We start from the raw sequence: 57,059 nt of genomic DNA, 5'->3' as shown, positions 1-57,059 counted from the left end.
TCGTGTAGTCGTAGAGCTCCCGCGTGAGGTCCGTGCGGTCGACGGTGAGGAGCCATTCCTCGCCGGTCGCGATGTCATGGCAACCGACGCCGACGTACCGCTGTTCGGCAAGCTGCCATTCGTACTGGTCGTAGAAAACGAACCCGTCTGCCGCGGCGACGTAGCTGCGTGTGTTCGGGCAGCGCAGCGTTGTGACCGAGCCGTCCGCACCGAGGCAGAGCATATTGTGTGTCAGCTTCTCGCCTCTCACACACTCGACCAGAGCGTATTGGCCGCCGCGGAGCACGAAGAAGCCCTGATCGAACAGCGTCCCCTCGGGTGTCACGTCCTCGCCGTCGCGGAGAAGCCGGTAGAGGGCGACCCCGTCCGCCCGCTGACCGCTCGGCACGAGGGTAAATTCGTACCCGCCGAACGTGAGGTGCGTGTTTTCATAGAACTGCTCGAAGCCCGCGCCGGAGGATGCGTACTCCTGCCGGACCTCCAGCAGCTCGCCGGTCCTGCCGTCGAGCAGGTATTCGCTCCAGACGATGGTGTCATTATAGCTCCGGGGCGGTACATTGGGCTCTGTGTCGGTTGGGACTTTGTCCTGATGAATGGTATAGCTGTTGAAGCGGAGCCGGACGTCGATGCGCCCGTCGCCGAGCAGCGAGAAGAAAAGCCGCGTGCAGTCCTGCGGTGCGGTGTAGAGCTTTATCCGCTCGCCCGTCTCGTGTACCTGCACATAGAGCGTTTCGCCCCGAAGGTAGTAAATGCCGTAGCCGTTCACTGCGTAGCCATCGTACCAGAAGGTGCTGAGCACCCGCTCGCTCGTGCCCATGGCGGGATCGTAGCACCAGACGCCGCTGTGGCGGACGTGGTAATAATAGCGGCCGTCCGCGATCGTGCCGGGGCTGGAGGCGCAGCCCGCGCCGAGCGAGTAGTCGAAGCGTCCGGCGACGTAGATGCCGCTGAAAAGCACCAGTGCGATGCACGCGGCCTTGATCAGCGCCGTCCGCCATGAGCGCTTCGGCCTCTGCCGCCGCGCGCCGCACTCCGCCAGCAACTCGTCGCCAAGATAGCTGAGGGAAGCGCTGAGCTGTTCGTTCGTCATACCGTAAAGCCCTCCTGTTCCAGATGTGCGCGCAGACCCTGCCGCGTACGGTAGAGGAGGCTTTTGACCGCGCCGATGCTCGTGCCGTACTGCCGCGCGACGTCGGCAAGCGGATCGACGTAGAAATAGCGGGCGAGGAAGACGCCGCGCTCGCGCGGCGAGAGCGTGCGCAGGTAGCGCTCGATGCTCTCGGCGAGCAGCCTCGCGTCCAGCGCTTCGTCCGCCTCGCCGCCGACCGCGTCGCCCAGCTCTTCAAGGGAGAGAAGATATTCCCGCGCGCCGCGCTTCTGCGCGCCGTCGCGGCGATAGCGGTCGATGGCGCCCTGCCGCGTCAAACGGCTGAGAAAAGCCGAAAACACCGGCGGGCGCTGCGGAGGAATGGCGTTCCACGTTTTCAGATAGGTGTCCGAGCGCACCTCCTCGCAGGCAAACTGGTCGAGGAGAATGCGCTGCGCGAGCTGCAGGAGCCGCGCTCCGTATTTTTTGTCGGTCTCGCCGATGGCATCCTCATTGCGCGCAAAATACAGCGCGATGATCTGCTCGTCCTTCATTTGGCCCCGCCTCCTTTCACTCTATTTACCGCAAACGCGGCGCGAAGGTCGCGCGGAACACGCAAAAAATTTTTTCTTCCTCTATCTTATCCGATGGCGGGGTGAAAGTAAATGCCGCGATTTGTGCGTTCCGCAGCTTGCATTTTGCGGCGAAGCCTTTATAATGATGACATTCTTTTGCGCAGGGAGGAAGGACTCATGGAACAGCGAAGGGCGCGCGGGATGCTTGCAGCGGCGGCCGTTATCTTCGGTACGCTTGCGCCGTTCGTGCGCGGCATTTCCGTTTCCTCGGGCGAGCTGGCGCTTTACCGCGCGGTGATGGCGGCGCTGCTCGTCGGCGGCTATCTGCTCGTGAGCGGACAGAAGCTCGCGCTGCGCGCGAATCGGCGTGAGGCCGCGCTGCTGCTCCTCTCCGGCATGGCGATGGGCGTGAACTGGATCTTGCTTTTCGAGGCCTACCGCTACACCACCGTGTCCGTCGCGACGCTGAGCTACTATTTTGCGCCCGTGCTCGTCACCGCTGCCTGCCCTCTGCTCTTTCACGAAAGGCTGACGGGAAAGCAGATCGTCTGCTTCGTGATGTCCACGCTGGGACTGGTGCTGGTCATCGGCGTCGGGGGGCTCCGCGGCGGCGCGGATGTGCGGGGCGTGCTCTTCGGCCTCGGCGCGGCGGCGTTCTACGCCGCGGTCATTCTGCTCAATAAGTTCATCCGAAGCGTCGCGGGCATCCAGCGGACCTTTTTGCAGTTTTTAGCCGCCATCGTCATTCTCATTCCCTACGTCGCCGCGACTGGCGGCGTATCGCTGGGGACGCTCGACGCGCGCGGCTGGGTCTGCCTGCTCATCGTGGGCTTCTTCCACACGGGCGTGACTTACTGCCTGTATTTTTCCGCCCTGCGCGAGCTGCCGGGGCAGGAGGTCGCTCTGCTGAGCTACATGGACCCGCTCGTGGCGGTCATCGTCTCGGTGACGGTGCTCGGCGAGCCGGTCACGGCGCCGCAGCTTGTCGGCGGTGCGCTGATCCTCGGCTTCACGCTCTGGAACGAGCTGCCGGAGAAAAAATAAAAAAGGGAGACGGTTTGCAAAACCGTTTCCCTTTTTTCATTCAGCGAAGCGGATGGTGATGGGGCAGATCTCGGCTCTGGTCGCCACGCGCATATTCGGCCCGAAGAGGCCGACGCCCGAGGTCACGATGCTGTGCATCGACCCCACGCGGAGACAGCCGCAGGCATTCTCCCAAAATAGCCGGACGGTGAGGTTGCCGGGGAACATCTGCCCGTCGTGCGTGTGCCCGCAGAGATCGACGTCCACGCCCGCCGCGGCCAGCGCCTCCAGCTCGCGCGGCTGGTGGTCAAGGACCAGAATGGGCTTGTCCGTATCCAGCCCCTCGACGAGCTCCGCGGGCGTTTTGCGCACCTCGATCCCGCGCCCCGGGCGCTGCGCGTCGGGGCGGCCGTAAAGATAAACCTCGCCGCCGAGCAGCACGGCCTCGTCGCGCAGGAGACGGATGTTCGCGGACGCGAGAAAGGCGTCCATCTCGGGGCTGCTCTGCTTTTTCCCGTCGCTTCGGAAGGTGAAGCCCGCTAAGATAGGCTCCTCGATGTCGTGGTTGCCGTAGACGGCGTAGACGCCGTACCTCGACCGGATGCCGCGCAGCACCGCGGCGATCTGCTCCGGCTCCTCCACGGCCTCCCAGGCGTTATCAAAAATGTCGCCCGCAATGACGACCACATCGGCATCCTGCTCGTTTACGCGCGCGACCATGCGCTCCATCTGCGCAAGCCCCACGTTGTAGCCGAGGTGGAGATCGGCGAGCAGCACGACCTTCATGCTCTCCATGCTGCCGGCGGACTTGTTTACGGTGACCTCGTAGGGCGTGACGCGCACGACGCGGGCGTTGATCACGCCGCCGACGGAGGTCACAAGAATGGCCGCCGCACACAGGCAACCCGCGATGCGGTGCATCCGCGCCGAGCGCAGAGAACGGAGCTTCAGACCGTGGACGAGCAGCAGCCGCAGTCCGTCCGCGAGCAGGACTGCCAGCAGCAGATAGAGCAGCACGCCGAGCCAATAATTCCCGATGAGCATGAGCGCGCGCTTCAGCCGTCCGGCAGGCAGCGGAAAGGCCAGAACAAAGGAGAGCGCAAAGAAGGCGTACAGCGCGGCGGGCACGGCCCAATGCTTCCGCTTGCGGAACCATGGGAACCACGCCCGCACCCAGCCCATGATGCGGCGGAACAGATAGAGGTTAAAAAGCAGGTAAAACGGTGCGAGGAGGAAGGCAAGCATGGCGCGTTCTGCGCTCCTTTCCGAAAGGGGAGACACCCTTTGTTTTCGGCGCTATTCTACTCCCTTTGCGCCCTTGGCGCAAGAGAAAAGATGCGGCGCGAAGCACACACTTTTTTTGGACAAAAGTGACATTGACAACCCATTCCTACAAATTTATAATCACAATCTCGTATGAAAGACATCAAAATACACCGTGGTAAAAGGTGAGGCTTATGAATCATCAGTCGTCGTTTTCGCTCCGTTCGTTCTTTCAGCCCGTGGACCTCACGCAGGGAACGTGCTGGAAGACGCTGCTCGTGTTCGCGTTCCCCATTATCGTTTCCTACCTGCTCCAGCAGGTCTATTCCATCAGCGACGCCGCCATCGTCGGTCAGACGCTGACGGCGAGCGAGGTCGCCGGTGTGAACGATACCACCTCGCTCGCGATGATCTTCCTGCAGTTCGCCTTCGGCGCGAGCGCGGGCTTCTGCACCGTGACATCGTGCTTCGTCGGTGCGCGCGACAGCGCGGGCGTCCGCCGCTCCATGGCGACGCAGATCGTCCTCTCCGCGGCGCTGACCGCTGTGCTCACGGCGCTGGCGCTGGCGCTGCTCGACCCCATGCTCGCGTGGATCAACGTCACACCTGCGAGCGGGGAGGTCTACCGCGCGGCCTATACCTACTGCGCCATCCTCTTCGGCGGCATCGGCGCGCAGCTTTTCTATAACTTCATCTGCTCGTTCCTGCGCAGCATGGGCGACAGCGCCACGCCGCTCGCGTTCCTGCTTTTCTCGACGATCCTCAACGTGGGGCTGGATCTGCTCTTCATCCTCTCGTTCCACTGGGGCGTCGCGGGCGCAGCCGTCGCCACCGTTGCGGCGCAGCTCATCAGCACGCTCGGCTGCTTTCTCTACGCCTTTTTGAAGTATCCCGAGCTGCGATTGCACCGCGAGGACTGGCGCATCACAAGGCGCGACGTTACGCGACATCTCATTCAGGGCATCCCGCTCGGCTTGCAGTTCTCTGTCCTTGCCATCGGCATCATCGTGATGCAGAGCGTCATCGTGCAGTTCGATACGCTTGGCGGCGAAATGGTCTCCAACGCGGCGCAGAACGGCTTCGGTGCGGCGAACAAGCTCAACAATCTTCTTATGACGCCGCTCAACGGCCTCGGCGCGGCGATGACCAGCTTCACCGCGCAGAACCTCGGTGCGGGCGACCACGCGCGCATCAGGAAGGGAACGGTGCAGGCGCTGTTCATCGTCTGGACGATGTGCCTCATCTCCATCGCGGCCGGCCTGCTGCTCTCGCGCGGCGGCGGGTATCTCCATATCTTCCTCTCACCCGATAAGGTCACGGCGGAGACGATGCGCTACGGCAACACCTATCTCTATGTCGACCTGTCGCTCTACCTCTTCCTCGGCTTCATCTTCGTCGTGCGCAACTGTGTGCAGGGCATCGGCAAACCGCAGTTCGTGCTCGGTGCGGGCGCGGCCGAGCTGGCCGCGCGCGTGAGCGTGTGCCTGCTGCTGCCGCCGCTGATCGCAGGCGGCGCGGTCAATTCCGATGCGCCGCGCGCGGCGGTCTATGCCCTCTGCTTCGCCGATCCCTTTGCCTGGATGGCGGCGGACGCCGTGCTGCTCGTGCCCTTCCTGCGCAATATCATGAAAATGGACTACCGTTACCTGAAAGGAACAATGTAGGAAGAAACAAAAAGTTTTTGTCGCTTTTTTAAAAAAACTTGAAAATAAGGCTTGCAATTTGCGCCGGGATATGCTATCTTATTTAGGATGAGTTCAGCAAAACAGCATATCCGGGTGTGGCGAAGTTTGGTATCGCGCTTGAATGGGGTTCAAGAGGCCGCTGGTTCGATTCCAGTCACTCGGACCAAGTAATGATAATCCGAACTACATTATCCAAGTGGGTAGTGTGTTCGGATTTATCATTTCTATTGAAAATGTTCTATAGTAAGCAAAGGCAGGGACAATTCTTGTCCTTGCCTTTGTTTATATTTTACACTATGATGATAAAAATGGGAACATTTTAAAAAATTTAGCGTCTATATAGATGTAACTAACAATATCAACAGTTTGGAATATTCTAAAAGGGAAGAAGTAAACGGCGATGGACAGAGGAAAAGGAAGGAGTATACCATGAAAAAAAGAGTCTTTGCCATTGTCCCAACAGTCATCTTGTGTATTCTTTTGTTCTATTTAATTAAAACCTCTCAATCCCCCAAATCCCCTTATCAAAATTTGACCCCGGTAAGCGGATTCTCTATTCAGGCTGTGCAAGCACAATACACTATTGATACTAAGCAGATATCTCTTTGCATAACAAATCATAGCGATAATAGCCCGGAACTCTATCTGCCATATCTCGAACAAAATATTAATGAAACATGGGTTATTGTAAAAAAATCCCCTCATATAAGAGATACAGATAATCTTCTTTACATCCCATCAGGAGAGACAATGAATGTAGATTTTTTTCTGACAGACTATGACCAACTATCTGTCGGTAAATACCGAATTATTTTCGGCTTAGCTCATAGTAATGACTTTTTTTACTTTCCTTTTGACATTGTTGATGGACGGCGAAAAACGGGACGTTTCCGGGCTATAACTGCCGGATCACCGCCATGAACCTGTTTGGGGACTTCCTCTCCGTGAGCGCGGACTCTCAAATCAATGCCGGTGAAGATGTGCTGTTTGTGGACGAGGAAGCGCTGAAAACAGATCCCGATGCGCTGGGCGGAAGCAGCCTTGCAGATTTCCGCGCACTGTATTCCTCCATGAAGGCGGAGGATACCACGGAGATCAAGCGTCATGTACAAACCGTACAAGAGGAATGGGCTTCCCGCGGCATTACCTTTCGGGAGAATGAAAGAATCCGCCTCCTCACGGTATTCTTCCACGATAAGCCGACCGAGGAGGAATCTCTGCTGTTTGTCGGGCATGTTGGCGTACTTTTGACGGCGGAGGACGGGACGCTGTATTTCGTAGAAAAGGTCGCCTTCCAGGAGCCGTACCGGATGCTGCGCTTTGCCGACCGAACGGCGCTGAGCGATTACCTTATGGGGAAATATGACACCTCATGGGGACAGGATACGGCGAGCCCCTTTATCATGGAGAACGACAAGCTTATGGACACAAAGTCCCCTCATTCTAATTAATAGCAGAGGGCGGCAGCATTTTGTGCTGTCGCCCTCTTGATTACCGAACAGCAAAGACGGGCGGGGCTGTCAACGGTGGGCGCAGCCCATTCACTTGCCGTTGACTGGCTTGGCTGGGTTTGCTATTTATTTCCTCACCATTCCTGTGTCTTGGCTTCCTTCCGGATTTTCATTATCTGTATTTGATATATACTGCCAGGAATTATAGAAACCAACGCAAAGATGCCAAAGATTATAGATTGCTTTGTAACTGCGAATAGTGCAAACATGAGCAGTAGAAATAGCCACGGATTGCGTAAGTTGCGATAATATTTTTCTTTATCGTCATAAGAGGTATGGAGTTCAAACGGCTTTCCATCATTTGCTTTTTCCACAATCAATAGTTCTCGGTTAAAGGTTGTTGCGTTTGTCGCAATACGCCCGCCCCGTTCTGCCCATGGACGCCAACGAGCCTTTCCAACAGAATAGTTTAGATTGATATTTTTGAAAAACACCTTATATCCAATATCCTCCAAAAAGTTAGCATAGTCTATTGAACTCTCTTTTGATTTTTCTCCGATAAACTCTACGCAATAGGTTACTTCATCAGGCTTGCATTTTTCAAATTCGTATAGCAGTTTTCCTGTCCGAACAAGTCGATGTCCCTTTTCAGCCATTTTGTTTAGCCATTTTGCCTGCGTATTCAGCAACCCACCAAAATAGCGATAACACTTTTTGCTCATATCGCACCTCCAACAATTTTACTTGCAACGCTTACAAGTTCATTTAGCCTTGCAAGCTCTTTTTCTGCAATTTTTTTTCCCTGTGCTGTAATGTGGTATTCTTTTTTTCTTCCCTCACTATCTCCATAAGGCTCGATCCACTTCTTGTCCTGCAAAGAGTTTAATGCTCCATATAAAGTGCCTGCTCCTAACGAAAGCCGCCCGCCCGTTTTTTCTTCAACAAACTGCATAACGGCGTATCCGTGTTTTGGTGCATAAAGAGAGAGTAAAATATAAAAGGTCACTTCTGTAAGCGCGCCACCTTTTGCATTGTCTCTCATAGTTCCTCCTCCTTATTACGGTTACTGTAATAAATATATCACTAACCGTAATATAAGTCAAGCAGATTCAAGGAAATTATTTTAAGGGGCATGAAAATGGAGCAGCAACATTTTCGTGTTACTGCTCCACTTTGATATAGAATAGTTGGGTACGCTGTTCTTGTTTTGTGTTGTTGCTTCTCTATCGTACATGAACACTGCCCTTGGGATAGAACGATAGACGACCGTCTTGCTGGCGCGATCATGCAGACTGACGGCATTGCCGTTCGCGTCATGTAAAGTAAAGTCAGGGACTTTCATTCCGGGTTCGAGCATATGCATCCTCTTTGTTTTTGTACACTGCCTATACGCAGATTGGAATGGGGTTATTTCTCTCTAAAGAGCGAAACAGAGTTTAATAAAATCGATATTCCTACACATACCCACAGAGCCTTGCTCATGGTTGGCATGATATCCATCAAGCCTCCCCAATCTTCATTTAGCACACGCATCGCTCCGTCTGAATAAAACGAACATACGGTCAATGCAGTGAAAGATAAGGCTGCGAATCTAAACCACTTTTCATTCTTATTTTTAAAAGAGTAAATCAAATTGGATCCTGTAAAAATGATTGCAGAAATTCCTAAAAACAGACACATATGTTGTCTCCTTAAATTCTCTTACCCTGCACTCCTATGAGGCATGGTTCGCAATCGTGTTGCCTGCGGACAGGAACTGCCGATGAGAGGATCGTTCGCAGCTCCTTTACCGGTTCTCCGCCAGATATTCCTCCGCGTAGTGGACGGCCACCGCGCCGTCCGACACGGCGGTGACCACCTGCCGCAGCGCCTTGGTGCGCACATCGCCCACGGCGAACACGCCGGGAAGATTCGTGCGGGTGGATTCGTCCGCCATAATGTAGCCGGATTTGTCCAGTGCCAGCTCATTTCGGAACAGCTCCGTCGCCGGGGCACGTCCCACGCTGATGAACACGCCGTCGCAGGCAAGATCACGCTCTGCGCTGGTGTTGACGTCTTTTAACCGAAGCCCCGTCAGGCGGTTGTCGTGCAGCAGCACGGAGACCGTGCTGTTCCAGCAGAATTCCACATTGGGCGCGTTCATCAGCGGCTCATGATAGACCTTCGTTGCCCGCAGGCTGTCGCGGCGGTGGATGAGGTAGACCTTTTGGGCAATACGGGACAGGGTCAGGGCGTCCGCCGCGGCGGAATTGCCGCCGCCCACCACCGCCACGGTCTTGCCCCGATAGGGCGCGCCGTCGCAGGCGGCACAGTAGTGGACACCCTTGCCCGCCAGCGCCTCCTCATCGGGAACGCCGAGGATGCGGGGCGAGGCGCCGGTGGCGATGACCACCGTGCGGCCCTGAAAGACGCCCTCGCTGGTGTCCAGCGTCTTGATCCTCCCGGAAAGGCTAACCTTGTAGACCTCCGCCAGCTCCGTCACCGCGCCGAAGCGCTCGGCACTCTGCTGCATTTTCTCGCCCAGTGTAAAGCCGTCGATGCCGTCCTCAAAGCCGGGATAGTTGTCGATCTGCTCTGTCAGCGCCATCTGCCCGCCGGCGGAGAGCTTTTCCAGTATCACTACAGAAAGCCCGCTTCTGGCGGCGTACAGGGCGGCGGTGCATCCGGCGGGGCCGCCGCCGATGACGATCATATCATAAATCTGCTCCATAATCGTGTCTTCACTGTGCCAGCGTTTCCTGGATAAATGTCTCAATGGCTGCCTTGGAGGCGGGCGCGACAACGGCGCCGAGCACCTCGCCGTTTTTAAAGAGCATCAGCGTGGGGATGGTGTCGATGCCGAAGCGCTCGATGAGCTGCGGTTCCTCGTCGTAGTTGATCTTGCCGGCGATGAGGGTGTCTGCGTACTGCTCGCCCACCTTGTCGAAGGCCGGGGCAATGCGGCGGCAGTAGGGGCACCACTGCGCCCAGAAATCCACCAGCACGGGCTTGTCCGCGCGGAGAACATCGTTTTCAAAGCTGTTGGTCGTAATGGTAAGCATAATCAAATCCTCCTATTCCTGTGTAAAAAGTTGTGTTTCAATATCCGTGATGGTAATTTGTTCCAGATAGGCGGCGCACTGCTCGTCCATCTGCCGGTAAAGCGCGTCCATCACGCCCGCCATGCCGGAGCAGATGGCGCAGTCCCGGTCGATGTCCCCGCTGTGCCACACGCAGTCCACAAAGCGGGTATTCACTGCCTCCGCCACCTGCCGGAGAGAAAGGCTCGCCGGGTCTGCCGTCAGGCGGTAGCCGCCATCCAAGCCCTCGCGGGTCTCCACCATGCATGCCTTTTTCAGCCCCGCCAGCACCCGGCGGACGCGGGTGGGGTTGGTGCAGATGTTCTCCGCCAGCGCCTCGCTGCTGAGGGAGCGTCCGCTGTGGCTCAGGCAGACCAGCGCGTGGATGGCCAAATTAAAAGAACTGTCCACAATTATCCCTCCCTCACAAGCTCGTAGGGCCAGTCGATGACGCCGCCAAAGTCGTAGACGCTCTGATACCCAAGCGCCAGCAGCTTTTGGGCGGCATCCCTGCTGCGGCGGCCGCTGCGGCAATAGATCAGCAGCGTGGCTTCCTTGTCGGGCAGCGCCTCGGGCATTTCGCTCCCGATGCTCTCGTTGGGCACAAGGACGGCGTTTTCAATATGCCCGCCATCGTACTCCTCCCGGGTGCGGACATCCACCACCACGACCTCCTGCGAGGCCATCATCTCATAGGCTTCCTCGGCGCTGATCTTCTGATACGTCGCCTTGCCTGTCATGTCCTCCGCCTTGTCTTCTTTTGCCTTGGACAGCGCGCAGCCGCTCAGCAGCGCAAGCGAGACGGCAAGTGCCGCAAAAAGTAATATCTGACGCATAATTAACCTCCAATGCAACTGTGTTTGCTACTGATACAGTTTATACTGTGATTATAACAGATACAGTTGAGGTTGTCAAGGCTTTTTGGAGCAATTTGGGGGCGTAAGACCCTTGTGGCTGTTGACAAAGAGAGAAATATGGGTATAATAAAGACGAAAGAATAAGACTTATTCTTGTATTTAGGAGGTTGGCAGTATGCCGAAATACGCGGAGGAGATATTGGCCGCCGTCACGGAGCTTCAGCGGCACCCCACGGCGGAGCAGGTGTTCATGGAGATGAAAAAGGAGCATCCCAGTATCGCCATTGGCACTGTGTATAAGCATCTGAACGCCTTGGCGGAGGAGGGTCTGCTGCACCGCATCACGGAGTCGGGTTCGCCGGACCGGTACGACCGAACGGAGCGGCACGATCACTTGATTTGCAGCCGGTGCGGGAAAATCGAGGATATCCGCCTGCCGGATATGCAGAGCCGGATCGAACGGGCGCTGGGACGGGAGATCCTCTCGTATGACCTTAAGATCCGGTATATCTGCCCCGCTTGCCGGGAGCAGGAAAAAGACAATCTTATGGAGGAGAAATATCATGAACGCTAACGTATCGAAGCTGCTCAACGAGCAGATCAACAAGGAGTTCTACTCCGCCTATCTGTATCTGGATTTTGCCAACTACTACGCCGCCGTCGGGCTGGACGGCTTTGAGAACTGGTACCGGGTACAGGCGCAGGAGGAGAGGGATCACGCCATGCTGTTTTATCAGTATTTGCAGAACAATGGCGAGGGTGTCACCTTTGAGGCTATCGCAAAGCCGGAGTGGGAACGAGGCGACCACATGACCCCGCTGAAAAAGGCGCTGGAGCATGAGAAACTCGTTACCGCCAGCATCGACGCCATCTACGCCGCCGCATACGAGGCCAGGGACTTCCGTGCCATGCAGATGCTGGACTGGTTCATCAAGGAGCAGGGTGAGGAGGAGAAGAACGCCGCCGATCTTATCACCAAGATGGAGCTGTTCGGCGGTGACAGCAAGGGGCTGTATATGCTCAACAGCGAGCTGAAGGCACGGGTCTACACCGCGCCCTCACTGGTGTTGTAAGCCCTGCGCGGCTGCGGGCTTTCGCATCAGGCAAAAGGCGGACTGCATACAGGTGGCCTGCCTTTTCTTCCGTCAGACGGTTAGAGTGGACTAACTGCGTATAAAACAGAAAGGACTTCAGAACTTGAACAAGGAAAAGGAGATCGAAACCGTTACCCTCATGGTGCGCCGGTATTGTTGGGGTGTGCATGGGACAAGGGGCGAGGCGCTTTGTCCGGCGTGCAATGCACTGCTGGAATACGCCAGAGAGCGGCGGGACAGATGCCTGCACGGGAAATTTTTAGCGGCACTTTGAAGCCTTTCCGAGAGGCACAATGCGGCAAAAAATAAAGAAGAGATAAGGGCAACGGCTATGAAAGAACGAAAGACCTTCTGGGACAAAAATGCCGGTCGTTACGACCGCTTTATGCGAAGGGATCGGGCGGCATACGAAGAGATGTATAAGCTGATCCGGCCGGTGGTGAAAGCCAAAACGGTGCTGGAGCTGGCAACCGGCACGGGGCTGATCGCAAAGCAAATCGTGAATGCGGCGGCGCATATTGAGGCGACGGACGCCTCTGCGGAGATGATTGCAGAGGCCAAGCGGGACAACCGCTCGGCGAAGCTGCACTTTTCCATGCAGGATATGTTCCGCCTGCCCTATGCGGACAAGTCCTTCGATGTGGTGATCGTATCCAACGCACTGCACATCGTGCCGCAGCCGGAGAAAGCCCTGCAAGAGATAAAACGGGTACTGAAAGATGATGGCGTGTTGATTGCGCCGACCTTCACCCACGCGGGGAACTCGTTTTCCGGCAAGGTCAAGGCATTTTTCATGAAGCTGGCGGGATTCTCCCTCCACAGCAGGTGGACGAGCGAGGAATACCTGTGCTTCCTGCGGCAGAACGGCTGGACGGTGCGGAAAAGCGCTGTGCTGAAAGCCTCGTTCCCGCTGACCTATGCGGAATGTGTGAAATCGGAGGTGTGATAAGATGTCGTTTTTTGAGAACACCAGAAAGCCTGTGGGGTTTGGCGGGAAAATCATGGTCGCTATGATGAACCTGGGGCACAGTCCCGTGGCACGGTGGGGGCTTCAATTTTTGGAGCTTGCGCCGGACGCCAGGGTGCTGGACTGCGGCTGCGGCGGCGGGGCGAACATGAAGAGACTGCTGAAAAAATGCCCGCAGGGCGTCGTCAAGGGCATCGACTATTCGCCCGTCAGCGTGGAGAAGTCAAAAAAAGTCAACGAGGCTGCCATCGCGGAGGGACGCTGTGCCGTTCTGCAAGGCAGCGTGGCGGATATGGTGTTTGCGGATAACTGGTTCGATGCGGTCACGGCCTTTGAAACCGTCTATTTCTGGCCCGATCTGCCGCAGTGCTTCCGGGAGGTTTACCGGGTGCTGAAGCCCGGCGGGACATTACTCATCTGCAACGAAAGCAACGGCGATACGGACAAGGACAAGAAGTGGACGGAGATCATCGGAGGCATGACCATCTACAAGGACGCCGAGCTGAAGGCGTATCTGGAGCAGGCGGGCTTTCACGAGGTGCAGATTCAGAATTTCCCCGAGGGAGCGATCATCTCCATGCCGCTGCGGGCAGAGGGCGAGAGCAAGGGGCGGGCGTTTTGGCTCGGCGTGCTCTCCGGCGCGGTCGAGCCAATCGGCGCGGTGCTGACGCTCCTCGCCGCGCAGCTCGTGATCCCGGCGCTTCCGTATCTTCTGAGCTTTGCGGCGGGCGCCATGCTCTATGTAGTGGTGGAGGAGCTGATCCCCGAAATGTCACAGGGAAAGCACTCCAACATCGGCACGATTTTCTTTGCCGTGGGCTTTAGCGTCATGATGACGCTGGATGTGGCGCTGGGATAAGGAGGTAGATTATGATTTTACCTATGAAATATAAAATCGAGAAAAACACCGTACAGGAGACGCTGATCATTCCGCTGTATGCGCGGAAGGTCTGCTCAGAGCTGTATCCGAATCTCTACCAAGATGAAACGGCGGTGCGGCTGATTAACGAAATCGACTACGATTTTTCGGAGACGGAAAAGAAATCCCACAGCCTGATGCAGCGCTTCGGCTCGCTGGAGGTCGCTATGCGGCAGAACGATCTGGCATGGGAGGTGCTGGACTACCTGAAGACCCACCCCAATGCGGCGGTGGTCAATCTGGGCTGCGGATTGGACAGCACCGGAAGAAGCTGCGACAACGGAAGCTGCAAAATCTACAATCTGGACTTTCCCGATGTGATTGCTGTGCGCAACGAGCTACTGCCCGCCGGAGAGCGGGAGAAAAATATCCCTTGCGACCTGAACGATACGGCATGGTTTTCTCAAATTGATGCTTCAAACGGTGCGGTATTCTTTGCCTCCGGCGTGTTCTATTACTTCCTGACCGAGCAGGTCAAAGCTCTTGTGCAGGGTATGGCAGACGCCTTCCCCGGCGGTGTGCTGGTGTTTGACGCTGCGAATCGGGCGGCGGTGAAGATGATCGCCAAGACATGGCTCAAGAGTGCGAAGATCAGGGATGTGGACGCGTATTTCGCGGTTTCCGACGCTCCCAAAGAGATTGGCGCGTGGGACAGCCGCTTGCAGGTCACCAGTCGGGGCTATATGTTGGGCTACAACGATTTGAAAGACCCGTCCGTCAGCGGATTTTTCCGTTTCCTCGCCAGAGTCGGCGACGGAGTGATGAAAATGCAGATCGTGAGGATCAAATTCGTCGGCAGATAAATGAAATACATCGGGATGCCTTAGGACATAGAGACGTTGATTACACCGTTGTTTCAAGAGCAGCTTCGGGGAAAAACACGAAACTCATTCCGATGCCGCCATCGCGGCCATCGGTTTGACATATATTATATAGGAGGACAATCATTATGAAAAAACTCGGTTTATTTGCAGCAGGCGTGCTGTTCGGCACGGCAGGCATCAAGCTGCTGGGCAGCAAGGATGCCAAGAAGGTCTACGCCCACACCACTGCTGCCGCACTGCGTGCCAAGGAGGGCGTGATGAAAACGGTCACGGCGGTGCGTGAGGGTGCGGAGGATGTTTATGCCGATGCGAAGGCAATCAACGAATGCCGCGCAGAGGCGGAGGCTGCCGCTGTGGTGGAGGACGCTTCTGCGGAGGAAAGCAAGGCGGAGTAAGCCATGAAATGCAAGATCCTACATGAAACGACCGGACGGCTGCGGGTACACCTGTGCTGCGGGCGGATGAGCTTATCCCAAGCGGATGTGCTGGAATACTATCTGCGCGCCCAGGACGGCGTGCAGGCGGTCAAGGTCTACGACCGGACGCAGGACGCGGTGGTGCTCTATGAGGCGGAGCGCGGAAACATACTCCGTGCGCTGGCACAATTCTCCTTCGCCAAGGCGGAGGCCATGGAGCTGGTGCCGGAGCACACCTCCCGGGCACTGAACCGGGAATTTGAGGACAAGCTGGCGGTCACCGTTATACGACGGTGTATCTCCAAGCTGTTCCTGCCTGCGCCCATCACCACGGCACTGGCACTGCTCCGCTCCGTAAAGTACATCCGGGAGGGGCTTTCGGCACTGTGGCACGGCAAACTGTCCGTCTCCGTGCTGGATGCCACCGCCGTCACGGTGTCCATGGCACGGGGCGATTTTGCCACCGCCGGCTCTGTCATGTTCATGCTGCATTTGGGCGAAATTCTGGAGGAGTGGACCCACAAAAAGTCCGTGGCCGACCTTGCCTCCGCCATGAGCCTGCGGGTGGACAGCGTCTGGTTGCAGGCAAACGGCACCGAGGTGCTGACGAAGATCACCGATGTAATGCCGGGAGACCGTATCGTGATCCGCACCGGCGGCATGATCCCGCTGGACGGCCGTGTGGTGGAGGGCGAGGCCATGGTGAACCAGTCCTCCCTCACCGGCGAGTCCATGCCCGTGGCCAAGCATCCCGGCAGTCCCGTCTATGCCGGGACGGTGGCGGAGGAGGGCGAGTGCGTCATCTCCGTGGAGAAATCCTCCGGCAGCGGGCGGTATGACCGGGTGGTTCACATGATCGAGGAGTCGGAGAAGCTGAAATCCACCGCCGAGGACAAAGCCTCCCGGATGGCAGACAGGCTGGTGCCCTATACGCTGGGCGGCACGGCGCTGACGTATCTGCTGACCCGGAACGTGACGAAAATGCTCTCGGTGCTGATGGTGGACTTCTCCTGTGCCCTGAAGCTGGCCATCCCCATTGCGGTGCTGTCCGCCATGCGGGAGAGCAGCGGCTATCACATCTCCGTCAAGGGCGGACGCTTTTTGGAGGCGGTGGCCAAGGCGGACACCATCGTGTTCGACAAGACCGGCACGCTGACCTATGCGACGCCCACCGTGGCGACGGTCATCCCCTTCGGCGGACACGACGAGGCGGAAATGCTCCGGCTTGCCGCCTGTCTGGAGGAGCATTACCCACATTCCATGGCAAACGCCGTGGTGGCGGAGGCAAAGCGGCACGGGCTCACCCACGAGGAGTACCATTCGCAGGTGCAGTATGTGGTGGCCCACGGCATCTCCAGTATGGTGGAGGGCAAGAAGGTCATCATCGGCAGCGCCCACTTCGTCTTTGAGGACGAGGGCTGCCGCATCCCGGCGGGAGAGCAGCCGAAATTTGACGCGCTGCCCGCCGCGTATTCCCACCTGTATCTCTGCATGAACGGGGAGCTGGCGGCGGTCATCTGCATCCACGATCCCCTGCGCCGGGAGGCACGGGAGGCGGTAAGAGCACTGCACGAGAGCGGCTTTACCAATGTGGTGATGATGACCGGCGACAACCGCCGCACGGCGGAGACCGTGGCCGCCGAGGTGGGCGTGGACGCTGTGTACGCCGAGGTGCTGCCGGAGGACAAGGCCGCGTTTATCCGGCAGGAAAAGGCGAAGGGCCACACCGTTATCATGGTGGGCGACGGCGTCAACGATTCTCCCGCCCTCTCCGAAGCGGACGCGGGCATCGCCATCTCCACCGGCGCGGCCATCGCTCGGGAGATTGCCGACATCACCGTTGCCTCGGAGGATCTGTTTGCGCTGGTAACACTGCGCAGGCTCAGTGAGGCACTGATGGAGCGTATCCACGGCAGCTACCGCTTCATCGTGGGCTTCAACCTGACGCTGATCGCGCTGGGCGTGGCGGGTGTACTGCCACCTGCCACCTCGGCACTGCTGCACAACGGGTCTACGCTGGGCATCGGTCTCAAAAATATGACCGACCTGCTGGACAAAAACAAATCATAAAGAATCGGGGCAGGGAAACTGCAAGCTGCATCCCTGCCCCATTCCAAAGTATAGCGGTTAGAGGACACTAACTGCGAAACAGGCAAGGGGAACGAAACAAGATAGATGCACAAGACTACCACAGGAGGAGAGAGCGAATGTCTGAAGAAATTCTGATCCGTCAGGGCGCGCCGACGCTCGCGGGCATCAAGACGGGAAGCCTGTTTCCCTGTCCCTGTGAGGACCGCGGGGACCTGCTGGCCGACATCCGGCGCCTGAACCGGCGGCTTTCGCCGAAGGGGCTTTGCCTGCTGCCGATCCGCTTTTTAGCGGGGCAGGCGCTCCTCTACCTCTACCGCCCCGCCGAGCTGCGGCGAGACCTGCGGGACGCGCGGGTGTCCGAGCTGCTGCGGCAGGCGGGCTACGAGGACGAGAGCTGCGCGCGCTGTGTGGCGCGGCTTGCCTGCCGCTTCCGCGAGAGCGGAGAGTTTCCGCACGAGGTGGGGCTGTTTCTCAGCTACCCGCCGGAGGACGTAAAGGGCTTCATCGACCACCGCGCGAACGGCTTCAAGTGCGCGGGGCTGTGGAAGGTCTACGGCGACGAGGGAAAAGCGCGCTCGCTATTCGAGAAATACAGAAAATGCACGGAGATCTACTGCACACTTTGGCAAAGCGGCTCGAAGCTCGAGCAGCTTGCCGTCGCAGTTTGATACTATATCATCATCGAAAGGAACATACGAATATGAAAACTGCTGTTGTTTACTGGAGCGGTACGGGCAATACGGAGGCCATGGCGAAGGCTGTGGCCGAGGGCATGACCGCCGCAGGCGCGGAGGCTGTGCTGCTCACACCCGACAAGGTACAGCCCGGCGATCTGAACGCCTACGACGCCATCGCCTTCGGCTGTCCCGCCATGGGCAGCGAGGTGCTGGAGGAAATGGAATTCCAGCCCATGTTCGATGCCTGCAAGCGAAGCCTCGGCGGTAAGCGCGCGGCACTGTTCGGCTCCTACGGCTGGGGCGATGGCGAGTGGATGCGTACCTGGGAGAGTGACTGCGACAGCGCAGGGGGTGAACCTCGTTTGCGAGAGCGTGATCTGCACGGAGACGCCCGACGACGCGGCGCTTGAAGCCTGCCGCGCCCTGGGCAAGGCATTGGCGGAGTGAGAAATGATGCCCGCCGCTGACGGTAACTTTAGCGGCAGCTTGCGCGGTTTGCGTTTGCCAAACAGCCTATCCGAAAAGGCAGGGACACCACTTGCGGTGTTCCTGCCTTGCGCTGTATAGCGATGCTTGGAATATTGAAAAAGAATATGCGCAAGCATCCAAGACATGTGAACAGAGAGGCTCTGTGTTGAACTGGGCAAACAGAAAAATCACAAGCCTCATTGACAAACTCAATATGCTCGGTTATAATATACCAGCAGTATATACTATCGGTATATCAGGAGGCGTAGGAGATGGAACGAACGGAAACCCAAAGGAAGATCCTTGAGATTGGGAAAAGAGAGTTCTTGGAGAAAGGTTTTAAGGACGCATCTCTAAATAAAATTGTCGCGGAGGCAGGCTTCACGAAGGGTGCATTCTACGGCTACTACCCGGATAAGACCGCTCTGTTTGAAGACCTTGTGGGTGAGACCGCAAAGGAGCTGCTCACCCGCTTCAAGGCGGCACAGGATGATTATTTTGACCTCATCCCGGAAGGGAGAGCAAAAGACAGTCTGGAGCTTTCCACCCAACACCTGCACGAGCTTGTCGCGTTCATGTACGACCATTTCGACGAATTCAAGCTGATCCTCTGCCGAGCGGAGGGAACGGGCTATGCGGATTTCATCGAGGTGCTGGTAGAGCTGGAGGTCGATCGATCCGAAGAATACTACGCCCTCCTCAGAAAAAACGGTATGCTCTCCGGGAGCATGACCCGTCAGCTTCATCACATGATCACAAGGGCCTACTTTACGGCGGTGTGTGAAACCATCGTCCACGACATGCCGAGAGAGGAAGCCATGAAATATGTCGATGAACTGGCTATCTTTTTCCACTCCGGCTGGAGCGGACTTTTAAGGCTCGAATGAGCCTTAAAAAATAACTGCCGGTTAGCCATCTCTAACTGGCGCGGCGCATCCTCCAACAAACCTATATATTTTAAGAAAGGAACACGGAATATGAGCAAACAGAAAAAAGAGAAGCAGCCGCCGGTGCTGGGCAGGCTGCTGGAATACGCCGGAGGGCATAAGTGGCTGTCCGTATTGGGCTGCGGGCTGTCCGGCGTTTCGGCGGCGGTCGGCATTTTCCCGTTCGTCTTTGTCTGGTACGCGGCCCGGGGCATTTTAACGCCGGGAGGCGGCGTTCCGGCAGGGCTTGCCCGCTACGGCTGGTATGCGCTGGCGACGGCGCTTCTGAGTGCGGCTGTGTATTTCGCCGGGCTCATGTGTACCCACCTTGCGGCCTTCCGGGTGGCGACAAATATGCGAAAGGCGGCGGCCGCCCATCTCATTGACCTGCCGCTGGGGTACTTTAACGCCAACCTCACCGGGCGGCTGCGCAAGCAGATCGACGACAACGCGGCGCTGACAGAAACGCTCCTTGCCCACACCATCCCCGACGCGGTGGGCGGGATCGTAACGCCGATACTGGCGGTGGTACTGCTCTTCGTCTTTGACTGGCGCATGGGGCTTGCCTGCATGATCCCCATGATTATCGGGCTTGTCTGCCTGATGAGCATGATGACCGGGACGGGCATGAAGTTCTTTGAGGAATACCAGCGGGCAGGAGAGCGCATTTCCGCCGAGGCCACGGAGTATGTCCGGGGCATCCCGGTGGTAAAGGTGTTCCAGCAGACGGTTTACTCCTTCAAGAGCTTTCATGCCGCCATCCTCAGCTACCGCGACCTTGCCAGCGGCTACGCCATGATGTGCCGTATGCCCTACACCCTGCTTACGGTGGTGCTGAACGCCATGTTCCTGCTTCTCATGCCCTTGGGAATGGTTCTCATCGGCGGCGCGGCAGACGGCTGGGCAGTGCTGGCCGATCTGGTGTTTTACATCTTCTTCGCGCCCCAGCTTGCCTTTATGATGGAGCGGCTGATGTACGCGGTCAACGCACAGATGGAGGCCGCCGAGGCAGTGAACAAGCTGGAGGCGATATTGAAGGAGTCGCCCCTTCCCGAGCCTGCGGCGGACAGCGGAAGCAAGCCCGCGGACAGCGGCATTTCCTTTGAGAATGTCACCTTTTCCTATGACGGCGCAGAGAGACCCGCGCTGACGAATGTGAGCTTCCATCTGCCGCAGGGGGAGGCGTGGGCGCTGGTGGGCCCCTCCGGCGGCGGTAAAACCACCATCGCCCGGCTGATCCCGCGCTTTTTCGATGTGCAGGCAGGGGCGGTGCTCCTGGGCGGACGGGATGTGCGCAGCATCCCCACCGCGGAGCTGATGGAGCAGATCTCCTTCGTCTTTCAGGAGGTGCGCCTGTTTAAGAAAAGCATCCGCGACAACATCCGCGCCGCCCGGCCGGACGCCACCGAGGCAGAGATACTACACGCGGCGCAGCTTGCTCAGTGCAGCGATATTCTGGAAAAGACGCCGGGCGGGCTGGACGCCGTGATCGGCGCCAAAGGCGTCTACCTCTCCGGCGGCGAGATGCAGCGCATCGCGCTGGCGAGGGCAATCTTAAAGGACGCACCCATCGTAGTGCTGGATGAGGCCAGCTCCTTTGCAGACCCCGAGAACGAGGCGAAGATACAAAAGGCCTTCGAGGCGCTGATGAAGGGCAAGACCGTGCTGATGATCGCCCACCGCCTGTCCACGGTGCGGAACATGGATCGCATCCTCGTCATCCGAGACGGTGAGATCGCCGAGGAAGGAAAGCACGACGAGCTTCTTGAAAAGGGCGGCGTATACGCCGCCATGTGGGAGGAATACCAAAAGGGCGCGCAGTGGAAGGTAGGAGGTGCCGCATGATCGAACGCATCCGAAAAAAATACGCCATGACGGAGAAGGGCGCAAAAGACTATGTGGCCGCCGTGTTCTGGTCCGTACTGGTCAACATCAGCAAAATGCTGCCGGTGGGCGTGCTGGCCACGGCGCTCTCCGGCATCGTAGAGGCACTGACAAACGGCACCGACCCAAGGGCGGGTCTTACGCGCTTTCTGGTCGCGGGCACACTTGCCCTCGCCGCGCTCTTTGTGACCTTCCTGATCCAGTACAAGGCCCTATACGAAGCCACCTACCGGGAGAGTGCCAACCGCCGCATCCGGCTGGCGGAGGTGCTGCGCCAGCTTCCGCTGTCCTTCTTCGGAAAACGTGACCTGACCGACCTGACCACCACCATCATGGGGGATACGGAGACGCTGGAAAAGGCCTTCTCCCACTTTTACCCCGCCATGCACGGCGCGCTTATCTCCACGGCGCTGATTTCCGCAGGCATGCTGCTTTACGACTGGCGGATGGCGCTGGCTCTTTTGTGGGTGGTGCCTGCGTCGCTGCTGATGGTCTATCTCTCCCGGCGCATGGAAAAGCGGCACATAAAGAAGGGCCTCGTCACCCGGCGTGCGGCCACCGACGCCATGCAGGAGGTGCTGGAGTGTGCGCCGGAGATTAAGGCGTGCAACCAGAAAGCGCGGTATATCGCCGACCTGAACCGCAGGCTGGACGAGGCGGAGCGGGACACCATCCGGGGTGAGCTGTTCACAGGCTCCGTAGTCACGGCGGCGCAATCCTTCCTAAAGCTGGGCATCGCTACCACCGTCCTCACGGGGGTAACGCTGATGAGCCGCGGCGACCTGTCGCTGATCCCGTTTCTGATGTTCCTTATCGCCGCCACCCGGGTATATGACCCCATCGGCTCCATGTTTGCCAACATGGCCGCGGTTTTCGCTTGCGAGGTGCGCATCGAGCGCATGCAGGAGATCGAGAACGAAAAGCGCATGACCGGGCTGACCGAATATGATCCCGACGGCTACGACATCCGCTTTGAGCACGTGACCTTTGCCTACCGGGAAAAAGAGGACGTGCTAAGAGACGTTTCCTTTACGGCGAAGCAGGGACAGGTGACGGCGCTGGTGGGCCCCTCCGGCGGCGGCAAGTCCACGGCAGCCAAGCTGGCGGCCCGCTTCTGGGACATAGCGGAGGGAACGGTGCGGCTGGGCGGCGTGGACGTGTCCACGGTGGACGGCGAGGTGCTGCTGGAAAACTACGCCATCGTATTTCAGGATGTGGTGCTGTTTGCCGATACCGTGATGGAAAACATTCGCCTCGGCAAGCGGGACGCCACCGACGAGGAGGTGCTGGCGGCGGCGAAGGCGGCGCAGTGCGACGCCTTTGTATCCAAGCTGCCGGAGAGCTACCATACCCTGATCGGGGAAAACGGCTCCCGGCTCTCCGGCGGTGAGCGGCAGCGCATCTCCATTGCCCGCGCCATCTTGAAGGACGCGCCGGTGATCCTGCTGGACGAGGCCACGGCCTCGCTGGACGTGGAAAACGAAACGGCGGTGCAGGCGGCGCTGTCCGGGCTTATCAAGGATAAGACGGTGCTCGTCATCGCGCACCGTATGCGTACCGTCATGAACGCCGATCAGATCGTCCTGCTCTCCGGCGGCCGCGTGGTTGAGATGGGTTCTCCGGCCGAGCTGCTGAAAAAGAACGGCCTGTTCCGACACATGGCGCAGCTCCAGAGCGAGAGCATGGAGTGGACGGCGTAGAAAGTTGCGAGATAAACAGAATTCCGAGTGCAATATCGGAAAACGAAGTGTCAAAAACAAGGAGGAGTTTATGAAAGAAACAAATAAATGGTCTGTCAGGGATGTGATCACCACGGTGCTGCTCTCCGCGGTGCTGATCGTGATCCAGCTCGTTATCAACATGGTCTGCATGGCCAATGACTTTGTCAGCATGGTGCTGTCGGTGGGGATCACCATGTTCCTCTGCGCGCCGGTCTATATGCTCATGGTCAGCCGAATCGGAAAGCGTTTTGTGACGCTGATCTATATGACGATCCTCGGCGTGATTTTCCTGCTGATGGGCAACTGGTTTTTGCTCCCCTACTTTATCGTCACGGGCGTCATCTGCGAGGCGATTTTGTGGAAGCGCGGAGCCTGCGGCAATCCCAAGCGTATGACCGCCGCCTGGACGGCGGCGAGCCTGCTGTACAACGGGGTCAATCTGCTGCCCATCTGGTTCTTCTGGGACACCTACTACGATTTTGCGCTGGCAAGCGGCATGGAGCAGAGCTATATCGATTCCTATGTGCGTTACTACACCTCTCCCGGCTGGCTGGCCTTTATTCTGCTGTTTACGACGCTGATGGGCTTTTTAGGCTGCATGGTGGGCAGCCGGCTGATCCGCAGGCATTTTAAGAAGGCCGGCGTTCTATGAGAGCGGACGCATCCTTTGCGGTGCCGGTCAAGCTGTGGGCGCTGCTGTGCGTCTTTGCCGGAGTGACGATCGGCGGGAATGTGCTGCTCACCTGCATCCTGACCAGCGGGGCGCTTCTTTATCTCGTCCTGCAGCGGAACTTCCGGCTTGCCGCGTCCTATGGCTGCTTTTATCTGCTGCTGGCGCTGCTGCTCTACGGCATCCGCTTCCACGGGCTGCGCATGCCGGTCTTTTCGGAGTTTTATGTTCTGGTGTTCTGGAACCTGTCACCGATATTTCTGGTGTCATGGGATCTGATCACCACGCCGCCGGGGATGCTCTCCGCATTTTTATCCCGCCTCCGTATGCCCACCCCGTTCATTCTCGGGCTTCTTGTGGTCTTTCGCTTCTTCCCCACCATGCGGACGGAGCTAAAGGGCGTAGGAAGGTCCATGAAAAACCGAGGGCTGACCGCGGTGGGGCAGCTGCTCGCACATCCCGTGCAGAGCATGGAGTATGTGCTGGTTCCGTTTCTTCTTCGGGTGTTGCAGCTTGCCGATCAGCTTTCTGTTTCCGCCGTTGCAAGGGGCGCGGAGCGCCCGGGCGTGCGCGGCAGCTATTATGAGAAAAAGGCCGGGGCGCGGGATTATATCGCGGCAGCCGTATGTGCGATAGTCACGGCTTCCTATTTGGTTTTGGAAAGGAGCATGGCATGATCGAGCTTACACACGCCTCTTTTCAATACGAAAACTCAGACAGAGGCGTGCGGGACATTTCCCTTTCGGTAAAAAGCGGCGAATGCGTCGTGCTGACGGGGCTTTCCGGCTGCGGCAAGACCACCGTGACAAGGCTTGTCAACGGGCTTGCGCCGTCCTACTATCCCGGAGTTTTCAGTGGGAGCGTGAGGATAGACGGCAAGGACATATCAAGGCTTTCCACATGGGAGATCGGGCGTTTGGTGGGAAGCGTTTTTCAGGACCCCAAAAGCCAGTTCTTTTCCTCCGAGCTTGCCGGAGAGGTCGCCTTTCCCTGCGAGAATTACGGCCTGTCCGCCCGGGAGATACGGGAGAGGACGGACGCCGCCATAGAGGCGTTGAAGCTGTCCCATTTGAAAGACAGGGCAGTTGACATCCTCTCAAGCGGAGAAAAGCAGCGGGCGGCCATTGCGTCCGTATATGCCATGAAGCCAAAGGCTTTTGTGTGCGACGAGCCGACGGCCAACCTCGACGCCGCCGGGACGAGGCAGCTTGCGCAGACCCTCCGGCAGCTCAAGGAGCAGGGCTTTACCCTGCTCCTCGCGGAGCATCGGATCGACTGGCTGATGGGGATCGCAGACCGGTTTTTATATCTGCGGGACGGCAGGATAGCGGCCGAGTATACACCGGAGGATTTGCTTCTTCTGCCGGAGAAGGACATTTTGCACATGGGCCTGCGCTCTCCGCACGAGGGAAAGTGCCTTCCCGCTCCCTCCGTATTGGACGAAAGCCCTGCCGTCTTGAAGACAGCAGGGCTCTCGAAAAGAATAAGCAAAGAAGTTATTTTTGAGGATATTTCGATGTCCGTTCCAAAGGGCAAAGTGACCGCCATAACGGGGCAAAACGGCGCGGGGAAAACCACCCTTGCGCAGATCCTCTGCGGGCTGGCAAGGCAGACAAGGGGACATATCCTGATAGATGGGGAAAAAGCAAGAGCGGCAGTCCGGCGCAGGGAGATCTATTACTGCGGCAACGACACGTCAACGCAGTTTTTTACGGCAGGCGTGGCGGAGGAGCTGCTGCTGAATACCGAATTGACAGAAGAAAGCAAGAGCCATGCAAGGAACCTGCTCAACGAGCTTGGGCTTTATGAGTACAGGGACGCGCACCCGTCCATCCTGTCCGGCGGACAGAAGCAGCGCCTTGCCATTGCCTGCGCCATCTTTTCCGGCCGTGGGATACTGATCCTTGACGAGCCCACCAGCGGCCTTGACGGGCAGAATATGCGCCTGATCGCAGAAAGGTTGAAAAGCGAAGCGCGGAACGGCAGGACCATCCTCGTGATCACCCACGACAGGGAGCTGATCGAGAGCTGTTGCGATAACATTGTGGAGGTTGAAAAACGATCATTATGAAACCGCCAAGGGGCGCTATGGGATATCCGCGCCGGGGGAATCGTTTTCTGCCCCTGCCGGCAGCTCCACCGCGATGGTCGTGCCCTTGTCCGAGCTTTCCTCCACCCAAACGGAGCCGCCGTGGAGATTGGCGATCTCCCACACCAGAGAAAGCCCCAGTCCCGCACCGCCGTACTCGCGGCTGCGGGACTTGTCCACGCGGAAGAATGGCTGGAAGATGCTCTGCTGATACACCTCCGGGATGCCGCAGCCGGTGTCGGAAACGCGAATGATGCACTTTTCCTGCCCCTGCGCAAGCTCGACCCGCACCGAGCCGCCGAGGCGGTTGTATTTGACGGCGTTCTCTGTCAGGTTGAAGAGCATGCGGTAGATCAGCGCGTCGCTGCCGGTCAGGGCGGCGTCGCCCTCCGCTTCCAGCGTGATGCTTCGCTTCTCCGCCAGCGGCGCGAGATCCGTAAAGATCTCCTCGACCATGGGGGCGAGCTGGAGCTGCTCGTTCCGCGCCACCTGCTGCAAATTGCTCATCTCCAGCAGCGTCTTGGTCATCTGCGTCAACCGCTCCGTCTGCTCGCGCAAAAGCGTGAGGAACTCCGCCGTCTCCGGGCGCACATCGGGATGCTCCGAGGAAAACAGCTCCAGCTGCGCCTGCATCAGCGCCAGCGGCGTGCGCAGCTCGTGGGCGGCGTTGCCGGTGAACTGCCGCTGGGCGGCAAAGGCGTTGTTCAGCCGCTCCAGCATCCGGTTGAACGAGCGGCTCAGCTGCCGGAACTCCGAAATGGCGTCTTCATCGATCCTCATATCGGCAAGATTGTTCAACTGCACCTGCTCCACCTGCGAGGCAAAGCTGCGAAGGGGCTTGAGGGCGCGTCCGCTGACAAAATAGGCGAGGATGCCGCTGAGCAGCGTTACCGCCGCCGTGATATACCAGTTGGTGGTGCGGAAGCTCCCCTGCACCCCATCGACGACGATGGTCAACTCCTCGTTGGGCGCTATGAGCTGCGGGTCAAAGCTCGCCGCTCCGCCATCATTCAGGATCACCGTGCCGCCGCCCTGTAAGCTGTCCGCAATGGTGTCCATATAGTACACACCGGAGGAGCACAGCAGCAAATTCATGGCCACGCAGGTGATGCCGATGAGCAGGACGGACATCAGCGTGATGCGCCACTGCAGGGAAAGACGCTTCATACTTCCTCGCCTCCCATCAGATAGCCCTCGCCGATGCGGTTGCGGATGGGGTCATAGCCCAGCGCGACGCGGAGCTTTTTGCGCAGGGCGGAGATGTGGACGCGAATGGAATTGCTGAAGCTGTCCACGCTGTTGTCCCAAACGTGATCCATCAGCTCCTCCTGACTCACGGGCCGCCCCTGATGCACCATCAGGTATTCGAGTATCCCCGTTTCCTTACGGGTGAGCGTCAGCGTCTGCCCGTTGACGGCGGCGGTGCGGGAGCGGGTGTCGAAGCTCAGGGCTCCGCAGCTTAGCAGCACGTCCTGCTGGGTGAACTGCCGCAAGGTCAGGCTGCGGATGCGGGCCTCCAGCTCGGCAAGATGAAAGGGCTTTGCCAGATAGTCGTTTGCCCCGGCGTCCAGCCCCTGCACCTTGTCCTCCACCTCGCTGCGGGCGGAGAGGATCAGCACCCGCGTCTCCCGGTCGGTCTGCCGCAGGGTGCGCAGCACCGTCATGCCGTCCTTTTTCGGCAGATTCAGATCAAGAAGTACCAGATCGTAGCGCTCCACACCCAGCAACTCCAGAGCCTTCTCCCCGTCGTAGCAGTAGTCCACGCTGTAGGCCAGCCGCCGCAGGCTGCGGACGATGGTTTCACACAGAGCGCGTTCGTCTTCAATTACTAAAAGGTGCATGAGAGCCCTCCTTTTTATTTCTCCGTTTTTATGTTGCTTTCATTATAGCAAAAACAGATAAGATTTGCGTTAAGTTTTCGTTCTTAACAGAGACTTTAACTCTCCCGCGCTATGATGGGGACACAAAATCGGAAAGGGTGATGAAAAATGAGCTGCGGGAAAAAGGCCGCGGCGCAGATCGTGCTGCTGATGGCCGGAGCCGCCATGCTGTGCTTTGGTGTCTGGCGGGGCGAGGCGGCGACGGTGCTGAGCAAAGCCATCAAACTATGTCTGGAGTGTGTGGGCATTGGATAAAAAGTTTTCAGGCGTTTCGCAGACCATGTCCCGCTTCCGGGGCTGGATACAGGCGGGGGCAACGCTGCTGACCAACCTGCACCTGCCGAACTTCCTCAAGGGAGGACTGTATCAGGGCGCTGGGAAAACCGTCTGCGTGCCGGGGCTGAACTGCTACTCCTGTCCGGCGGCCTCCGGAGCCTGCCCCATCGGGGCGTTTCAGGCAGTGGTGGGCTCGTCCAAGTTCAGCTTCTCCTATTATATCACAGGCTTTCTCATTCTGCTGGGCGTGCTGCTGGGGCGCTTTATCTGCGGCTTCCTCTGTCCCTTCGGCTGGTTTCAGGAGCTGCTGCATAAGATCCCGACAAAGAAGCTCTCCACAAAGAAGCTCAAGCCCCTGACATACCTCAAGTACGCCGTCCTGCTGGTGATGGTCCTCCTGCTGCCGGCGTTCCTTGTGAACGACGTGGGCATGGGCGACCCTTTCTTCTGCAAATACCTCTGTCCTCAGGGCGTGCTGGAGGGAGCCATCCCGCTGTCCCTCGCCAATTCCGGCATCCGGGCGGCGCTGGGCAAGCTGTTTACATGGAAGTTCAGCATCCTGCTGTCGGTGATCGTGCTGAGCGTACTGTTCTACCGGCCGTTTTGCAAGTGGCTCTGCCCGCTGGGCGCATTCTATGCGCTGTTCAACCGGGTGTCCCTCTTCCAGATGAAGGTGGACAAGAGTAAGTGCGTCTCCTGTGGGAAATGCGCCAGAGCCTGCAAGATGGACGTGGATGTGACGAAAACGCCCAACCATACCGAGTGCATCCGCTGCGGGATGTGTATCCGCGCCTGTCCGACGAACGCCGTGTGCTTCCGCTACGGCTTCGGCGATGGAAAAGAGAAAGAAAACGCAGCGACGCTGCGAGAAAACAACAACAAATCTTAAGGAGAAACGAATATGAATGCAAAAAAGATTCTGGCTCTGCTGCTGGGCGCGATGATGCTGCTCTCCCTTGCAGCCTGCGGCGCAAAGGACAACGACAAGCAGGCGGATATGAGCGGAGACGGCTCCGCCATGACCGGCGAGCCGAAAACCACCGAGGAGGCGCTCGCCCTGCACAAGGAGCTGCTGGAGCGGGAAAACGCGCTCCTGTCGGAAAATGCCGAGCTGTGGGAAAAGGTCTTTATGGAGGCTGACAAGGGCATGGCCATGATCGAGGATGGGAAAAACTACGGCGACTTCCTGCTGGATACCGTCGAGGGCGCCAAAGAGCAGTTCACCGACAAGGAGTATGAGTGGCTGAAGGAGTCGGCCACGGAGATCAGTAATATTGAAAACAAGCTGACCGAGTTGGAAGAGAAGTATCCCGAGATCATGCAGGAATCCGTCGACGGCGATATGAGTATGCCCGCGGGCAGCGACACGAGCACCCCTCCCGACGACGGCAGTATGCAGAAGTTCCCCGGCTTTGAGGGGAAAGACCTGGATGGCAACACGGTGAAGAGCGACGAACTGTTCTCTGCCAACGCCGTCACCGTGGTGAATTTCTGGTTCACCACCTGCAATCCCTGCGTGGGAGAGCTTGCCGAGCTGGACGCGCTGAATAAGGAACTCGCGGAGAAGGGCGGCTCCCTCATCGGCATCAACACCTTCACGCTGGACGGCGACGAGGCAGCGATCTCGGAGGCGAAGGACGTGCTGGCCAAGAAGGGTGCCACCTATCAGAATGTGTATTTTGACTCCGATGGTGAGGCGGGAAAGTTTACCACCAACATCTTTGCCTATCCCACCACCTATGTGGTCGACCGCAGCGGCAACATCGTGGGTGAACCCATCGTCGGCGCCATCACGGAAAAGAAGCAGGCGGAGACGCTGCAAAAGCTCATCGAGCAGACGCTCGCCGCCGATGTGGGCTGACCCGAGATTTAAAAAAGCGCCTGCTGTGCGCCATTGCATTGCCCCCGGCGGGCAAGGGGCGGAGTGAGCCCTGATTCCCCTGAAAGGAGGAAACGCGATGCATCGAAGCGTATTGGCACTGCTTTTCGCCTCGGTGCTGCTGCTCAGCGGCTGCGCCGCCGGGCGGCAGACTGTGCCGAAGGAAAAGGGCGGACAGGAAACAAACATGGACGGAGCGGCTTTTGACCGGTCCGATGAGGAGATCACCTATATGGATAAAACAGAGAATGTCATCTATCTGGCGGGCGGCTGCTTCTGGGGCATGGAACAACTGATGCAGTCCATCCCCGGCGTCATCGACGCCGAGAGCGGCTACGCCAACGGCACCTGCGAGGCGGATGCCGATTACAAGACCGTCTGCAAGGGAGAGACCGGCTTTCGGGAGACCGTGCGGGTGGAATACGACCCCGGGCAGGTGAGCCTCGACGCGCTGCTGCTGGCTTACTTCTATGTGATCGACCCCACGGTACAAAACCGGCAGGGCAACGACCGGGGCAGTCAGTACCAGACCGGCGTCTACTACACCAACGAAAGCGCGAGAGAAACGGTGAAGCGCATCGCGGAGATCGAGCGCGGTCGCAGCGAGAAATTCTTCGTGGAGATCGGCCCGCTCAAAAACTACTATCCCGCCGAGGAATATCACCAAAACTACTTAGAAAAGAACCCCAACGGCTACTGCCACATCCCGCGCGCGGAGATGGAGCTCTTCTCCAAACTGCGCATCGACCCGGGCGACTATCAGAAGCCCGCGGCGGAGTCCATCCGGGACAAGCTGACGGCGGAGCAGTACCGCGTCACGCAGGAGAGCGGCACGGAGCGCGCCTTCACGGGCGAGCTCTGGGACAAGTTTGAAAAGGGCATCTATGTGGATGTCGTCACCGGTGAGCCGCTCTTTTCCTCCACGGATAAGTACGAGAGCGGCTGCGGCTGGCCCGCCTTTACAAAGCCCATCGAGGGTCCCGCTGTGGTGGAAAAAGAGGATTTGAGCCACGGGATGCGCCGCACGGAGGTCAGAAGCCGCGCCGGAGACTCCCACCTCGGCCACGTGTTCACCGGCGATCCGGAGTCGCCCAACGGCGTGCGCTACTGCATCAACAGCGCAGCCCTGCGCTTCGTCCCCTATGAAAAAATGGAGACCGAAGGCTACGGATACCTGCTATACCTGTTTGAAAAATAGGACGCAAGCGGTCAGCAATTCTCATGCAAGGCACTATCAGCACATCACAGCATATCGGACTGCCCGGGGGCAGTCCGATATGCTGTGAACGAATTTTTTGACACGCTCAAGAGGCCGGTTTCAAAAACGAAGAAGCACATGTATCTTTTTCAAATAAGCAACTACGATGACCCCACCGTGGACAGAGAAACCACAGAACTGCTGCACCGGCATTTGGAAGCTGAGAGCCGGCGGCGCTGCCCCGCTATATGGAATGCGATAGACCGCATCAGAACTCACGCCGCGAAAGGCCCGGCGCGCGAAAAGCGGACAGTGCGCTGCCGCATTTATGGCGTGTTCCTGCTGGCTTTGGGCCTTTTGACATTGATTCTTGGCTTGATGCCGCCAAGAACCACCGATGTGATCATTGTGGGCGGAGCCGTGATTATTGCAGGCCTGCTGGAGTTTGCCCTTGCTCGCGGAAGAACGCCGCCGCGCATACCGGCATCCTGCAAAAAGGAGGCGCGGAAAGCGCTGGAGCTGCGGCGCACCGTTGATTGGGAAAAACATATTTTTAGTCAGTCCGAACTGTCGGAGCTGTTACATGGAAGCATCAAGTCAGATACCATCGTACCATTGGGTTCATTGGGTAAAGAGATAATCGGACTTTTTCATACATAGATATAACGATATGGGCAATTGACTTGATATTTACGGTGTTCGATGATAAAATCAAGGTATCTTGAAACGGAATCCTTGCGCAAGGTTATCTGCTTTTAGTAGTGCTGCTTCGGAAGGGAGAGTATCGCAATATGGGAATGTTTGTAAATCCGGACAATTCCGCATTTCAAGTTGCTTTGAATTCGGAAATTTATGTTGATAAAACCGGGCTTATTAAGTATACAAATAATTATTGTAGGAGTCAGAAACCGTATGTCCAAACGAGGCTCACTATATTTGCGGCACGCTATTTGGCTGGCGGCTTCATCGGCGGTGCTTCACAATCCGGCGCTGAGAGGAAACTCCTATATGGCGTCTGTGAGCCACACCTGCAGGAAGACGGTCTCCATCATTTACGCCGTTATGAAAGACAACAAGGCCTATACGCCCCGTATCCCAAATGAGATTTCAGCTTGACAAATTATAGCCAGTCTGTACTAAAATCGAACGGCCTCCGCCACTCGAAAAAACTTCCTGTAAAGTTCGGCTTTTCGCCCAAAACCGTTCCCGCAAATATCGCCAAAAAGTTACTGTCACAAACCCTACCTTAACTGTTTCCCATTGCGTTTTTCAACTTCTCTCACAAATGGCTCACATTTGATTTCACGGGCGAAAGCGAGCACACCCGCCTTCGCTCGAAGAGTTGCACACAGCAGCTCACACGGCGAAACGGGGAGCGTCCCTCCCTCGGCCACAGTACGGCTTTGTGCTGCCAGCGAAATTGCCACTGAAAGAATAAGGGGAATGATCGTTGGATAGAGGACTGCGAGGACAAAGGCTCATTTCATGCAGCGCCACAGGAGGGTCACGAGCTGCGCTCTTGTGCAGTCATTGTCAGAGCCGAACGATCCGCTGCCAACGCCGCTGCTGATGCTGTTTTCTGCCGCCCACATGACCGCGCTTGCATAGTAAGCGTCGGCTGCCACATCGCTGAACGCGGTGCTGCCGCTGACCGTAGGACTGCCGTTCGCACGATAGAGGAGAGTCACCGCCTGCGCACGAGTGCAGGCTGCGTCGGGACGGAAGAGGCCGTTGCCCGTGCCGACGGTGATGCCGCTTTCAACAGCCCAGGCGACTGCCTCGGCATAGTAGCTGTCTGCGGAAATGTCGGTGAAGTCACCCGCCCGTGCTCCACCCGGAGAACCGGCGGCGCGCCAGAGGAAGGTGACGAGCTGTGCGCGGGTGCAGGGCAGGTCGGGAGCGAAGAGTTCGCCGCCGACGCCACGGACGATGCTTTTTTCCATCGCCCATCGGACGGCCTCGCAGTAATAGGCGTCTGTCGGCACATCGCCTGCGGGGGAGAGCGCCTCGCCGCCAGCCTCCGTGCCGCTTGGCTGCGCCGTTACAATGCCCCATCCGCTGTCCGCGTCGAAACCGGGGTCACCGATGTCCCGGGCGGATGCGTAAAGCCGGTCGCGCACCACGTCCGCGCTCAGCTCCGGCTCCGATGCCCAAATCGCGGCGCAAAGTCCGCTGACATAGGCGCAGGAGAAAGAGGTGCCGCTGCGCAGCTGCGGCTTGGCGCTGTTGCGATTGGTGGCGGTGGGTAGGTTGACGCCCTGCGCCAGAATGTCCACGCCGTGCCGTTGGGAAAAGCCGGCAGGAGCTGTGCCGTCCGCCGCGCCCACGCCGATCACACCATCGTAGGCCGCGGGATAATACACACGCTCCGGTGCGTTTTGGTTGTCGTTTCCCACTGCGGAAACGAGAATCGCACCCTGTGCAAGGGCATAATCCACTGCTGCGCGCAGGTCCGGATCGTCCTGGGTCATGCCCATGCTGATATTGATGATGCGGCAGTGATAGAGATCGACCGCCGAGCGGATCGCCTGCGCCATCACATGTCCGTCTCCCCGTGCGCTGACGCCTGATGGGTAGGCGTCGTAGCACACCAGAGGGACGACGACCGCCTGCGGGCAAAGGGCAGGCAGACCAAGGGACGTTGAGCCGAGCACCATACCGGCGGTTGCCGTGCCGTGGCCGATCCGGTCATCCGTGTCGCGGTCGGGAAAGACAAAGTTTTCTCCCGGTTCCACCTGCGCGGCGTCCAGATGCTTGAGGGAAACGCCGCTGTCTAAAAACGCGATGCGGATCGGCTCCGATTCTGCTGCGTGTGCGGGAAAGGGGAGAATCCACAGGGCGAGGCAGAGCAGCGCTGCAATCAGTTGTTTGCTGTTTTTCATATCTTATACCGTTCTTTCACCGCGCCGGAGGGATGTATCCTCCGGCGCGGCTGTTTCTTATGGGGTTTCGGCAGAGGCGAGAATGGCAAGGATCATGCGCTGGAGCACGGTGCTGTTTTCTGCGCGTGTCGCGTTGGCCTTCGGTGCAAAGCGGTTATTCGGCTGCCCGTTGATGAGACCTCTTGTTTGGCAGAAAGCCACATTATCTGCCGCCCATTTGGAAATTTGTGCCTTGTCGCCAAACTGCTTGGCGGCGGTTACTGCCGGGAGCTCATACCCTGCCCATTGCAGATAGCGCGACAGCATTACGCACATCTGCTCGCGCGTCACCAGATCATTTGTGCCGAACAAGCCGTTGCCGTAGCCGCTGATGATGCCTGTGCTCTGCCCCCAGAGAATGGCATCCGTGTACCACTGGCCGGCCGCAACGTCGTAGAAGCTATTCGCGCCGCTCACGGCAGGCATACCCGCAATACGGTAGAGCACGGTAGCGAACATGGCACGGGTCATGGGCTCGTTGGGGGCAAAGCGTCCGCCGCCGACGCCCTTGAAGAGCTCACGCGCCGCGCAGAAGGAGATAGCATCTGCGGCCCAATGGTTGGCTGTATCACTGAATGCGGCCGGGTTGGAGGTGAAGCGATATGTTCCGCTCTGGGGGGCAAGGAAGGTGACATAGCCGTCGATGACTGCCGAGACCGGTACAAGGGCGAGTGTTCCGCTGTTATCCGTGTAGCAGGGCAGATATTCTGTCTCGCTCTTGCCCGCGGGCAGCTTTACGCGGACGAGCTCTCCGGCCTTTGCCGAAACGCTTTCACTGCTTATGTCGGTGCCGCCGGAGCTGCTCACAGGGACAAAGCTTGCCAGCGCCGTGACGTTGCCCACCCGCGGCATGGTGAAGGTGATGGTTGCTGCCGTCAGATCGGCAACACTTGCGCCGGTGACAGTCCAGCCGGCAAAGCGGTAGCCGTTATCCGGTATGGCAGTCAGGGTGACGGTTTCGCCACCGTTATACTCGCCGCCGCCGGTGACGCTGCCGCCGATGGTGGAAGAGACCGCTACGATGTGGTTTGCCAGTGCGCCGAAGCACAGGGACGCGGTGCGGTAGGCGCCGTTGGCAACGGCCAGCTTACCGGTGAGGATGCCCTGACTGCCCACGGCGGCGGTTAATGTGCCGTCGGAGAGAGAGGCGGTGCCCTCGACCGTTGTGAGCTCCCAGTTCACGTTGTAGCCGGTGAGGTTGAATTTGGTGCCGTTGGAGGTGACGCCCACCAGTGTCAGCGGGACATTTTTCAGCCCTGCTGCGGGGACGGGGAGGTTGCCGCTGCTGTAGGTTTGGCCGTTCACCATGACCTCCAGCGAGGCCAGGTCGGCAAGTCCGCCGTGGCTGACCGTGACGCTCTGGGGCGCTGTGGCGTTGCCCACGTCGTCGGCGACGGTGATGGTCAGGTCGTGCTGGGAGGCGCTGTTAGGATCGGGGAGAGCAACCGAGAAAGAGAATGTGCCGTCTGCGGGGTTGAACTCACTGCTCTCAAGGATTTTTCCCGTGTAAATCGGTGTGCCGTTACTGACGACCGTAAAACGCGCGTCGGCGTCGGTGACACCGGTAACGGTGAGGGTGCCGTTCTTGTCGAAGAAGCTGCCGTTTACGGGAGAGGAGAGGAGCAGCTGGGGCGGCAGGGTGTCCACCGTGAAGGTGTAGGTGGTGGCGAAGCTGTCGCCGTCTGCCGCCGCGCCCTGAAGCGTGACGGTGTGCTCCCCCTCCGTGAGATCGGTCAGCGGGATGGAGATGCTTGCGGTGCCGTTAAACGGGGTGCTGCTCTTCGCGCTGTCCAGCCGCCAGGTGCCGGTGACGGCCTCGCTGACCGCGGCGGTGATGGTCAGTTCGTTGTCGGTGTAGACATCCTTTTTGGCTGTGTAGGGCTTTCCTGCCTTGTCCTGCTGGGTCTCCGTGCGGCTTTGCGCCGCCTTGTTGGCGGAGAAGGTCACGGTGGGTGTGACCATCTTGGGCAGAGCACAGGTCTGCTTGACCTCCGCGCCATACACGGCGGTCTCGCCCAAAACGCCGCTATTGTTGGTTGCTACCCTCTTATAGGGCGTGACGCCGATGGTGTAGGTCCTGCCGCCGGTCAGGCCGAAGGTCTTGACCTTGCTGCTGTCCTGCGGGTCGGCGGCCTGATAGCTGCCGCCCACGTTGATGACGGTGCTGCCGCTGTCCGCCGCGTCATAGCTGACCTGCTGGAAGTCGGTGGCGGTGCCGTCGGCGTTGTAGATGGTCACCAGATAGCCGTCGGTGTTGGCGTCCTGCGGGATGGTCAATGCGTATTGCAGGTTGCCCGCAGCCTTGGCGGTAAAGCTTGCCGCGCCGGGGGTGTTGCTGTTCGTCCAGCTTACCTTATTCTTGCTGAACGCCACGCCGTTGACCTCGTCAGACTTGGAGTACACCCCACGGATGTAATACTCGCCGGAGGGGACGTCGGCGGGGATAGTAAGGGGGGCGGAGCCGCTGGTCCCCTCGCTATTTCCAAGATCGCGGTCCACCTTTCCGATGCGGTAGCCGGCCTCCTGTGCGTCCTTGTCGCTGCACAGGTAGAAGCTGATCTGATCCAGCTCGGAAAGCTCGCTGCCCTCCCAAGTCAGGTCAAGATTGCCACCGTTCACCGTGCCGTTGACCGCTGTGACCTTCGGTACCTCCGAAACATTGTAGAGGATCACATCGCTGCCCGCGGGGGTGGACATGTACCACTGCTTGTTGTACTGCGTGTCTTTTGTCGCCGTAAAGGCGTAGGTGGCCTTCTTGGTGGTTTCGTCGTAGCTCAGGTTGGCGTTGGCGGTGTCGCGGTTGGAGGACACAAGATTGCCTTTGGCATCTATTGTCTGCTCATAGAGCACAAGACCATAGTCGCTGCCGCCCTCGGTGCTCCCAACTTTGATGGCTGCCGCCTTGGCCTTGGCATCCGCCATGTCGTTCGCGTCGAAGGTGATCTGCACGATGGCATCGCTGCCGGTATGGGTGCCGAGGTTGAACTGATGCTGGTTCTTGTCGCCGTTGGATTTCAGCATTGCGGGGGATGCCATCAGCGTCAGGCTGCCGTCGTCAGGCAGGTTGGTGGCCATGATTTGGGTGTTGGTGCCCACGCGGGCGTAGAGCGTCTGATCGCGCTCCGCGTCATAGTAAACGGGGATATCGTCATAGCCCAGCAGGTCGGGGAAGGTGGGATTGCTCTTGCTGCCCTTGCTGAAATCCACGCTGCCTTCGCCCCAGTAGTAAGTGACGCCGAGAGTGATGAACAGCACCTCCAGCGCGCCCCAGACCTTTTCGGTGCTGATGCCGAGGTCAATGCCCGCGAGCGTCATGCCGCCCACGATGGGGACGGAGCCGGGAACGCGCAATTGGGCGCGTGCAAACATCTCGAAGAAAACGTCCTTGTAGTCCGGACTGATGAGCACGATGTAGCCGCCGCCATAGACGATGCCGTCAAAGAGATTCACCACGATGTTGGCGCGCAGGTCAATGCCGGGATACCACTCAAGACTGAGCCCCATCTTCTTGATGGCCGTCAGGCTCTCGATCTTTTTGATACCGATGTTCTCGGCCTGCAGGCTGATGCCGGTGAGGCCGAGTGCGATCGTCGCTTTCCCGCAGGTAAGCACTTTTACCACATCAAAGCTGACGGACATCAGCAGTTTCAGCGGCGGCACCGCCTGCGTCATAAAGATGGTGTCGTAAAGGTTTTTGATGCCGCCTCCGCCGCCGGTGAGCCAGATGACGCCGCAGCCGTCGATATTCAGGCCCGGCTCAAAGCCGCTGACAAAGACGTAAAGCTCATCGGGGATGGGGATATTGTTCTTGCTCTTGAAGGACACCTTGGCCTCCACCGTGAAGTTGGCCAATTTGATTTTTCCATCCACGCCGAAGGCCCAGTCGTTGATGGTCTTCACCTCGATGGTGCCCTCGATCTCTGGCAGACCCGAGATGTAGTTCTTAATGGCGACGCCCACCTCGAAGTTTACGCCGATGAAGCCCTCGCCGCAGCCGAAGAGAACGTCCCGTACCATGACGGAGCCCTTTATGTTCTTCTCGTTGTCCTCCCCGCCGCTCTCGTCGATCTCCGACCAGTCCAGCGCCCGCTCGAACTTGCCGGAGTTGTATGCGTACTGATAGAGGCTGCCGGACTGCAATTCATCGTAGGAGCTCCACAGCTCCTGCAGCTTCGACCAGTAGGTGGGCGGCTCTATTGCGTTTTCGTCCACCTTGCCGGAGGCAAAGGTGAGGTCCAGCGCGGCGGTGAAGGACACCACGCAGCCGATGGTCTCTTCGATCTTGTTGGTCTGGTTCTCCGTTTCATACATGATGCCAAGCTGGGCATAGGCCAGCTTGAAAATCATGCCGGAGAGGGTCTGCCCGATGCCGGCGGCGCTGGGCCAGATGAGGGTGATGGGCTTATCCGTGAAATTTTGAGCAGCATCGGTGTTCAGCTTCCTCTCACCGCTTCCATAGGGCTCGTAGGAGCCGCGCTCGCCGTTTTCATTGTAGGGGATGAGCGAATAATTCGTTCCCATCTCGATCTTGGTGAGGATGGCCTTTCCCTTCCAGATGGAGGTGCGCTCGGTGTTGGTGTAAAGCTCACCGTCAAACTCCGTGCAGATGGCGTTGGCTGTATCGTAATAGACCTCCAACGAGCCGCCCTCGAAGTCCATGCAGCCGTTGATGACGATGGGGTTATCCACCTCATGCTTGCCGTCCACCAGCTTCTTGGTGCTGGCGGCGATATAGTGATCCTTGCCGTTCACCGCCTTTTTGGTGAACTCACCCTTGAAGGTCAGCAGGATCTCCTCGTAGTTGTCCTTCCCGTTGTCAGCCACCTTGTCCTTTACAAAGGACTGATAGGCGGCCTCATCCTTGAAGGAAACGATCTCGTGGGAGTAATAGGAGTCACTCTTGCGCTCCACCACGGCGAGGACACCGTAGGCGTCGTTCTTGTACTTCTTGTCGGCGGATACGGTGAAGTGCAGCTCCGGCGCGGTCTGGAGCTTTTTATCCGCGGTGACGATGTTCGCAGAGACCGCCGCAGCTGTCCACTCCAGCTGGAGATACCAGCCGCCCTCGGACAGCTTGATGTCCTCCGTCAGCGCCACATCCATGATGCCGTCCTTGATGGTGATGTTCTCATGGGGAACGGGCACGCTGACCTTTTTGTCCTCGCTGTAAACCTTGAGATCCCACTTGCCGGTATCGGCCAGAAGATCCGGATTCGTCACCGTGACAAAGAGGTGCCGTGTGCCCTCGGTGTAGATGATCTTGGGCGTCATGGCGGCGAAGTTCACCTGGGGCACGTCGCCGTCGCTGCCGGGCAGCAGGACATAGGCCATGCGCTCGCCCAGCTTGTTGGTCTCGGAGAGCTGACCGTTGGCATCCGGCTTGTACACGCCGACGGTGATGCGCTCATAGGCGGCGTCCGTGCTTGGGCGGGCCTGAAAGTAGAGCGTTTTGGTCTCGCTCTCGCCCACCTTCAGCTCGGCGTAGGGGATGGTGAAGGGGTCGGTCGTTTCATAGCCCTGACTCGTGGTTACGGCGCCATCGTCCGTGAGGGAGCGGAGATTGCGGCTGCTCCGCACCGCCAGAACAACATTGCTCAGATCCTGCGCGCCCTCTCCGGCGATGTTGGTGAAGTCCACCGTCACAGCGAAGTGGGCGCTGCCCTTGACGCCGCTTTCGGGGACAAAGTTGTTTTTTTCGCCGTTCAGTTTCAGACGGACAGGGGCGGTCAGATTGACCGCCACACTGTCACTGGCGGGGGTTTGATGGTTGGAAAACACGCCGTAGTAGGTGTTGAGGGAGGTGCTGCCGCCCGCAGCCACGCTGCCCAGATCGAAATACAGGGCGTAGGCGCTGTCGGCGGTCATGTATTCGCTGCGGGTGTTGGTGAAGTCCAGCGTCTCGACCGGCGTGAAGTCAAAGAGGGTGCTTGCCAGATGGCTCCAGTGGCCGAAGGCTGCTTGGGTGGGCTGCTTGTCGCTGTTGACGGAGTAGGCGACCACAGAGGGGCTGTAGGGGTCATCCGTGGCGAACAGCTGCTGCGGGATCCCGCTGGTCAGCACCTTTTCCTGACTGACCGTTTCAGTTTGTTGCGTGCTTGTATCGTTGTACTGATAGTAGCCGAAGTCCTGCTCGCCCAGGGCGGTGTCGTAGAGGATGCGCGTCTGGACGGGCACCGCCGTGCCGCTGCTGTTGGTCACGCTGAGGCTCAGGCTGACCATGCCGGACTCGTTGGAGCTGGTGTTGGCGAGGGAAATGCTCTGGGTGAAGGTCAGGCTGTCCACGCTCCAAACCGCCTTGACGGTGCCGTTCTCCTCGGTGACGGTCACGCCGCTGCTGTTGGGGTATTTGCCGCCAAAGAGATAGTCCTTGAAGGCGTTCCCCGTGCCCACGCGGAAGGACAGGAAGGAGGTGTCATACTGCCCGTCGTGATAGAGCAGCTTTTTGTTGTTGTCGGACTTTTTCAGGCGGTCACCCTCCACCGTGCGCACGGTGAAGCCGCCGTTTTTCTTGCTGACGGACACGCTGATGTAGTCGTCGCTGAGGGTGTAGGCCTCTGCCAGCTCGTCAGCCAGCGCGGTGACGGCCATCGTCGGCAGCAGGCCGAGCACCATTGCTGCGCAGAGCAGCCATGAAAGGAGCCGTTTCTTCATTTGCTTTTCCTCCTTTTCTTACTGCTCGACGTAGAGCAGGACGCGGATGGTCTGTCGGTCTTGGGTCGTCACAAGCAGCGTGTAATAGCCTGTGCTGCTTACGGTGAATTTGCCGTCTGCATCGAAGTGCAGGGAGCTGCCGGAGAGATACTTCATCTGTCCCGCGCTGAGGATGCCGCGGCGCGCCTTGATGGAATAGGGCTGATCGCTATTCTGCAGCGTCAGCGTGTGCGCGCCGGGGCGAAGCACTGCGGTGCTGTCCGGCAGGATGAGCTTACCGTCGATGCTTACGCACACGGTATTCGCGCCGATGACGCGCACGAAGCGATTGGCGGTGGTTTTGTTGCCCGCCTTGTCGGTGACGGTATAGGTGACGGCGTACTGCCCGGCGGCGGTCAGGTTAACTGCGCTGCTGTCATAGGTGACCGTCAGATCGTTTTTAGCTGTCACATTGTCCCAGACCGTATAGCCCTTATCCAGCTCTTCCTTCAGCGCATCCGCCGCAGTGCCCTCGGTCACATAGATGGTGCCGTTGTCAAAGCTGATGGACGGCGGGTCATTGTCGATGCTGCCCACGCGGACCGTCTTGAAGCTCTCGTTGCCCGCGGCGTCCGTCGCCGTGATGGCGAAGGTGCCGTTTTTGCTGAAGGTGACTGTCTGCGAGGTGTTTGCGGTCATGGTGTAGTCGGTTCCGTCGGCGGTTACCTTGCAGTTTTCATTTGCCGTGATCGTCGCCTTGACCTGATTGCTTTCCTCGACCGTTGTGACAGTCAACTCCGGCGCGGTGCGGTCGATGCCTGTGATGGTGACGGGTACGACGGCCGTATTGCCCGCCTGATCGGCAAAGCGGACGTTATAGGTGCCATTGGCGGTGAAGGTAAGGCTCAGGTATGTCATCTTCTCGCTGGGGCCGTACCGGTCGGGGCGTCTCTCCACGGTGCCGTTCGGCAGTTCGTAGTTAGTCCAGCCGCCGTAGTTGGCAGAAGTGACCGATTCACTCGGATAGAGCGCCACAACAGCCTGATAGGCGGCATCCGTGCTGCCCACTTCCTTCCCAGCGCGGTCATAGCGCTTGATCATCTGATTGACCTCTGGCGCGACCTTATCGATGACGGTGACCCCGTTGAGCGTTACCGCTGTGCTCTTGCCGTTGGCGGACGAGGCGGTGAATTTCAGCTCGCCATAACCCTGCTCGTAGGTCACGGTCACTCGCTCCGGTACGGCGGTGATGGTGGCGATGGTGGTTCCATCCTGCGCGTGTTTGATCACATGCGGGTTATCAGCTGTGGCCTTTCCGGCGGCCAACAGCTGGATGTCTTTGCCCGCAACCGTTACACTCAGGTCATACATGGCCTTGTTGCTGAGGATATGGGCGGTGATATTGGTGTTGACCGTCTGATCGGTGGGGTATTTGTCTATATAGGTATACTTGCCCGTTTCGGCATCCTGCACGCGACGCGACGGCGACCAGCGGACGGTCAACTCCGGCGGCTCGGTGTCGATGCCGGAGATGGTTGCGGACGTACTTCCGGTGTTGCCCGCCTCATCAATGGCGGTGAACTGCACTGTTTTATTGTCCGCTGCCACATACTTATACGCACCTATGTGCTGCTTATCATAGTTGTCCGTCGTAGTATCGGGCACGATATCCAGTCCCGCAGGGGACATGAGGGCCGCTGCGCCGCTGGTGTCTGCTACCCTGACATATAGATTCTTGCTGTACAGGCTGGTGGACACCGGCGTTACCGTCACTGTGGGCGGCGTATTGTCGATCTTGTCCGGCACGGTGAAGGTGAACAGGGTCTGGTTGGGTGCGCTCTTCCCCGTCGCCGGATCCACCGCCTTGTCTGTCACCGTGACGGTGAAGGTTCCCGGCGCGGTGATGGTGATGACATTGCCTGTGATGGCGGCGCCGTCCCCTGCCACAGTGATGCGCTCAATGCCGGACTCGTCGGTGGCTTTGACAGTGAGGCTATACCCCTGCACATAGCCGAGGGCGTCGAATTTGTCGTCGATGACCGCCTTGCTGTCCGTTGCGAGGAAGGCCCCCGCGCGGGTATAGCTGCCGCTGCGCTTGACGTAAATATCCACATCCACGTCGGGCGGAGTGGTGTCCTTCGGGGGCTGCGGGGGCGCTTTCAGGGTCAGACCGGCGGGGAGCGCGGCGGTCACGCTGCCGGTGTTGCCGAAATCGTCGGCATAGGTAAAGGTGTGGGAGGCCGCGCTGTCGGGCGTGAAGAGGAAGTCGCTGCCGGTGCCGTCGGTGGGCGTCACATGGCGGGCGGTGGTGTACCACGCGCGGACATTGCCGGTAACGGTCACGCCGCTGGCGGCGTAAGCGTCCAGCTCGGACTGCGTAAATTCCTGCCCCAGCGCCTGCACATAGTAGTGCACCTGTGCCGTGGGCGCGCCGTTTACGATGTTATCGATGTAAATCTTGATGCTGCTTTTCGCACGCTGCTCGGAGTTGGTTTCGTCATACTCGTAGCAGGCGGCGGTGTAGCGGCCGTTCTCGTCGATGGTCACCTGCCGATCCTGAATGAGGTACTTGCCGTCCTCATAGATCCAGTGAACATTGCTGTCATGGACGCCGATGTAGCCGATCCCGGAGCTGAGGCGGAGGATCACCGGGTCGGCGGTCGGCTCCGTGGCGGAGATATTCAGCTTTATGCTCCAGTCTTTGCCCTCCGCGTCGGTAAAGGCATCGGTGGTGATGGTTTTGGTGATCAGCTTGCCGAAGATGTCCAGGTACTGGATCTCCCACGCCCCGTTGCCGGGAACGGGGAAGGCCTGCGCCCATTTCGTGGCGTAGGGCTGATCCTCGTTGTCCGCGGCTCGCCACGCCCAGGAGTCCGCCGGGTAGACGGGACGGTTGAACTCCACGGCGAAATCGGCAGATGCGTCGAGGGAGCCGACCATGCCGGAAGCGTCCGCTTTGGGTTTCGGGGCGACATATTTGTTTTGGATATCAACGCCCGCCGCGGTCTTGCTGCCCGCGTTGCCCATGGCGTCCGTAGCGGTTGCGGAGACATCCATCGTGTCGTAACCCTCGGGGTATGCAGCAAGGATCTCCACATTCAGGACATCCCGCTTGTACGCCGCATTTCTGGGGTTGTTGCCGTAGCTGAACGGCTCATACGGCGTGAGCTTGACGCAGAGAACGCCGGAGGCCTCCGCGCCGTCGGGGAGCCATTCCTGGAGTGCCCCTGTGAAGTCCTTCGGCACCTCCGACGAATTTCCACTGGAGGTGCGGATGGCCGCCGCTGCGTCTGCGTAGTGGATGTTCAGGCTGTGGGTATTCTCGCTGTCGGCGGTCTTGAAGGTCATGGCAAGGTCGATGTCCAGTCCGTCTTTCAGCGTTTCGCCGTCGTCCCTGACCGCAAATTGCATGGTATAGGTGCCGTCTTTGTTATCTTTGATTTCAATGTCATTCTGATAGCGGAAGTAGTCTTGATCGTCTGCATATACAAAGCAGTTGTCGAACCACGGCGCGCGCTGATAGACCTGTGTGGGCAGCTCCCGCAGGCTGCCCGTGGCGCTTTCGGTGATGACCTGATAGCAGGCGCCGCCGGCCAGCAGCGGGGCTCTCCAGGTGCCGTCGGCCTGCGCTGTCAGGTCGATGCGCACGCCGCCACCGTTGAGATAGTGTTTATCGTCCGGCGTCTCGTCGTTGATGCTGCGCGTGTTCATATTTTCATTCTGCCATGCCCAGGCGTAGACGCTGGCGCCGGCGGTGTTCGCGCCGATCTCCGGCGTGAACACCAGCTCGCGGGTCTGGGCGTCGATGGTTGTCGTGCCGTTGATGTGGTCGTCCACGGGTTTGATCTGCACATACTTTACGCTGCTCGTCAGTCCGTTGGCGTAAACCTTCTGCACGGCCACGGTGTTGACCACGCCCGGTGCCAGATAGAGTTCCTGGTTTTTCCACAGGTCGTTCTCGCTGAAGGCAAAGCCGACCTTGTAATTGTCGACGGCGTTGGTGAATTCCGTCTGCTTTGCCCCGTCGGTGGCGTCAAGGCTGATCCGATTGTCCGGCCGGGCGGTGTTCCACAGCTGGACGGAGAAGCTGCCTGCCGTGTAGCCGGTGTCGAGGAAGGTGGTCTCCGTTTCCTTCTCCGCCGTGACGCGAATCGTGTAGAGATTCCGCACATCGTGGGCACTCTCGGCATAGTTAAACGAGGCGAAGTTGTAGCCAAAGCTTACGGGGAGCGTGTAAACGCCGCCCTCCGCCGTCCACTGGCGCGTACCGTAATTCTCGCTGTCGGCAAGGCCGTAGGGGTTGGAGCCTGTGCGCGACGCAGTCGGGTTATAGGTGACGGATGCCAGTGTGAAATCGTCACTGGGCCGGGTGGCGTCCACATAGACGGGGGTGTAGTTCCCCAAGTCCGTGCCGAGTACTGCCAGATAGTCCTTGCCGGCGGTACACTTCATGTGCAGCTCCGCCCGGTAGCGCCCGGTGGGGTAGTCCCCGGCGGGGACAGTAACGGTCTGGGTGGTGCTGCCGTCTGCGTTGACCTGGAAGGGGCCGAGGGGCAGCAAGTATTCTGCATTCTGTCCCTGTAACATATTGACCAGCCGCACATAGCTCTCCTGCCAGTTGATGTCCTCATATCCCCAGCCGTTCTTGTCCTTGTCGATGGAGACGGTGAAGCGCAGTCCGGCGGGAGTGGGCAGCAGCCGGTTTAGATCGTCCTCGCAGCGGATGGCGATGGCTTCATAATTGTCCACATTTTCGCCCGCCACCCGCAGCTTGAGCGTATCTGCGCTGAAGGAATAGGTGCCGTTGCCCAGCACCCACGCATAACCTTCCTGCTGCGAGTTTACGGTTTCGGACTTGCCGGAGAGGATTGTGACAGTCAGCTCGCCGCTGAAGGTGCCGTCTCTCAGCTTGCTGAGGGTCGCCTTTGCGTCGGAGCTGTCGGCATTGCGCAGAGAATAGGTCCACGTATTTTCCGTGTTCGTGTTCTTTTCATAGGTGACGCAGATGCCGTCCCACGGGTTTTCGTTTCCAAAGATGTTGCCCTTTACGCGACCGGCGTTGGATTCTCCGCCGTAGGCGCGCAGCAGGGCGTAGTCGCTGTCGTCCTCTGCCTGGATGAGGAAGAAGAGCGCGTCTGTGTCGCTAAGGCTCTGAATCTCCAGCGAGGCTGTCTTCATGATCCCCGAGATGTTGCTCAGCTGGTACTGCGCTGAGCGCAGGTCATAGCTGCAGCGCCCCAGGCAGATCGGCTCGGATGTGTTCTGCCCGGTGGAGTTGTCCGTCGCCTTCACCCAGAGATATTTGGAGAACAGCTCGCCCTTGTTCACGGTGACGGAGGTGGAGACATTGACCGGGGTGGCGTTGCTGGTGGCGCTCACCGCACCGTTCTCCCAGGTATCGGCCTCGGGCGCGTTGGTGTCGCTGTCGCTCCACGCGAACTGCCAGCCGGAAATGCCTTGAGAGTCGGAGAGGACAATCTGGGCGGTCAGCGTGCCGCTGGTGCCGCCGCTGTCCAATTTGCGCCCGGTGCCACCGAACTTGACGGTGGGGGCAAGGTTATCGATGTACCATTCCAGCTTGCCGTCGGGCGGCAGGGTGGCAGCGCCGGTGTTGCCTGCGTAGTCCCGGGCGTTCACCGTGACGGTGCAGCCGGACAGGTCGCCGTAGTGCTCACCGCTTAGCGGACGGATGTGGAAATAGATGGGGTCGGTCTGCTTGAACTGCTGCGCCACGCCGGTGACGCCGACGCTCCATTTGCTCGGCACGGTGTCCGCCTTCGCGGTCACCGCCCACTCATATTGATAGGCTTTGCCGTCGCCGCCGTTGTTGAGGGTGAAGCTGCCGTAAATGCCCGCATAGCCGGAGGCGTTGTCGGAGAGCGTCACGCCGTAGCGGAATCCGTTGTCCTCCTGAGCATAGCTGTCCGCGATCTCCTCCGCCGTGGGAGCAACCGTGTCCAGCAGGGGCGGGTTGGCGTTGGCGGTGGGGGCGATGGTTACATGACTTTTGTTCAGTGCGTTGCCCGCAAGGTCGGTGACCGTATCGTCCAGCGAGCCGTAGGAACTGGTTGTGTCCTTGCTGAGTTCAAGCTTTGTGACCACGATTTTGCCGTCGTGTCCATCCACCGTCCAGTCCTCGCCGATGGTGATGGGCTGCATGACGAAGCAGGTGTTGCCGGAATTGCGGTTATCATAGGGCAGGAAGAACTGGGAGCGCAAGGTGACATAGTTGCCGCCCGCGTCCTTCAGGTTGGTGGTGGCCAGTGCATGCCGCCAGTGGATGACCCTGCCTTGCTCGATGTCGGTCATGGCGATGCCCTTCACGCGCTCGTTCATGTGGAGCGTCAGGGAGAGACTGTCGCCCGCGCCCAGGTACAGGTCGCTCGCGTCGGTGTAGTCCCGCTGATACTGCTCGGAGTTGACATCCCACTTGTCCTTGCCCAGAGCCTCCTTCACATCGGCGTTGTTCAGCGCCAGGTCAAAGGTCACCTTCTCCACATAGGGGACGGTGGTGTCCAGCGTCAGGTTGGCGGAGGAGAGGTCCTTGCGCACGATGGCGTTGCCCGCAAGGTCGGTGATGTAGCTGGTGGTGGTGGACAGGCCAAGGGTGCTGCCGTTGACCTTTATATCTCCGGCGATGGAGAAGCTGCCGTTGGGGCCTACCTGCTTGAGCGGCAGGTTTTCGCCGAAAAGTCTGGAGGTGTTGAGGGTGTTGATCTCCAGATTCTGGCCCTGGGGCACAGTATATTGGAAGATCAGGTCGTTGCCGCTGAGCTCAGCGAGGCCGGCGGCGGGACTGGTGTCGGCAGAAGTGCCGTCAGGCTGAAGGATCAGCTTGAGGTCGCCGTGATTGGCCGAATCGTCGGCAAAGCGGATGGGCTCGTTAAAGCTGAGCTTGATGCGCACGCTCTGCCCCGCGCCCACGCGGACGCCCTTTGTGCTCTTGACCCAGCTGCCGCCATCCACGCTGTAGGACGCGCCGGTGCAGACCGGGGCGCGCTCGTCGCGGAACGCCACCACGAAATTCTCGGCATAGGAGCCGCCGCAGGTGCAGGTGCGGTACTCGAAGTCCTTCCACGCAAAGGTGCGGTGGCTGAATTGCAGGCTGCAATAGTCGTTGTCTTTCTTATAGTAAATGGTGTTGAAGCCGTCGGAGTTGTTGCTCTGGACTCCGCCGAGGTCGCCGATACGGGGATAAGTCCGTGACTTGTCGCTCCAGCCGTCGATGACCCTTGTGCTGCCGCTGAAAGTGGAGGTGACCTTTTCCGTCACCGTCATCTCGGCTGTATAGGTCTTGACTTCTTTCCAGCTGTAGTGGCTGTGGCTGTGGGTGCGGTTATAGAAGGTGGCGGAGGTGTTGAGCTGAAGGTTTTCGGACACCTGCACCAGTTCCTTGAGCACCGGGGCAGTTTTGCCGAGGTCAAAGTCCCAAGCCTTACCCTCGTTGTTTCCCGTGGCGCGGTCGCTGTACTTTGCCTGCGCACCGGTGCTCTGGCGCTTGTATAAGCCTATGCCGTTGTAGGCGGAGGCGCCGTCGCCCTTGATGGCGCTGTACAGCTTCTCGCTTCTGCCGGAGTAGGCGTTGAGAATGGACACCTCCGGCGTTTTGCGGTCGTAGATCACTGCGCCGCCGTCTGCCATGGCGGGCAGCGTCCATACCGGGAGCAGGCTCAGCACCATGGCAAGGCTTAAAAAGGTGCTCAGCAGCCTGCGTGAAAGGCTGCGGTTTGGAAAGGTGTGGGGTGATTTCATAGCGGTCCTCCTTTAGACTCTGCTGCGGGCATGGTGCTCCGGTTTGCTGCTCCCATGCATTGTTCGGCTGTTGGGTTGGAAAGCGCCTCGAATCCTGCCTCGGCTTGCTGCACGGTTTTTTGAATAATGCCCGCTGCCATGGCGTGCAGGTCGATTTTTGAAATTGCGGTGATCATTGCCTCGCGTTGGGGCTTCGGAATGTCATAGAGTTTCAGGGAGCATTCCAGAAAACGGTTGACCTTGGCGTCGATCGTGAAGTACAGGTCGCAGGGGACGGACATGAAGCCCCGCATCAGGCTGCCCGAGGCAATCTCCATTTCATAGAAGTCCTTGAGCTGGGCTTGCGGCATGTAGCTGCCGAAGACGAGCTTTAGGCGCGTTGTCATGCTCTTATAAAGGTATGCCGCTGTGGTCGGCAGCGAGTAGGCCGTGACGTACAGCTCCCGCAGCGGCTCCGTCAGCTCCGCGATGTGAAGCTGCAATGCCGTTTCCACCGCATACATGAAAACGGGGTCCTGCGCCGCCGCGTGCTGCTCCGCCAGAGCAAACTGCCCGTCGAACATCCGCTGCACCAGCTCCAGCAGCAGCGCCTCCTTGCTGGGGAACACATGGAAAAACGAGCTTTGTCCGATGCCTGCCGCCCTTGAAATTTCCGTAGTGGTGGTTTGGGTATATCCTTTTTCTAAAAACAGCGCCACAGCCGCGCGCAGCAGTCTTTGCCGCGTCAGCAGTCCGCTGGGCTTTCTTCCTCTTGCCGCCATTGCTCGATCGCCACCTTGCTTTTAATTAGAAGTGCTATTCGTAGTGTACTTCTATTATATAAACAGATGCCGCTGTCGGCAAGAAATACTTGTGCGCCGACAGCAAATTTGGAAAAACCAACCAAAATATCCACCGTCATTTGTGCAGTGTTTCTGCACATCTCACGCAAGATACCGCTGTCGGTATCACATCGTGCTCGCGCTAAAGCAATGCGGCAAAAAGAGGATCATATAAAAAAGACAAATTACCTTTGTGAGCATATCGAGGCGGAGCTAATGGAGATCGTGGAGCTCAGTACAAAAGCAAACAAGCGCCTGCTGACTGACAGCAGTACGCATCGGGTGCAGCAGATCCTCCGCGAGGCCATGACGCAGCCCAACTTCGGCAACATGCGCTTTGCCCGCTCGCTGGTGGAGAAGGCCATGCTGCGGCAAGCTGGCCGCGTGATGGCGCTGCCTGCCGAGCAGGTGACGGACTCACCGCTGATGACTTTGGGGAGGTCCCGCAGCGTGCGGAGTACCATCGTACCATTGGGTTTATTGGGTAAAGAGATAATCGGACTTTTTCATACATAGATATAACGATATGAAAAAGCGATTGTTGATTGTGGCTGGTGTTATTCTGGTAGTAGCCTTGGCTTTTGGAATGGGATTTTGGAAAGAAGCTCAAGCAACAAACCAAAAGATGGAACATATACTTGACCTTTCGCGTATATTGACCCTCGCAGAGAATAGAGGATCGGATTGGGCTGCGGATGAGCTAATGATAAATGAAATCGAAACATTTAGTAAAAAGAATCTGTATAAAAAGTGGGGAAATCCGACCGAAAGTGCGGAAGGTGCAAAGGAAGATATATGGATACTGTCGGAACAATTTCGACTTATTGTTGACTACGATGAACATGAACGGGTCGAGAGTGTGAAAGTAGTTCCAAGCACATAGGCAAATACGCATTTGTCGAGCCAATGATAAAAGGCGGGAGCATCGATTAAGATGTTCCCGCCTCTGTTATACCTTATTCTTTTGTTCGGCCTGTTGCTTCGCTTTCCACTCGGCGTATTCCCGCTGCCCGTCCTCGTTCTCAAAGAACGCTTGTATCTCCAGGAGCAGGACGCGGGCAAGGGCCTCTATGAGCAGAAGGCGGAGAGCATCCTGCTGACGCTTCTGTATAAGGTCAACGCGCTGCACACCCTCGCGCGTAACCTGATGCAGCTCATTGCCCCCGGCGCGCCGGAGACCGGAGCGGGTGCCGCGCAGACGGCTGCCCCCGCGCAGACCGGCGGAGCGCCGAACGCCGTTGAGGAGCTCAAGCAGTATAAGTCGCTGCTCGACGCCGGCGTCATCACCGAGGAGGAGTTCGCGGCGAAGAAGCGCCAGCTGCTCGGCATCTGAAAAAGCATGAGAAAAGCGCCCGAGACGGGCGCTTTTCTCATTTGCGTCTAACAATTTTACGGCTGCGCAAGCATGGACGCGCCGCCGCGCATAGGTCAAAGTAGAAACTAAGACCATTGGAGGCGGACCATGAAGCATACGCATTTCTTCCTCGGCGCGAACAGCGCGTAGGGTTTTTACGGGCTGTATGAACAGCTCCTTGATGCAAAGCTCTACGACCTGATCATTCTCAAGGGCGGCCCCGGCTGCGGCAAATCGACCTTTATGCGCCGCACGACCGCGGCGATGGAGGAGCGCGGGCTGGAGAGCGTATACATCCACTACTCGGGCGACCCGGATTCACTCGACGGGGTAATTTTTCCCGCCATCGGCACCGCTATTGTGGACGGCACCGCGCCCCACGGTATGGATACCTTAGGACACCGGTGTGCTTATTTATCCTGCTCCGCCTGCTCCAGCTGCATGAGCGCATAGCATAGCCGGAGCTGCCGCACCCGATGGATGTTTGTCTTTCCGTAGACCCTTTTGCGGTATGTGTCTATGGTGCTGAGTGCGTTGCCCGTCTGCTCGGCGCACTGGCGGGCGCTGAGCCCCTTGGCCAGGGCGGCGCATATCTCAAGCTCCTTGGAGCTCAGCTTGGCATAGCCCTCAAGGAATTTTTGATAGTCGGCCGGATCGAGCTCCTTTTTGCCGAGATAGGCCAACCGGCGGATCTCTGCCAGAGAATCGTCCAGCTGCTCCTGCGTGTCCACCACTTGGCTCTGCATGTGCTCCACCTGCCCTTGCAGGTCGAGCTTTTCCGTTTCCAGCACGGTGATCGTCTGCTCGTGAGAGCGCAGCCTTGCGGAGACGGGCTGCAGCTCGTCGAAGGTCATCTGCGTGCCGCCGCTCTCGTCCTTGAGCCGCTCAATGTCCCGCAGGATGGGCCGCAGATAGCGGCGGGTGTAAAAGAGACAGCAGCTCACGGCGAAAAACAACAGCAGCATCAGCACGCCGGCGGCCTCCAGCCTGCTTTTGAGCAGGGCGCGGTCATAGTCGCTCTTGGGGATCAGCACCGTCAGATCGTGAGGTGCCTCATCCCCGGCAGCCACCGTGAACGGCTCCGAAATGCCGACAAAGGAAAGCTCCGTCCCTACGAAAGCACTCAGTCCGCCGCGCAGGCTCTTTTCTGCGAGCAGCTCGTCGGGTACGAAGCAGAAGCCGCCCGCGGGATAGGTCAGCAGACCCTTTTGGATATCCAGCCCCTCCGCGGCATCCGACAGGACGCAGGCAAGGCTGCTGACAGCGGAGGGCTGCGCATGGTGCGCCGAGAAGTAGGTCTGGTTGACGGAAAAACCGCACAAACCATACACTCTGCCGTCCGCGCCGACCATGGGGACGCTCAGCAATATCGCCTGCTCCGTGGTGCCGGGCAGGGTCAGAAGCTCTGTGGTGCGGCAGGCGCGCTCTATGGGCGCGGACGCTGCTTCAAGCTGGTCGGCAAGGCCGGGGAAATCGGCCGGACAAAATTCCTGCGCCCACTTCCGATGAGGCATCACCCGATGCTGACGACCGATGTCCGCCATGCCCCGGTAGAGCAGCAGATCGCTGGTGGTATGCTCGGCGTTGCTGCGCTGCACATAAAGTCCGCTGAAGGAATCCGCCGCAGCATCGGGGTTGAGCGAGACGCTCAGCAGCACGAAGCCGCCGGAGCAATCTGCCTGCTGCACGTACTGGCACAGGGGCCCGAGCATGGATGCCTCGAGCTGCTCCAAGGCGTCCGCGCTGCCGGAGAGCGCGTCAAAGTCCTTCACGCGCTCCTCGATCAGGGCCGTCATATCCTCCGAGAGATGCACGCCCATGACCGAGACGTTCCGCCACAGGGAGGTCACGTCCGAGCGGAAGGCCTCCATCTGGAAGGTCAAGGATTTTTTCATCTCCTCCCGCGGGCTCTTGAGCTGCCCGAGCAGAAGCAGAACGGCAAAGAGCGAGAACAGCAGCAGCGCTGCCAGCGCGCCCATATAGAGCAGCAGCCGCCTGCGCATGGAGGGCTTGGCTCGTTTCAATTTTGAGAGCAAAAATTCGGGCACGGACGCTTCCTCCCTCGGCCAAAGCCTCACTCAGTGAATGGAGCAGAGCAGCTCCCAGGTTTCCTCCGCCAGCGCGTCGATGTCCTCGCCGGCTGCGGCACGCTTGGGCAGCTCCTGCTGGAGCCGGCGCAGACCGTCGTAGAGGACGCTGACCCTGCCGTAGTAGCCCTCAAAGCGAGGCTCGGACACGGGGGTGTAGTCCTCACGCATGGCCTTGAGCGCGGCATAGAGCTGCCGATAGCCCTCCGCCGGCGCGGGGAAATTGTCATAATCCGTGATGGCGTCGAAGGCACCGCTGCGCACCGGCATATAGCCGGTCTGCGCCACGAAGTCAAGGTTGCGCTCAGCCTCCGTCAGCCAGCGGACAAAGAGCGCCGCGGCCTCCGCCTTCTGTTCGGTGGTCCTATAGGCGCAAAGACCCACGCCGGCCTGCGTCATTAGGGCGTCAGCCCCCGCCGTTTTCGGCATGGGCAGCACGCGCAGATCCATCGGCTCCTGCGTGCCGTCCCGATAGGTGACGGTGTCGTTATAGTAGAGGATCGCCGCGGAGGAGCCGAGTCCGGAGAGCACGTCGCCGGTCATCACCTGCGTATTGGAATAGAGGTCGGAGACCACCACATGCCCCTGCGCTAAGGAGCGGGCAAACTGCATCCAGCTCTCCTTGAATACCGCGTTGCCGGTATCGTACCAGCCATTTTCTGTGTAGAAATCCCCGCTGCCGCGCTCGAGAGCGTTGAGCTCCACGGCGCGAATGGGATAGTCGAGCGCACAGAAGGGCTTGTCCGACCAGTCGTAGAACCTGCCCGCGGCATCGTAGAAGCCCTCCCATGTGGCGAGGTCCTCATAGCCGACGCCGGTGGCGGCGGAAAAGCGGTCGAAGCCGCTGCCGTTGCACATCAGAAGCTGCGTGGACTTGGAAACGGGGAAGATCAGCAGCCTGCCGTCCTCCGCCGTGCCGTCGGAGAGAAAGCCGGGGATGAAGTCGGAGAGCTCGTCGGGGGTGAACTGCTCGTTCCAGTCCACGAGGTTGTCCTCGCCCAACTCCAGCGCGTCGATGATGTGGCAGGTAAAGAGGTCGGGCATCTCCTGCACGTCCTTGCCGCCGCTCTGCGCATCCTTCAGATAGCCGCCGATCTGGGACGCGCTGCTCATGCCGGTGACCTGCACCTGTACGCCGCGCTCCTGCCCCACGGTGCGGTTGAACTCCTGCACCAGCAGGTCCATCGGCGAGCCTGCCTGCTCGCCGTAAACGTGCCAGAAGGTCAGGGAGACAGGCTTCTTTTTATTCAGCAGCGTTTTTTCCCCGCAGCCGGAGAGAGCAAAAACAAGGGTGCAGAGCAGCAGAAGAGAGAGAAGGCGCTTTTTCATAAGGAGACCTCCAAAACAGAACTTGTGTTTGCAAAAGAGGGGTTATTTTCGAAATTTCTTAAATTTTTTTGCCGTCATGTACCCAATTTGAAGAATTTAGGGGACAGACAAGGGTGGAAAAATATGGTATAAAAAAAGTGATACGGAAGAGTCGGGAGGGTGCGGGAGGCAAACAAATTATTCTGTAATTCTATCATATTCCGACTGTGTTTGCAAGACGCCGCCCGAGAAGAAAAAACAAGGGAGCTTTTTGAAAAGAGGAAAACGGTATGCGGCGGAATAGGGGGGAGTATATGAAGAACTTGAAAAAGCTGACGATCCTGCACTCCAACGATATGCATGGCGACTTCCTCGCCGAGCAGATCGACGAGAGGCTGGTGGGCGGCGTGTCGCTGCTCTCGGGCTATGTCAACAAGGTTCGGCGTGAGGAGAAAAATGTGATCTACGCCATCGCGGGCGATATGTTTCGCGGCAGCGTCATCGACTCGGAGTATAAGGGCACATCTACCATCGGCATCATGAACCTAATGGGTCCCGATGTGGCGACCATCGGCAACCACGAGGTCGACTACGGCCTCGCGCATCTGCTGTTCCTTGAAAAGTGCGCGGACTTTCCCATCATCAATGCCAACCTGCACATCAAGTCCAATGGCAGGCGGATGTTTCGGCCGTTCTGGATCGCGCACATCGACGGCATGAAGATCCTCTTCATCGGCATCATCACGGAGGAGGTGCTGGCGGCGACGAAGAACGACGAGCTGATCGGCTCCTTCGTAGACATCGGCGAGGCGGCGCGCGAGGTGGGCAACATCTGCAACGCCTACAACGCCATCGACATCGACTTCACCGTGCTGCTCACCCACATCGGCTTTGAGGAGGACAAGAAGCTCGCCGCGCTGCTTGACCCCGACTGGGGCGTGGACGTCATCATCGGCGGACACAGCCACACAAAATTAGAGGAGCCCGCCAAGGTCAACGATATTTACATCGTGCAGGCGGGCACAGGCACCGACGAGATCGGCCGCTTCGACATCATGGTGGACACCGACCTCAACGCCATCGACACCTTTACCTGGCGGATGGTTCCCATCGACGATATGCACTGCCCGCGCGACGAGGAGCTGGAGCGCTTTATCCAGCACTACAAGAGCGTGACCTCGGAGAAGTACGACCGCATCATCACCCGCTTTTCCTGCGAGCTGACCCATCCAAAGCGCAATCAGGAAACAGCGCTCGGCGACCTCATCGCCGACATTCTGCGCGACAGCTTCGGCATCGACCTGATGCTGATGGGCTCGGGTGCGATCCGCAGCTATTCCCTCGGGCCCGTGGTCCACTACGCCGACCTTGTGGAGTGCCTGCCCTATGACGACGCGGTGTATATGCTCAAGGTCACCGGCACCCAGCTCGAGCGGATGATCCGCCATATTCTGCGGGACGAGGCATTCCAGGGGGAGCACACGGAGTTCTACCAGTTTTCCCACGGAATGCGCATCGTCTGGTCGAGGAGCGGGCAGGTGTTTCGCGAGCTGACGCTGGACGGCGAGGTGCTGCACGCCGATCGGCTCTATTCCGTGGCGATGCAGAAGTACCATTACAATAACCTCAAGCCGTTTTTGAATATTACGCTCGAGGAGGCGGAGCAAAACGGCAAGATCCGTGTGCTGTCCACCTCGGCGCGCGATGTTGTGGAGGAATATCTGACGGTCAACCAGCACCTCAGCCGCGAGGTCGAGGGACGCTTGGTGGTCGAAGCATAAAAATTATAAGGAGGAAAGCACAATGCAAGTCAAGCTCAACACTCTGCCCGCGACGCTCGCGGAATTTCAGGCGCTCCCCCGCAGCACGCCGGAGGAGGTCTGCGCCGGGTTCCTGTGCGCCTTGAACCTGTATACCAAAAGCCCAAACGACGGCGTGGCCGCGATGGATCTGCTGCGTGGTCCCCGTCCCATGACGCCCTACGACAGCCAGTTCCTGCGCGACCGTCTGCGCGGCAAGGAATATCTGCCGCTTGCGTACTTCGACGGTGCGACGCCGCAGAACGGCTACAGGCCCACGGCCCCCTACACGCTCACCGTCCTGCCCGACCAACGGCCGCAGGATGTTGAGGAAGGCTATCTGCGCGTGTTTTTGCAGACGGCGGGCGCGGACGCGCCGCGCCCGGTGAAGCTGCGGCAGAAGCCGTCGACGGGCGAGTGGTTCCTCTGGGAGTATTCCAGCCCGCTCAGCGGTATCCGGATACCGGCCTCGCAGGACCCGTGGGCGTAAAGCTGCGGTCGATCCTTCTATGACCACCCGGTAGAAAACACCTAAAGCGAGGGAGGTGCGTATGAAGCGGCGATTTTGGATAGGAGGTATGCTGCTGCTCATGATTTTTACGGGAATGACGGGCTGCGGAGGCCCGAAGGAGCCGCCGCCGGAGCACATGCTGGACGGCCCGGACATGATGTACACGCCGGAGGATCAGACTCCCTATGCAGGGACATGGCAGAGCCGCGACGGCACCATCGTCATGAAGGTCGAGCGCGGCGGAGGGGCTGAGAGCGAGTCCGATATGAGCCTGTCGGTCAACGGCGAACCGGAGTTTGAGGCTAAGCTGTGGGTGTATTCCACCGGCCATGTGGAGCTCTTGCGCGGAAAGGAGAAGGTTACGATCTCCGGGACGTTTTGCAATTTGCGCTTCAGCACGAGCGAAAACGCCTTTTACGGTTATCTTACCGGCAACACGGGGACGATCTGGCTGACGAAGGACGGCGCGGAATGCAGCGGGAAGGATGTGATCTACACGGAGAGGTCCGAGCAGCCGGAGCAATCCGCGAGGGTGTGGGTCTGCCCCGACTGCAAAACGGAAAACGAGGGGAATTTCTGCACCGAATGCGGCGGAGTGCGCCCTGCGGCCTGCGGGAAGTGCGGCTGGCAGCCCACGGACGGAAGACCTTCTGTGTACTGTCCGGAATGTGGAAGCCGCCTAAAATAAGGCGTACCGATATTGACCTGAAAATATAGAAATATTTGAAAAAAGGAGAAAAGAACTATGGGACTCATCAAAGCGATCGCGGGCGCGGCAGGCGGCGTGATGGCCGACCAGTGGAAGGAATACTTCTACTGTGAAGCGATGCCCGCAAACATTCTGGCGACCAAGGGCCACAAGAAGGTCACGGGCCGTTCGAGCAACTACAAGGGCGA

Annotated in this window: 51 protein-coding genes, 1 tRNA gene and 1 pseudogene (1 of these 53 running past the window's edge); 34 read left to right on the top strand and 19 right to left on the bottom strand. The window is 58.7% G+C overall.

The features are described from left to right. Nucleotides 1-1,090, bottom strand: the 5' portion of a protein-coding gene (locus tag KQI17_RS07470; protein ID WP_216495558.1) for a hypothetical protein. It extends 131 nt beyond the left edge of the window; the window shows 1,090 of its 1,221 coding nt (coding positions 1-1,090); the start codon lies at nt 1,088-1,090; the stop codon falls past the left edge of the window. Next, the gene (locus tag KQI17_RS07465; protein ID WP_216495557.1) at nt 1,087-1,641 is read right to left on the bottom strand and encodes an RNA polymerase sigma factor; all 555 of its coding nucleotides are present in this window, start codon (nt 1,639-1,641) and stop codon (nt 1,087-1,089) included. The genes KQI17_RS07470 and KQI17_RS07465 overlap by 4 nt, the downstream gene beginning before the upstream one ends. Before the next feature lie 198 nt (nt 1,642-1,839). Here KQI17_RS07465 and KQI17_RS07460 point away from each other — a divergent pair, with 198 nt between their 5' ends. Continuing rightward, nucleotides 1,840-2,706, top strand: coding sequence for a DMT family transporter (locus tag KQI17_RS07460; RefSeq protein WP_216495556.1), 867 nt, complete (start codon nt 1,840-1,842; stop codon nt 2,704-2,706). 36 nt (nt 2,707-2,742) lie between these two features. On the opposite strand, the gene KQI17_RS07455 is transcribed toward KQI17_RS07460, so the two are convergent. After that, nucleotides 2,743-3,930, bottom strand: coding sequence for a metallophosphoesterase (locus KQI17_RS07455; protein WP_216495555.1), 1,188 nt, complete (start codon nt 3,928-3,930; stop codon nt 2,743-2,745). A 212-nt stretch (nt 3,931-4,142) separates the two neighbouring features. Here KQI17_RS07455 and KQI17_RS07450 point away from each other — a divergent pair, with 212 nt between their 5' ends. The 4 genes from KQI17_RS07450 (at nt 4,143) to KQI17_RS07435 (ending at nt 7,084) form a co-directional block, all read left to right on the top strand. Further along, nucleotides 4,143-5,612, top strand: coding sequence for an MATE family efflux transporter (locus KQI17_RS07450; protein ID WP_216495554.1), 1,470 nt, complete (start codon nt 4,143-4,145; stop codon nt 5,610-5,612). A 110-nt stretch (nt 5,613-5,722) separates the two neighbouring features. Next, nucleotides 5,723-5,799: transfer RNA gene (locus KQI17_RS07445), tRNA-Pro, on the top strand. Nucleotides 5,800-6,062: 263 nt separating this feature from the next. Continuing rightward, nucleotides 6,063-6,554, top strand: a complete 492-nt coding sequence (locus tag KQI17_RS07440) for an immunoglobulin-like domain-containing protein (RefSeq protein WP_216495553.1) — start codon at nt 6,063-6,065, stop codon at nt 6,552-6,554. Next, on the top strand, nt 6,551-7,084 hold the full coding sequence (locus KQI17_RS07435) for a DUF4300 family protein (protein WP_216495591.1): 534 nt from the start codon (nt 6,551-6,553) through the stop codon (nt 7,082-7,084). Before KQI17_RS07440 ends, KQI17_RS07435 begins: the two co-directional genes overlap by 4 nt. A 134-nt stretch (nt 7,085-7,218) precedes the next feature. On the opposite strand, the gene KQI17_RS07430 is transcribed toward KQI17_RS07435, so the two are convergent. From KQI17_RS07430 to KQI17_RS07395, 8 genes are all read right to left on the bottom strand, one after another. After that, on the bottom strand, nt 7,219-7,806 hold the full coding sequence (locus KQI17_RS07430) for a DUF2812 domain-containing protein (RefSeq protein WP_216495552.1): 588 nt from the start codon (nt 7,804-7,806) through the stop codon (nt 7,219-7,221). Next, nucleotides 7,803-8,126: a PadR family transcriptional regulator gene (locus tag KQI17_RS07425; RefSeq protein WP_216495551.1), complete on the bottom strand. Its 324-nt coding sequence runs from the start codon at nt 8,124-8,126 to the stop codon at nt 7,803-7,805. The genes KQI17_RS07430 and KQI17_RS07425 overlap by 4 nt, the downstream gene beginning before the upstream one ends. An 81-nt stretch (nt 8,127-8,207) precedes the next feature. Beyond that, nucleotides 8,208-8,441, bottom strand: a complete 234-nt coding sequence (locus KQI17_RS07420) for a hypothetical protein (protein WP_216495550.1) — start codon at nt 8,439-8,441, stop codon at nt 8,208-8,210. A 50-nt stretch (nt 8,442-8,491) separates the two neighbouring features. Continuing rightward, nucleotides 8,492-8,764, bottom strand: a complete 273-nt coding sequence (locus KQI17_RS07415) for a hypothetical protein (protein ID WP_216495549.1) — start codon at nt 8,762-8,764, stop codon at nt 8,492-8,494. 106 nt (nt 8,765-8,870) lie between these two features. Next, nucleotides 8,871-9,794, bottom strand: a complete 924-nt coding sequence (trxB, locus tag KQI17_RS07410; RefSeq protein ID WP_216495548.1) for a thioredoxin-disulfide reductase — start codon at nt 9,792-9,794, stop codon at nt 8,871-8,873. A 10-nt stretch (nt 9,795-9,804) separates the two neighbouring features. Beyond that, complete coding sequence (gene trxA, locus KQI17_RS07405; RefSeq protein ID WP_216495547.1) at nt 9,805-10,125, bottom strand: thioredoxin; 321 nt, start codon at nt 10,123-10,125, stop codon at nt 9,805-9,807. 12 nt (nt 10,126-10,137) lie between these two features. Next, a complete protein-coding gene (locus KQI17_RS07400; protein ID WP_216495546.1) occupies nt 10,138-10,554 on the bottom strand; it encodes an Rrf2 family transcriptional regulator in 417 nt (138 codons plus the stop codon). A 2-nt stretch (nt 10,555-10,556) separates the two neighbouring features. Then, nucleotides 10,557-10,979: a rhodanese-like domain-containing protein gene (locus KQI17_RS07395; RefSeq protein ID WP_216495545.1), complete on the bottom strand. Its 423-nt coding sequence runs from the start codon at nt 10,977-10,979 to the stop codon at nt 10,557-10,559. A 196-nt stretch (nt 10,980-11,175) separates the two neighbouring features. On the opposite strand from KQI17_RS07395, the gene KQI17_RS07390 reads away from it, so the two are divergent. The 16 genes and pseudogenes from KQI17_RS07390 (at nt 11,176) to KQI17_RS07310 (ending at nt 25,728) form a co-directional block, all read left to right on the top strand. Next, complete coding sequence (locus KQI17_RS07390; RefSeq protein WP_216495544.1) at nt 11,176-11,574, top strand: Fur family transcriptional regulator; 399 nt, start codon at nt 11,176-11,178, stop codon at nt 11,572-11,574. Continuing rightward, complete coding sequence (locus KQI17_RS07385; protein ID WP_196059343.1) at nt 11,564-12,073, top strand: ferritin; 510 nt, start codon at nt 11,564-11,566, stop codon at nt 12,071-12,073. The genes KQI17_RS07390 and KQI17_RS07385 overlap by 11 nt, the downstream gene beginning before the upstream one ends. 124 nt (nt 12,074-12,197) lie before the next feature. Then, nucleotides 12,198-12,368 carry a nitrous oxide-stimulated promoter family protein gene (locus KQI17_RS13880; RefSeq protein WP_216495543.1) on the top strand — a complete coding sequence of 57 codons (171 nt, stop codon included), beginning with the start codon at nt 12,198-12,200 and terminating at the stop codon, nt 12,366-12,368. A gap of 57 nt (nt 12,369-12,425) precedes the next feature. After that, nucleotides 12,426-13,040 carry a class I SAM-dependent methyltransferase gene (locus KQI17_RS07375; RefSeq protein ID WP_216495542.1) on the top strand — a complete coding sequence of 205 codons (615 nt, stop codon included), beginning with the start codon at nt 12,426-12,428 and terminating at the stop codon, nt 13,038-13,040. A gap of 4 nt (nt 13,041-13,044) precedes the next feature. Continuing rightward, complete coding sequence (locus tag KQI17_RS13605) at nt 13,045-13,920, top strand: methyltransferase domain-containing protein (protein ID WP_253285727.1); 876 nt, start codon at nt 13,045-13,047, stop codon at nt 13,918-13,920. A 23-nt stretch (nt 13,921-13,943) separates the two neighbouring features. Continuing rightward, entirely contained in the window at nt 13,944-14,783 is an 840-nt protein-coding gene (locus KQI17_RS07360; protein ID WP_216495590.1) for a class I SAM-dependent methyltransferase, read from the top strand. 146 nt (nt 14,784-14,929) lie between these two features. After that, nucleotides 14,930-15,199: a DUF6110 family protein gene (locus KQI17_RS07355; protein WP_177840668.1), complete on the top strand. Its 270-nt coding sequence runs from the start codon at nt 14,930-14,932 to the stop codon at nt 15,197-15,199. Nucleotides 15,200-15,202: 3 nt separating this feature from the next. Then, a complete protein-coding gene (locus KQI17_RS07350) occupies nt 15,203-17,290 on the top strand; it encodes a heavy metal translocating P-type ATPase (RefSeq protein WP_216495541.1) in 2,088 nt (695 codons plus the stop codon). 137 nt (nt 17,291-17,427) lie between these two features. Further along, on the top strand, nt 17,428-17,979 hold the full coding sequence (locus KQI17_RS07345; RefSeq protein WP_216495540.1) for a DUF3793 family protein: 552 nt from the start codon (nt 17,428-17,430) through the stop codon (nt 17,977-17,979). A gap of 32 nt (nt 17,980-18,011) precedes the next feature. After that, nucleotides 18,012-18,435, top strand: a pseudogene (locus KQI17_RS07340) (flavodoxin). A gap of 293 nt (nt 18,436-18,728) precedes the next feature. After that, nucleotides 18,729-19,343, top strand: a complete 615-nt coding sequence (locus KQI17_RS07335) for a TetR/AcrR family transcriptional regulator (protein ID WP_216495539.1) — start codon at nt 18,729-18,731, stop codon at nt 19,341-19,343. 90 nt (nt 19,344-19,433) lie between these two features. Continuing rightward, nucleotides 19,434-21,227: an ABC transporter ATP-binding protein gene (locus KQI17_RS07330; protein ID WP_216495538.1), complete on the top strand. Its 1,794-nt coding sequence runs from the start codon at nt 19,434-19,436 to the stop codon at nt 21,225-21,227. Further along, entirely contained in the window at nt 21,224-22,966 is a 1,743-nt protein-coding gene (locus KQI17_RS07325) for an ABC transporter ATP-binding protein (protein WP_216495537.1), read from the top strand. The genes KQI17_RS07330 and KQI17_RS07325 overlap by 4 nt, the downstream gene beginning before the upstream one ends. 70 nt (nt 22,967-23,036) lie before the next feature. Continuing rightward, complete coding sequence (locus tag KQI17_RS07320; protein WP_216495536.1) at nt 23,037-23,639, top strand: MptD family putative ECF transporter S component; 603 nt, start codon at nt 23,037-23,039, stop codon at nt 23,637-23,639. After that, entirely contained in the window at nt 23,636-24,334 is a 699-nt protein-coding gene (locus KQI17_RS07315; protein WP_216495535.1) for an energy-coupling factor transporter transmembrane protein EcfT, read from the top strand. Before KQI17_RS07320 ends, KQI17_RS07315 begins: the two co-directional genes overlap by 4 nt. Continuing rightward, nucleotides 24,331-25,728: an ABC transporter ATP-binding protein gene (locus KQI17_RS07310; protein ID WP_216495534.1), complete on the top strand. Its 1,398-nt coding sequence runs from the start codon at nt 24,331-24,333 to the stop codon at nt 25,726-25,728. The genes KQI17_RS07315 and KQI17_RS07310 overlap by 4 nt, the downstream gene beginning before the upstream one ends. A 15-nt stretch (nt 25,729-25,743) precedes the next feature. Here KQI17_RS07310 and KQI17_RS07305 read toward each other — a convergent pair whose 3' ends face one another. Further along, nucleotides 25,744-26,913 carry a cell wall metabolism sensor histidine kinase WalK gene (locus tag KQI17_RS07305; protein WP_216495533.1) on the bottom strand — a complete coding sequence of 390 codons (1,170 nt, stop codon included), beginning with the start codon at nt 26,911-26,913 and terminating at the stop codon, nt 25,744-25,746. Next, nucleotides 26,910-27,587, bottom strand: a complete 678-nt coding sequence (locus KQI17_RS07300) for a response regulator transcription factor (protein WP_216495532.1) — start codon at nt 27,585-27,587, stop codon at nt 26,910-26,912. Before KQI17_RS07300 ends, KQI17_RS07305 begins: the two co-directional genes overlap by 4 nt. A gap of 147 nt (nt 27,588-27,734) precedes the next feature. Here KQI17_RS07300 and KQI17_RS07295 point away from each other — a divergent pair, with 147 nt between their 5' ends. The 6 genes from KQI17_RS07295 to KQI17_RS07270 all read left to right on the top strand — a co-directional run bounded on the left by KQI17_RS07295 (nt 27,735) and on the right by KQI17_RS07270 (nt 32,082). Continuing rightward, nucleotides 27,735-27,881: a CD1871A family CXXC motif-containing protein gene (locus KQI17_RS07295; RefSeq protein WP_165643166.1), complete on the top strand. Its 147-nt coding sequence runs from the start codon at nt 27,735-27,737 to the stop codon at nt 27,879-27,881. A 25-nt stretch (nt 27,882-27,906) separates the two neighbouring features. Beyond that, on the top strand, nt 27,907-28,791 hold the full coding sequence (locus KQI17_RS07290; RefSeq protein ID WP_216495589.1) for a 4Fe-4S binding protein: 885 nt from the start codon (nt 27,907-27,909) through the stop codon (nt 28,789-28,791). A gap of 12 nt (nt 28,792-28,803) precedes the next feature. After that, nucleotides 28,804-29,763 (top strand): TlpA disulfide reductase family protein, encoded by a 960-nt coding sequence (locus tag KQI17_RS07285; protein WP_216495531.1) that lies wholly within the window; start codon nt 28,804-28,806, stop codon nt 29,761-29,763. 250 nt (nt 29,764-30,013) lie between these two features. Beyond that, nucleotides 30,014-30,979, top strand: a complete 966-nt coding sequence (gene msrB / locus KQI17_RS07280) for a peptide-methionine (R)-S-oxide reductase MsrB (protein ID WP_371821974.1) — start codon at nt 30,014-30,016, stop codon at nt 30,977-30,979. 84 nt (nt 30,980-31,063) lie between these two features. Then, entirely contained in the window at nt 31,064-31,639 is a 576-nt protein-coding gene (locus tag KQI17_RS07275) for a hypothetical protein (RefSeq protein WP_216495529.1), read from the top strand. 131 nt (nt 31,640-31,770) lie between these two features. Next, complete coding sequence (locus KQI17_RS07270; protein ID WP_216495592.1) at nt 31,771-32,082, top strand: hypothetical protein; 312 nt, start codon at nt 31,771-31,773, stop codon at nt 32,080-32,082. A gap of 375 nt (nt 32,083-32,457) precedes the next feature. On the opposite strand, the gene KQI17_RS07265 is transcribed toward KQI17_RS07270, so the two are convergent. Genes KQI17_RS07265 through KQI17_RS07250 form a run of 4 tightly spaced genes read right to left on the bottom strand, consistent with a single transcriptional unit; the run spans nt 32,458 to nt 49,043 of the window. Further along, nucleotides 32,458-33,861: a S8 family serine peptidase gene (locus KQI17_RS07265; protein WP_216495528.1), complete on the bottom strand. Its 1,404-nt coding sequence runs from the start codon at nt 33,859-33,861 to the stop codon at nt 32,458-32,460. Between the two features lie 57 nt (nt 33,862-33,918). Next, nucleotides 33,919-40,551 carry an S-layer homology domain-containing protein gene (locus tag KQI17_RS07260; RefSeq protein ID WP_216495527.1) on the bottom strand — a complete coding sequence of 2,211 codons (6,633 nt, stop codon included), beginning with the start codon at nt 40,549-40,551 and terminating at the stop codon, nt 33,919-33,921. Between the two features lie 18 nt (nt 40,552-40,569). Then, complete coding sequence (locus tag KQI17_RS07255; RefSeq protein WP_216495526.1) at nt 40,570-48,282, bottom strand: immunoglobulin-like domain-containing protein; 7,713 nt, start codon at nt 48,280-48,282, stop codon at nt 40,570-40,572. Beyond that, complete coding sequence (locus tag KQI17_RS07250; RefSeq protein ID WP_253285726.1) at nt 48,279-49,043, bottom strand: TetR/AcrR family transcriptional regulator; 765 nt, start codon at nt 49,041-49,043, stop codon at nt 48,279-48,281. The genes KQI17_RS07255 and KQI17_RS07250 overlap by 4 nt, the downstream gene beginning before the upstream one ends. Nucleotides 49,044-49,151: 108 nt before the next feature. Between KQI17_RS07250 and KQI17_RS07245 the strand changes: the two genes are divergently transcribed. The 4 genes from KQI17_RS07245 (at nt 49,152) to KQI17_RS07230 (ending at nt 50,910) form a co-directional block, all read left to right on the top strand. Further along, nucleotides 49,152-49,619, top strand: coding sequence for a hypothetical protein (locus KQI17_RS07245; protein WP_216495525.1), 468 nt, complete (start codon nt 49,152-49,154; stop codon nt 49,617-49,619). Between the two features lie 10 nt (nt 49,620-49,629). Further along, on the top strand, nt 49,630-49,986 hold the full coding sequence (locus KQI17_RS07240; RefSeq protein ID WP_216495524.1) for a hypothetical protein: 357 nt from the start codon (nt 49,630-49,632) through the stop codon (nt 49,984-49,986). A gap of 81 nt (nt 49,987-50,067) precedes the next feature. Next, complete coding sequence (locus KQI17_RS13600; protein ID WP_253285725.1) at nt 50,068-50,436, top strand: SHOCT domain-containing protein; 369 nt, start codon at nt 50,068-50,070, stop codon at nt 50,434-50,436. A 264-nt stretch (nt 50,437-50,700) separates the two neighbouring features. Beyond that, nucleotides 50,701-50,910: a hypothetical protein gene (locus tag KQI17_RS07230; protein ID WP_216495523.1), complete on the top strand. Its 210-nt coding sequence runs from the start codon at nt 50,701-50,703 to the stop codon at nt 50,908-50,910. Here KQI17_RS07230 and KQI17_RS13875 read toward each other — a convergent pair. After that, the gene (locus tag KQI17_RS13875; RefSeq protein ID WP_216495522.1) at nt 50,868-52,505 is read right to left on the bottom strand and encodes a helix-turn-helix transcriptional regulator; all 1,638 of its coding nucleotides are present in this window, start codon (nt 52,503-52,505) and stop codon (nt 50,868-50,870) included. The genes KQI17_RS07230 and KQI17_RS13875 overlap by 43 nt on opposite strands. A gap of 30 nt (nt 52,506-52,535) precedes the next feature. After that, entirely contained in the window at nt 52,536-53,873 is a 1,338-nt protein-coding gene (locus KQI17_RS07220) for an ABC transporter substrate-binding protein (RefSeq protein ID WP_216495521.1), read from the bottom strand. Nucleotides 53,874-54,166: 293 nt separating this feature from the next. Here KQI17_RS07220 and KQI17_RS07215 point away from each other — a divergent pair, with 293 nt between their 5' ends. From KQI17_RS07215 to KQI17_RS07205, 3 genes are all read left to right on the top strand, one after another. Next, complete coding sequence (locus KQI17_RS07215) at nt 54,167-55,633, top strand: bifunctional UDP-sugar hydrolase/5'-nucleotidase (RefSeq protein ID WP_216495520.1); 1,467 nt, start codon at nt 54,167-54,169, stop codon at nt 55,631-55,633. A 22-nt stretch (nt 55,634-55,655) separates the two neighbouring features. After that, the gene (locus KQI17_RS07210) at nt 55,656-56,141 is read left to right on the top strand and encodes a hypothetical protein (protein ID WP_216495519.1); all 486 of its coding nucleotides are present in this window, start codon (nt 55,656-55,658) and stop codon (nt 56,139-56,141) included. A 61-nt stretch (nt 56,142-56,202) separates the two neighbouring features. Then, entirely contained in the window at nt 56,203-56,850 is a 648-nt protein-coding gene (locus KQI17_RS07205; protein ID WP_216495518.1) for a hypothetical protein, read from the top strand. Nucleotides 56,851-57,059: the final 209 nt, after the last annotated feature.

The sequence above is a fragment of the Oscillibacter sp. MSJ-31 genome (assembly GCF_018918025.1).
In the GTDB taxonomy this organism is placed as follows: Bacteria; Bacillota; Clostridia; order Oscillospirales; family Oscillospiraceae; genus Hominicoprocola.
This window is presented reverse-complemented; position numbering and strand designations above follow the sequence as displayed.

Coding starts and splice junctions, on each gene's coding strand:
- KQI17_RS07465 (WP_216495557.1), bottom strand. CDS start 1,641: ATGAAGGACGAGCAGATCATCGCGCTGTATTTTGCGCGCAATGAGGAT.
- KQI17_RS07460 (WP_216495556.1), top strand. CDS start 1,840: ATGGAACAGCGAAGGGCGCGCGGGATGCTTGCAGCGGCGGCCGTTATC.
- KQI17_RS07455 (WP_216495555.1), bottom strand. CDS start 3,930: ATGCTTGCCTTCCTCCTCGCACCGTTTTACCTGCTTTTTAACCTCTAT.
- KQI17_RS07450 (WP_216495554.1), top strand. CDS start 4,143: ATGAATCATCAGTCGTCGTTTTCGCTCCGTTCGTTCTTTCAGCCCGTG.
- KQI17_RS07440 (WP_216495553.1), top strand. CDS start 6,063: ATGAAAAAAAGAGTCTTTGCCATTGTCCCAACAGTCATCTTGTGTATT.
- KQI17_RS07435 (WP_216495591.1), top strand. CDS start 6,551: ATGAACCTGTTTGGGGACTTCCTCTCCGTGAGCGCGGACTCTCAAATC.
- KQI17_RS07430 (WP_216495552.1), bottom strand. CDS start 7,806: ATGAGCAAAAAGTGTTATCGCTATTTTGGTGGGTTGCTGAATACGCAG.
- KQI17_RS07425 (WP_216495551.1), bottom strand. CDS start 8,126: ATGAGAGACAATGCAAAAGGTGGCGCGCTTACAGAAGTGACCTTTTAT.
- KQI17_RS07420 (WP_216495550.1), bottom strand. CDS start 8,441: ATGCTCGAACCCGGAATGAAAGTCCCTGACTTTACTTTACATGACGCG.
- KQI17_RS07415 (WP_216495549.1), bottom strand. CDS start 8,764: ATGTGTCTGTTTTTAGGAATTTCTGCAATCATTTTTACAGGATCCAAT.
- trxB (WP_216495548.1), bottom strand. CDS start 9,794: ATGGAGCAGATTTATGATATGATCGTCATCGGCGGCGGCCCCGCCGGA.
- trxA (WP_216495547.1), bottom strand. CDS start 10,125: ATGCTTACCATTACGACCAACAGCTTTGAAAACGATGTTCTCCGCGCG.
- KQI17_RS07395 (WP_216495545.1), bottom strand. CDS start 10,979: ATGCGTCAGATATTACTTTTTGCGGCACTTGCCGTCTCGCTTGCGCTG.
- KQI17_RS07390 (WP_216495544.1), top strand. CDS start 11,176: ATGCCGAAATACGCGGAGGAGATATTGGCCGCCGTCACGGAGCTTCAG.
- KQI17_RS07385 (WP_196059343.1), top strand. CDS start 11,564: ATGAACGCTAACGTATCGAAGCTGCTCAACGAGCAGATCAACAAGGAG.
- KQI17_RS07375 (WP_216495542.1), top strand. CDS start 12,426: ATGAAAGAACGAAAGACCTTCTGGGACAAAAATGCCGGTCGTTACGAC.
- KQI17_RS13605 (WP_253285727.1), top strand. CDS start 13,045: ATGTCGTTTTTTGAGAACACCAGAAAGCCTGTGGGGTTTGGCGGGAAA.
- KQI17_RS07360 (WP_216495590.1), top strand. CDS start 13,944: ATGAAATATAAAATCGAGAAAAACACCGTACAGGAGACGCTGATCATT.
- KQI17_RS07355 (WP_177840668.1), top strand. CDS start 14,930: ATGAAAAAACTCGGTTTATTTGCAGCAGGCGTGCTGTTCGGCACGGCA.
- KQI17_RS07350 (WP_216495541.1), top strand. CDS start 15,203: ATGAAATGCAAGATCCTACATGAAACGACCGGACGGCTGCGGGTACAC.
- KQI17_RS07345 (WP_216495540.1), top strand. CDS start 17,428: ATGTCTGAAGAAATTCTGATCCGTCAGGGCGCGCCGACGCTCGCGGGC.
- KQI17_RS07335 (WP_216495539.1), top strand. CDS start 18,729: ATGGAACGAACGGAAACCCAAAGGAAGATCCTTGAGATTGGGAAAAGA.
- KQI17_RS07330 (WP_216495538.1), top strand. CDS start 19,434: ATGAGCAAACAGAAAAAAGAGAAGCAGCCGCCGGTGCTGGGCAGGCTG.
- KQI17_RS07325 (WP_216495537.1), top strand. CDS start 21,224: ATGATCGAACGCATCCGAAAAAAATACGCCATGACGGAGAAGGGCGCA.
- KQI17_RS07320 (WP_216495536.1), top strand. CDS start 23,037: ATGAAAGAAACAAATAAATGGTCTGTCAGGGATGTGATCACCACGGTG.
- KQI17_RS07315 (WP_216495535.1), top strand. CDS start 23,636: ATGAGAGCGGACGCATCCTTTGCGGTGCCGGTCAAGCTGTGGGCGCTG.
- KQI17_RS07310 (WP_216495534.1), top strand. CDS start 24,331: ATGATCGAGCTTACACACGCCTCTTTTCAATACGAAAACTCAGACAGA.
- KQI17_RS07305 (WP_216495533.1), bottom strand. CDS start 26,913: ATGAAGCGTCTTTCCCTGCAGTGGCGCATCACGCTGATGTCCGTCCTG.
- KQI17_RS07300 (WP_216495532.1), bottom strand. CDS start 27,587: ATGCACCTTTTAGTAATTGAAGACGAACGCGCTCTGTGTGAAACCATC.
- KQI17_RS07295 (WP_165643166.1), top strand. CDS start 27,735: ATGAGCTGCGGGAAAAAGGCCGCGGCGCAGATCGTGCTGCTGATGGCC.
- KQI17_RS07290 (WP_216495589.1), top strand. CDS start 27,907: ATGTCCCGCTTCCGGGGCTGGATACAGGCGGGGGCAACGCTGCTGACC.
- KQI17_RS07285 (WP_216495531.1), top strand. CDS start 28,804: ATGAATGCAAAAAAGATTCTGGCTCTGCTGCTGGGCGCGATGATGCTG.
- msrB (WP_371821974.1), top strand. CDS start 30,014: ATGGATAAAACAGAGAATGTCATCTATCTGGCGGGCGGCTGCTTCTGG.
- KQI17_RS07270 (WP_216495592.1), top strand. CDS start 31,771: ATGGGAATGTTTGTAAATCCGGACAATTCCGCATTTCAAGTTGCTTTG.
- KQI17_RS07265 (WP_216495528.1), bottom strand. CDS start 33,861: ATGAAAAACAGCAAACAACTGATTGCAGCGCTGCTCTGCCTCGCCCTG.
- KQI17_RS07260 (WP_216495527.1), bottom strand. CDS start 40,551: ATGAAGAAACGGCTCCTTTCATGGCTGCTCTGCGCAGCAATGGTGCTC.
- KQI17_RS07255 (WP_216495526.1), bottom strand. CDS start 48,282: ATGAAATCACCCCACACCTTTCCAAACCGCAGCCTTTCACGCAGGCTG.
- KQI17_RS07250 (WP_253285726.1), bottom strand. CDS start 49,043: ATGGCGGCAAGAGGAAGAAAGCCCAGCGGACTGCTGACGCGGCAAAGA.
- KQI17_RS07240 (WP_216495524.1), top strand. CDS start 49,630: ATGAAAAAGCGATTGTTGATTGTGGCTGGTGTTATTCTGGTAGTAGCC.
- KQI17_RS07230 (WP_216495523.1), top strand. CDS start 50,701: ATGCGCCGCACGACCGCGGCGATGGAGGAGCGCGGGCTGGAGAGCGTA.
- KQI17_RS07220 (WP_216495521.1), bottom strand. CDS start 53,873: ATGAAAAAGCGCCTTCTCTCTCTTCTGCTGCTCTGCACCCTTGTTTTT.
- KQI17_RS07215 (WP_216495520.1), top strand. CDS start 54,167: ATGAAGAACTTGAAAAAGCTGACGATCCTGCACTCCAACGATATGCAT.
- KQI17_RS07210 (WP_216495519.1), top strand. CDS start 55,656: ATGCAAGTCAAGCTCAACACTCTGCCCGCGACGCTCGCGGAATTTCAG.
- KQI17_RS07205 (WP_216495518.1), top strand. CDS start 56,203: ATGAAGCGGCGATTTTGGATAGGAGGTATGCTGCTGCTCATGATTTTT.